Annotated in this window: 37 protein-coding genes, 2 tRNA genes and 1 pseudogene; 36 read left to right on the forward strand and 4 right to left on the reverse strand. The window is 58.3% G+C overall.

What is annotated here, in order from left to right:
* The 27 genes from HMPREF3098_RS11435 to HMPREF3098_RS01170 all read left to right on the forward strand — a co-directional run.
* The coding region (locus HMPREF3098_RS11435; RefSeq protein WP_168155967.1) for a hypothetical protein at nt 1-315 on the forward strand (315 nt) is incomplete at its 5' end.
* 5 nt (nt 316-320) lie between these two features.
* Nucleotides 321-1,214: an LAPAL motif-containing putative phage structural protein gene (locus HMPREF3098_RS01040; protein ID WP_141739622.1), complete on the forward strand. Its 894-nt coding sequence runs from the start codon at nt 321-323 to the stop codon at nt 1,212-1,214.
* Between the two features lie 107 nt (nt 1,215-1,321).
* The gene (locus HMPREF3098_RS01045; RefSeq protein ID WP_070433660.1) at nt 1,322-1,750 is read left to right on the forward strand and encodes a hypothetical protein; all 429 of its coding nucleotides are present in this window, start codon (nt 1,322-1,324) and stop codon (nt 1,748-1,750) included.
* A gap of 71 nt (nt 1,751-1,821) precedes the next feature.
* Entirely contained in the window at nt 1,822-2,493 is a 672-nt protein-coding gene (locus HMPREF3098_RS10835; RefSeq protein WP_083283889.1) for a RapZ C-terminal domain-containing protein, read from the forward strand.
* 143 nt (nt 2,494-2,636) lie between these two features.
* On the forward strand, nt 2,637-2,954 hold the full coding sequence (locus HMPREF3098_RS01055; protein WP_070433661.1) for a P27 family phage terminase small subunit: 318 nt from the start codon (nt 2,637-2,639) through the stop codon (nt 2,952-2,954).
* 24 nt (nt 2,955-2,978) lie between these two features.
* Nucleotides 2,979-4,520 (forward strand): terminase large subunit, encoded by a 1,542-nt coding sequence (locus tag HMPREF3098_RS01060; protein ID WP_070433662.1) that lies wholly within the window; start codon nt 2,979-2,981, stop codon nt 4,518-4,520.
* A gap of 22 nt (nt 4,521-4,542) precedes the next feature.
* Entirely contained in the window at nt 4,543-5,913 is a 1,371-nt protein-coding gene (locus HMPREF3098_RS01065; protein WP_070433663.1) for a phage portal protein family protein, read from the forward strand.
* On the forward strand, nt 5,910-7,343 hold the full coding sequence (locus tag HMPREF3098_RS01070; protein WP_070433664.1) for a head maturation protease, ClpP-related: 1,434 nt from the start codon (nt 5,910-5,912) through the stop codon (nt 7,341-7,343). Before HMPREF3098_RS01065 ends, HMPREF3098_RS01070 begins: the two co-directional genes overlap by 4 nt.
* 12 nt (nt 7,344-7,355) lie before the next feature.
* Nucleotides 7,356-7,754: a hypothetical protein gene (locus tag HMPREF3098_RS01075; protein ID WP_070433665.1), complete on the forward strand. Its 399-nt coding sequence runs from the start codon at nt 7,356-7,358 to the stop codon at nt 7,752-7,754.
* A gap of 39 nt (nt 7,755-7,793) precedes the next feature.
* The gene (locus HMPREF3098_RS01080) at nt 7,794-8,741 is read left to right on the forward strand and encodes a phage major capsid protein (RefSeq protein ID WP_070433666.1); all 948 of its coding nucleotides are present in this window, start codon (nt 7,794-7,796) and stop codon (nt 8,739-8,741) included.
* Nucleotides 8,741-9,088, forward strand: a complete 348-nt coding sequence (locus tag HMPREF3098_RS01085; protein ID WP_070433667.1) for a hypothetical protein — start codon at nt 8,741-8,743, stop codon at nt 9,086-9,088. The genes HMPREF3098_RS01080 and HMPREF3098_RS01085 overlap by 1 nt, the downstream gene beginning before the upstream one ends.
* An 18-nt stretch (nt 9,089-9,106) precedes the next feature.
* The gene (locus HMPREF3098_RS01090) at nt 9,107-9,547 is read left to right on the forward strand and encodes a Gp19/Gp15/Gp42 family protein (protein ID WP_070433668.1); all 441 of its coding nucleotides are present in this window, start codon (nt 9,107-9,109) and stop codon (nt 9,545-9,547) included.
* 8 nt (nt 9,548-9,555) lie between these two features.
* Nucleotides 9,556-9,921, forward strand: coding sequence for a hypothetical protein (locus HMPREF3098_RS01095; protein WP_141739624.1), 366 nt, complete (start codon nt 9,556-9,558; stop codon nt 9,919-9,921).
* The gene (locus tag HMPREF3098_RS01100; RefSeq protein ID WP_070433669.1) at nt 9,911-10,216 is read left to right on the forward strand and encodes a hypothetical protein; all 306 of its coding nucleotides are present in this window, start codon (nt 9,911-9,913) and stop codon (nt 10,214-10,216) included. The genes HMPREF3098_RS01095 and HMPREF3098_RS01100 overlap by 11 nt, the downstream gene beginning before the upstream one ends.
* 480 nt (nt 10,217-10,696) lie before the next feature.
* Nucleotides 10,697-11,437 carry a hypothetical protein gene (locus HMPREF3098_RS01110; protein WP_070433671.1) on the forward strand — a complete coding sequence of 247 codons (741 nt, stop codon included), beginning with the start codon at nt 10,697-10,699 and terminating at the stop codon, nt 11,435-11,437.
* 277 nt (nt 11,438-11,714) lie between these two features.
* A complete protein-coding gene (locus HMPREF3098_RS01115) occupies nt 11,715-12,068 on the forward strand; it encodes a hypothetical protein (RefSeq protein ID WP_141739625.1) in 354 nt (117 codons plus the stop codon).
* Entirely contained in the window at nt 12,068-12,679 is a 612-nt protein-coding gene (locus tag HMPREF3098_RS01120; RefSeq protein ID WP_070433673.1) for a hypothetical protein, read from the forward strand. The genes HMPREF3098_RS01115 and HMPREF3098_RS01120 overlap by 1 nt, the downstream gene beginning before the upstream one ends.
* 22 nt (nt 12,680-12,701) lie before the next feature.
* Entirely contained in the window at nt 12,702-19,163 is a 6,462-nt protein-coding gene (locus HMPREF3098_RS01125) for a phage tail tape measure protein (RefSeq protein ID WP_070433674.1), read from the forward strand.
* On the forward strand, nt 19,164-19,898 hold the full coding sequence (locus HMPREF3098_RS01130) for a hypothetical protein (RefSeq protein WP_070433675.1): 735 nt from the start codon (nt 19,164-19,166) through the stop codon (nt 19,896-19,898). It begins immediately after the preceding gene.
* Nucleotides 19,899-19,918: 20 nt separating this feature from the next.
* Entirely contained in the window at nt 19,919-20,893 is a 975-nt protein-coding gene (locus HMPREF3098_RS01135) for a hypothetical protein (protein ID WP_070433676.1), read from the forward strand.
* 253 nt (nt 20,894-21,146) lie between these two features.
* Nucleotides 21,147-22,511: a hypothetical protein gene (locus tag HMPREF3098_RS01140; RefSeq protein WP_141739626.1), complete on the forward strand. Its 1,365-nt coding sequence runs from the start codon at nt 21,147-21,149 to the stop codon at nt 22,509-22,511.
* Nucleotides 22,512-23,765 (forward strand): hypothetical protein, encoded by a 1,254-nt coding sequence (locus HMPREF3098_RS11615; protein WP_070433678.1) that lies wholly within the window; start codon nt 22,512-22,514, stop codon nt 23,763-23,765.
* Nucleotides 23,765-24,463, forward strand: a complete 699-nt coding sequence (locus tag HMPREF3098_RS01150; protein WP_070433679.1) for a hypothetical protein — start codon at nt 23,765-23,767, stop codon at nt 24,461-24,463. The genes HMPREF3098_RS11615 and HMPREF3098_RS01150 overlap by 1 nt, the downstream gene beginning before the upstream one ends.
* Nucleotides 24,464-24,495: 32 nt before the next feature.
* Nucleotides 24,496-25,818 (forward strand): GH25 family lysozyme, encoded by a 1,323-nt coding sequence (locus HMPREF3098_RS10840; protein WP_083283895.1) that lies wholly within the window; start codon nt 24,496-24,498, stop codon nt 25,816-25,818.
* A 1-nt stretch (nt 25,819) separates the two neighbouring features.
* The gene (locus HMPREF3098_RS01160; RefSeq protein ID WP_070433680.1) at nt 25,820-26,170 is read left to right on the forward strand and encodes a hypothetical protein; all 351 of its coding nucleotides are present in this window, start codon (nt 25,820-25,822) and stop codon (nt 26,168-26,170) included.
* 2 nt (nt 26,171-26,172) lie between these two features.
* Nucleotides 26,173-26,670 (forward strand): hypothetical protein, encoded by a 498-nt coding sequence (locus HMPREF3098_RS01165; protein ID WP_070433681.1) that lies wholly within the window; start codon nt 26,173-26,175, stop codon nt 26,668-26,670.
* On the forward strand, nt 26,663-27,127 hold the full coding sequence (locus HMPREF3098_RS01170; RefSeq protein WP_070433682.1) for a hypothetical protein: 465 nt from the start codon (nt 26,663-26,665) through the stop codon (nt 27,125-27,127). Before HMPREF3098_RS01165 ends, HMPREF3098_RS01170 begins: the two co-directional genes overlap by 8 nt.
* A 198-nt stretch (nt 27,128-27,325) precedes the next feature.
* Here the strand turns inward: HMPREF3098_RS01170 and HMPREF3098_RS01175 are convergent.
* A tRNA-Gln gene (locus tag HMPREF3098_RS01175) sits at nt 27,326-27,397 on the reverse strand.
* Nucleotides 27,398-27,511: 114 nt separating this feature from the next.
* Between HMPREF3098_RS01175 and mfd the strand changes: the two genes are divergently transcribed.
* Together mfd and HMPREF3098_RS01185 are read left to right on the forward strand one after the other, a co-directional pair.
* Nucleotides 27,512-31,279, forward strand: coding sequence for a transcription-repair coupling factor (gene mfd / locus HMPREF3098_RS01180; RefSeq protein WP_070433683.1), 3,768 nt, complete (start codon nt 27,512-27,514; stop codon nt 31,277-31,279).
* A gap of 11 nt (nt 31,280-31,290) precedes the next feature.
* Complete coding sequence (locus HMPREF3098_RS01185) at nt 31,291-32,736, forward strand: MazG nucleotide pyrophosphohydrolase domain-containing protein (protein ID WP_070433684.1); 1,446 nt, start codon at nt 31,291-31,293, stop codon at nt 32,734-32,736.
* Between the two features lie 420 nt (nt 32,737-33,156).
* Here the strand turns inward: HMPREF3098_RS01185 and HMPREF3098_RS01190 are convergent, their stop codons facing one another.
* The 3 genes from HMPREF3098_RS01190 to HMPREF3098_RS01200 are packed head-to-tail and all read right to left on the reverse strand — an operon-like array spanning nt 33,157 to nt 36,001.
* On the reverse strand, nt 33,157-34,008 hold the full coding sequence (locus HMPREF3098_RS01190) for a metal ABC transporter permease (RefSeq protein WP_070433685.1): 852 nt from the start codon (nt 34,006-34,008) through the stop codon (nt 33,157-33,159).
* The gene (locus HMPREF3098_RS01195) at nt 34,005-35,057 is read right to left on the reverse strand and encodes a metal ABC transporter ATP-binding protein (RefSeq protein WP_070433686.1); all 1,053 of its coding nucleotides are present in this window, start codon (nt 35,055-35,057) and stop codon (nt 34,005-34,007) included. The genes HMPREF3098_RS01190 and HMPREF3098_RS01195 overlap by 4 nt, the downstream gene beginning before the upstream one ends.
* Entirely contained in the window at nt 35,057-36,001 is a 945-nt protein-coding gene (locus HMPREF3098_RS01200; protein ID WP_070433687.1) for a metal ABC transporter substrate-binding protein, read from the reverse strand. Before HMPREF3098_RS01200 ends, HMPREF3098_RS01195 begins: the two co-directional genes overlap by 1 nt.
* 110 nt (nt 36,002-36,111) lie before the next feature.
* Between HMPREF3098_RS01200 and HMPREF3098_RS01205 the strand changes: the two genes are divergently transcribed.
* The 7 genes and pseudogenes from HMPREF3098_RS01205 (at nt 36,112) to HMPREF3098_RS01230 (ending at nt 41,772) form a co-directional block, all read left to right on the forward strand.
* Nucleotides 36,112-36,798: a metal-dependent transcriptional regulator gene (locus tag HMPREF3098_RS01205; RefSeq protein WP_070433688.1), complete on the forward strand. Its 687-nt coding sequence runs from the start codon at nt 36,112-36,114 to the stop codon at nt 36,796-36,798.
* Nucleotides 36,791-37,795, forward strand: a complete 1,005-nt coding sequence (locus tag HMPREF3098_RS01210) for a lytic transglycosylase domain-containing protein (protein WP_246815800.1) — start codon at nt 36,791-36,793, stop codon at nt 37,793-37,795. The genes HMPREF3098_RS01205 and HMPREF3098_RS01210 overlap by 8 nt, the downstream gene beginning before the upstream one ends.
* Nucleotides 37,796-38,019: 224 nt before the next feature.
* Entirely contained in the window at nt 38,020-39,297 is a 1,278-nt protein-coding gene (gene eno, locus HMPREF3098_RS01215; protein ID WP_070433689.1) for a phosphopyruvate hydratase, read from the forward strand.
* 144 nt (nt 39,298-39,441) lie between these two features.
* Nucleotides 39,442-40,062 (forward strand): FtsB family cell division protein, encoded by a 621-nt coding sequence (locus HMPREF3098_RS01220; RefSeq protein ID WP_052095165.1) that lies wholly within the window; start codon nt 39,442-39,444, stop codon nt 40,060-40,062.
* Nucleotides 40,063-40,181: 119 nt separating this feature from the next.
* Nucleotides 40,182-40,544: pseudogene (locus HMPREF3098_RS11735) on the forward strand (DUF501 domain-containing protein); the annotation flags it as partial.
* A 126-nt stretch (nt 40,545-40,670) separates the two neighbouring features.
* Entirely contained in the window at nt 40,671-41,687 is a 1,017-nt protein-coding gene (locus HMPREF3098_RS01225; RefSeq protein ID WP_070433700.1) for a Ppx/GppA phosphatase family protein, read from the forward strand.
* A gap of 8 nt (nt 41,688-41,695) precedes the next feature.
* Nucleotides 41,696-41,772: transfer RNA gene (locus HMPREF3098_RS01230), tRNA-Leu, on the forward strand.
* Nucleotides 41,773-41,868: the final 96 nt, after the last annotated feature.

Genomic DNA, 41,868 nt, shown 5'->3' on the forward strand with positions numbered 1-41,868 from the left:
GGGAACTTCTGGGCAGCATGGCTCTACCGCCACCGCCACAGGCTCCTCAACCTGCCGTGGTACACAGACCTCACCGAAGAACTTACCGACCTCGAAGCCGAACTACGCCACCACATCCACCCCCAAGACCCACACGAGGTGAAGCTCCCTGACTACGCCACCGCCGAAGAAATCGCCCGAGCATTAGGCAAAACGCCCGGGGCAATCCGCAAGTGGTGCGCAAGACACAAAGTCACCGCCTACACGTTTGAAGGGAAAGTTCGATACCGAACTGCAGAATTGAACATCAGCGGCAAGAAGGTGGCTGTAAGGTGATCCGTGTGAAAGAGGCGCAGTTCCTAATTAAATATGAGGGATTAGAAGACAATTACCATGAGCTTGACGCAGCTCTTCTCTCGCGGGCATTAATGGCTTTCAGTGAATTGGGAAGGATTGCGTACCGTGAAGCGCACCCAGAAGATACCCACACCTTGAATGTTAAGGTTCAAGCCCTTCAAGCGGGCTCATTTGAAGTGGCTCTAGAGGCTTCCGTTCCCGCAATAGAACACCTATACGGTCAAGTAGTGGGCCTTTTCAACAAGCCAGACGCTGTAGCAGCGTCTAACGCATATGGCATTGCAGGAGCGATTGGCGGAGCATTCGGTGTCGTAAAATGGATTGCGGGGCGAAAACACAAAACTAAGGCTAACGGCGATAAAACCGAAATCGTCACCGACGATGGTGACAGGACTACCGTTCCTACGGTCACTTACAACATAGCAGGTAACGCAACGTTCATTACCGCTGCAGAGAATGCAATGGCGCCACTTGATGACCCACACTACGACCGTATGTTAATCAAAGGATCGGATGGTCGAGTGCTAGACACTACCCACGAAGATGACCGGGGTTACTTCAAGAATGGCGGCGGCGACGAGCTAGCGCTCGAAGAGACTCTTACACTCGAAGTCGGAATAGTCACAGTTCAGGTGGCAGCACCACAGCGGGTATGGACGTTCGTTTCAGGTAACCAGCGCTTCAACGCCAAGGTTCTTGACGAAGAGTTTACGGAATTCATGCAAAGTCAAGGCTATCTCGTTAATGTGCAAACCAAAGCACTGGTGCAACGCCGGGAGATCAGAAAACGCGACTCCAATGGAGTGACTACGTCGAAGTTCTATATCGACAAGGTGATTCAAATTAGTAACCCCGGAGAGGAACCAAAGCGCTTTTAGGTTGAAAGTGTCCACATCCGTGGTACACTTCCGTGTAGAGCAACAACTAACACCCGTACACCGTGTGTGGTTTCGGGGGTTAGTCATGCGCGGACTATGATCACGGTATGTATCTTCCTTACTTCACCACGTCCGACTATGGCGTAGTCATAGCCAAAGAGAACCCTGACGGCACTTGGCAGGCTCAAGGCACGATCAACAATCAGCGCATACCCGCAAAGTCCTTTCAGCAGATGTTTTTTCCGAAGCATCGAGACGGTCTCTGCAGATGGGGAAAATCGGAACCGTCAACCCTTGATCCTTATCAAATGGTCAAAGACGGAAGCCGTTCAGTCGAAATACTATTCACCAAGGATGATGTGAGGAAGCACCACACTGACCATCCTGAAACCGACTACATCGATAAGCACGGACACGTCATGAAGTACGGCGACTTCCCGCTAGGTTGGGCAGGCTTCACGCAAGGTGAAGGAATCGAAACCAGCGAACGAAACGAAGTTTGGTCACTACCTCTCATCGCGCTGTATCAGCCATAACAACCAACCCCACACCTCACCGCCGAGGTCGTGGGGTTTTCTCATGCCCAAAGCGAGGTGAACCGCACACAATGGACATCATCTCCTTCGGATACGGCAAACGGCCACGACCATACGCCGACCTCATCATCGACGCCCGACAACTCCCAAACCCATACCAAGTCCCAGCACTCCGACCGCTCAACGGCAGGCACCCAAAACTACAAGACTGGCTCATCAGCCAACCAGCAACGCAGCCGTTTATCGACGAGGCAATAAAAAGAATCCAGGAATCCGACGCGCGCACCGTAGCCATCGGCTGCAACGCCGGTGTGCACAGGTCCGTCGCACTCGCCATCATCATCGGCCAGCACTTCAGCGCCCCAGTCAGGCACGCACACCTCACAACGAAGAAAAAAGCCAACACCACATCCCTCGGCTACGGCCATCAACACCAACAGCACCGCAAAAAACTGCTACACAACATGAAAGACGGTGAACCCTGCTGGTGGTGCGGCCTGCCGATGTTCAAAGACAAGGCCAAGAACTGGGACGGCAAAGGCCTTGCGGCCGATCACGTGCAGGAAAAAGGGGCGAGGAACCGCCAGGACGCGGAGCGGTTGCTGCACTGCAACTGCAATTCCCAGCGGCAGGACGGCAGGAACGACCCTCTGCGACCGGCTCTCACGGGTCGTCACCCGTCGGAACCGTTGGGTTCGGAGCCGGTTAAACCGCTGGTAGTGGGCGGTTTCAATTGGAAATAGTGGGGCACCCCAAGTTTTATTTGGGCGGTACCGCCCCTGTTCCCCTCCCTGCTTGGCGCGATCAGGTCTTCTCTCTCTCCGAGGAAATGGGGCAAAAACCGTCCTGCCTGTGTCTCTAGTTCATTGTTTGGAGGTGGTTCACGATGTTTGGCACCGATGATCTTTGGAAGGCTCTGCGGGGCGTACAGGGCGATCTGTCGCCGGTGGATGAGAAAGCGATTAACGCTGTCGTTGCTTTGGTCAGTCAGATCGAGGAAGCGCGGAAGGAGATCGACGCGCACGGCCTGCTCCTGACAAACGACAAGGGCATGTTGGTGGAGAACCCGGCGGCTCGTGTGGAGCGTGCCGCGAGTTCGGAACTGCGTGGATGGTTTAAAGATCGCCCGGATTTGTTCAAATCCGATGCTGGGCGGAAGCCACGGCGGGAGAAGTTCACGGGGCTTAAGGCCGTCGGCGACTAGATCGACAGTGGGAGGTGAGTGTGCATGGCGTTGCTGGGTGTCCAGGAGCCCCGCCTGCAGTCAGTCCCGGATGGTGATACGTCGCTGGGCGATGAGGCTGTCGAGTTTGCGCGGTGGGCTGGAATGACGTTGTACCCGTGGCAGGAGGAGCTGCTGCGGGATATGTGCCGGAAGGACGAGAAGGGGAAGTGGTCGGCGCGTGAGGTGGTCGTTCCATTAGCTCGTCAGAACGGCAAGGGGGAAGTTCTCGTTGCTCGTGAGCTTGCTGGCATTTATCTGTTTGGTGAGAAGGGGATTTATCATTCCGCGCACCTGATGGATACGGCCATCGACGCTCAGAAACGTTTGTGGGAGGTCATCGAGGGCAACGACAACCTGTACTACTGGTGGGAGGACGATCCTGACTCGCCTGGCTTGCCGAACAAACGCACGGGCAACGGCAAAGAGAAAATCGAGTTTCCGAACGGTGCGGAGATCTGGTTCCGCACGCGGACGAAGAAAACCGGGCGTGGACTGTCTGTTGAGCTGCTTATCTTCGATGAGTGTTACGATTTGCCTCGGGAAACGTATTCGGCGATGTCGAAGTTGATTCGTGCGAAGCCAAAAGCTCAGGCAGTCTATATTTCCTCGCCGGTGAACCGCGAGGAGCATTTTCACGGGGATATTTTCTCAGCGAAGCGGTGGGCCGGCGTGGACGGGGCGAAGCGTGTGCTGTTCAAGGAGTGGTCGCCGGACGATGATGACGACCCGTTTGTTCAGTCGACGTGGGCGAAATGCAACCCGTCCATGGTTGATGAAGGCCCGGGCGCGCAGCTGTCGGATATTGAGTCGGAGTCGATTGCGGCGAAGAACTCTAGCGCTTTGTTGGATGCGTTCATGATTGAGACCTTGGGGAAGGGGAATTGGGTCCCGCGTGATGCTGATGTTGGGGATGATTTTGTTCCGTTGATTGATCTGACGGAGTGGGCGCAGCGGGCTAGGCCGATGCCGACCGCGGTGCATGATTCGTTCCTGGCGGTGGATGTCACGCCGGATGGTGAGTCGGTTGCGCTGGTCGCTTGTTTGGTCACTCCGGATGGGTTGTATTTGTCGTTGTCTCCGCATGTGGAGTTCACCCGGTCTGCGGTTGTGGAGTCGGTGAAGAACACGGTTGAGGCGAATGATCCGGGGGCTGTGATTCTTGACCCGTCGGGGCAGGGTTCGACTCTGGTGGACCCGCTGCATAAGCATGGCGTGTTTCCTGAAGCGTTGACTGGTGCGGAAGTGTCGCGGGCGTATGAGTTGTTTCTTCGTCTGTGGGTGGAGGGGAAGATTACTCATGATGGGGATCCTCGGTGGGTTGCTGCGTTGGAGGTTGCGACGGAGCGTTCTAATGCTGGGAGGTTTCGCAGCATTGAGAGGTTCTCTGGTGATGTGACTGTGTTGGTTGCTGCGACGATCGCGGCGTGGGGGGCGCAGGAGTTCGGTACGCCGGTGGAGCCGGTGAAGGTCGTTCGGAAGCAGAAGTTTGTTGGTTCGGCGCTGCGGGTCGCGAAGCCCGCGGATTCGCGTGCGATGTCGTTTTAATCATTGTTGAGGAGGTGTTGGTGTGGTACGGAATGTTGGTTTTGCTCGTGTGGTGAATCGTGCCCTGGAGGAGGATAACGGGGCGTTGAAGTTCCCGCGGTCTGCGGGGGTGTTTGCGAAGATGGCGCGTGAAGATGCGCAAGTGTACTCGGTGCTTCAGGCGATTATGCTGCCGATTATTCGGGCGTCGTGGTGGTTGGACCCTAACGGTGCCGATGAAGAGGTTACGGCGTTGGTTGCTGGTGATCTCCGTATGCAGGTGTTGGGTGACGATCCGAAGAAGCCGTTGGGTCGGCGGTCGGGGCGTGTGTCGTGGGATCTGCATTTGCGGCAGGCTCTGCGGTCGTTTCAGTTCGGTCACATGTTTTTTGAGCAGGTGTATGAGGTGGGGGTGGATGGGAGGAATCATCTGCGGAAACTTGCTCCGAGGTGGCCGGGCACGATTAGTGAGATCAAGGTCGCTGATGATGGTGGGCTTGAGTCGATCACGCAGTCTGGCGGTGGGGTTGATGGGCGGCGGGTAATCCCGGTTCAGAATCTTGTTGCCTATGTTCACGATGACGTTGGCGGTATGTGGCATGGGCAGTCGGTGTTGCGCCCGGCGTATAAGCATTGGAAGTTGCGTGATGATCTGCTCCGGTTGGAGCTTGATGTGTTGGACCGCAACGGCATGGGTGTGCCGTGGTATCGGGGGTCTGATCTGACGAATGACCCCGAGGAGGATTTGCGGCGGGGGCAGGAGCTGGCGGAGTCGTTTAGGTCTGGATCGTCAGCGGGTGCTGCGACCCCTGCAGGTTCGCAGTTGTCGTTGTTGGGTGTGTCTGGGCAGCTTGTCAGCCCTCGTGAGGCGATTGTCCATCATGAGTCGATGATCGCGAAGGCTGTGCTAGCGCACTTCATGAACTTGGAAAACGGCGGGTCCTATAACTTGGCTGAGGTTCAGTCGAGTTTCTTTGTTCAGTCGTTGCAGACGCGGGCGGAGCAGATCGCGGATGTTGCCACCCAGCATATCGTTGAAGATCTCGTGCGTGTGGCGTTCCCTGATTATGAGGGTGTGTGCCCGCGTATTGTGTGCGATCCTATTGCGTCGAAGAAGGAGCTGTCGGCGCAGGATTTGTCGACGTTGAAGCGTGATGGGGTGTTGCTTGCGGATCCGGAGTTGGAGGAGCATGTGCGCCGTGTCTACAGCTTGCCTCCGAAGCAGAAGCTAAAGGACGCGCTGGCGGGCAAGAAGGCGCGTTTGGAAATGGAAGAGGAATACGGGGTGACGTTATCCCCGGATGCGGCGCAACCTGATTGGTCTGTTGATTCTGCTATTGCTTCAAGTGTTGCGGCTCGCGCTGATGCGTTCTTGAAGGAGCAAGCTGCGAAAGCCAAAGGGAGGAAAGCATGACAGAGATTCTGATTTACGGCACCATCGGCGTGGACCCGTGGGACATTGATAACAACGTTACTGTTAAGTCGGTGATGGAACAGTTACCGGAGTCGGGGCCTGTGACGGTCCGGATCTCCAGTGGCGGCGGTGACGTGTACGCGGGCATCGATATTATGAATGAGCTGCGTCGCCATGACGGCGAGGTCACGATCATTGTTGAGTCGCTGGCTGCGTCTGCAGCGTCGTTCATCGCGGTGGGGGCTGCTGACAGGCTTTTCATGAGAGAAGAATCGGAGCTCATGATCCACAAGGCGTGGACGTGGTTGGAGGGGAATGCGGACGAGGTTCGGAGGAAGCTTGCGGACCTTGACCGGCAGGATGTGAAGATCGCTCAAATCTATGCGGGGCGTGCAGGCGGTGAGACAGCTGAATGGCTCGATCGGATGGCGGAGGAAACGTGGTACACCGCGGCGGAGGCCGTTGAAGCAGGGCTGGCGGATGCTATCGAACCCGCGCGCGCTGCGCCACGGCCTGGTGTTGAGGCGCGTGTGGCGAATCGGGTGTTCGCAAAGTTCAAGTATGCCTGCCGGTCGGAGGCGCCTGCGCCGCCGATTACTTCCCGGTCGGAATCGGGGAGTGAGGAAACAATGAGGCCCAGTGATGGGCGGAAAAAGGAGGATGCGTTGAGTATCGAAAATCTTGCCCAGGAACTGGGTATTGAGCCGGAGAAGCTGCGTAACAAGCTCTCCGGCTTTTTCAATGAAGAGGTCACTGTCACATCGACTGTTGACGTGACCTATCCGGAGGGTTCGACTGTCGTTCCTACTGGTGATGTGACTGTTACCCCGGAGGGGGAAATACCGCCGGGGATTGTGTTCTCGGTTGGTGATGTGCCTGAGGGGTGGACGGCTGAGGTTGATGAAGCAACTGGTGTTGTGAAGGCGACTGCTCCGTCTGGTGCGGAGCCGGACACTGAGGTGGTGATTCCGGTGACCGCTGAGGGGAATGATCAGCCGGTGGAGCTTTCTGTTGTGGTGACGGTGAAGGCTGCTGCATCTGGTGATAATGCGCCTGCTGCCCCTGCTGGTGAGCCTTCGGAAGCTCCGGTCACGTTGGACGCGGAGACCTACGCGGAGCTGCGTAACGCGGCCCAGTTTGGGTGGAAGGCGATGGAGGAGCAGAAGCTCGCGAAGCTTGACGCGGAAGTCGATGAGTGGATCCGCGATGGGCGTATCCCCGCTGCGCGTCGCGCGAAGGCAATGAAGACGATGCATACGGATCCGGAGCTGGCGCGTGACCTTTATGGATCTAACCCGAAGAACACTGTTCCCTTGACGGAGATCGGCACGGGGAAGAACCCCAATGCTGAGTCCCTGGGGGAGTCCCAATCCCTGTTGAGGGCGAAGGCCGACAAGCTCGGTTTCCTGTCCCACACGAGTTTCCACTAGGAGGAAAATTCTATGTCTAATCCAACCTTTCGATCTGGCCCGATCACTTTCTCGGTGTCCAGTGATGTGAAGAAGTTCCGTCTCGTGAAGGTGGCCGAGGAGGGGGTGTCCCACGCGGCTGATTCGGGCCCCGTGTTCGGTGCCGTGACGGAGAACGGTTTCGCACCGGCGGAGTCGGAGGGGAACAGCCTGGTCCATGCTGGCCCTAATAGCGTGGCTGTGCACATTGGGCCAGCCACCGTGCCGTTGGAAGTATCCGGCACTGCGTCCGAGATTAAGCAGGGCGCTGCGGTGTATGCCGCGGCAGACGGCAAGGTTGCCGCGTCCGGCAGCGTTGTTGTTGGTGTTGCGGCCCGTAACGGCAGTGGTTCGACCGTGAAGACGACTCTGCTTACCCCGATCGCCCAGTAGGCGACGATAAACCCAATTTTTTATTGAAAGGAAAAGGTTATGAGCGAACTCATTACCAGCGCCTACGATGGGCCGACGATTACTGTCTCCGAGATGCTGGAGGACCCGACGTTCATTCCGCAGCGTGTTGTGGAGGGACTGCAAGGGGAGTTCCTTGAGGATTTGTTCTTCCGTCAGGCGGAGGACAACAAGGGTATGGTTTCTTTCCGTGAGGCTGCGGCGATGTTTTTGGCTGATGATGCTGAGGAGATCGCAGAGTTCGGCGAGATTCCGGTGTCCGCGCCTGAGCTTGGTGAGGTGAAGGCCGCGTTCGGTATCAAGACTGGTGAAGCTATCCGCGTGTCTTATGAGATGAAGAATGAGAACAAGGTTGACGCGGTGGCGCGAGCTATCGCGTCGTTGCAGCGGACCGTGGTCCGTCACGGTGTGCACGCGGTGCAAGCCGCGTTGAAATCCGCGAAGGTGACGGAGCTTCAAGCCTCCTCCCAGTGGACGACTGCAGGCGCGGGCGTGAAGGACGTGTTCGACGCCGTGGAGAAGGTGCAGGAGGCGAACGACGGTGATGTTGACCGTCAGTACGATTATGACCCGAACACGATTCTCTTGCATCCGTCCTCGCTGACGAAGCTGGTGCGTGATGAACAGGTGCAGAAGTTTTACATTGGGAATATTGCGTCGGAGAATCCAGTGTTTAAGGCGATGGATGGCAGTAAGCTGTTCGGTGGTCTGACGGACATTGAGTTGTTTGGCCAGCTTCGTGTTGCGACGTCGCGCTTGATTCCGGCGTCGGAGGCGTACGTTTTCGAGGCTCAGGGTGCTGGGTTTAAGTCTGACACTATGCCGTTGACCGCGACTGCGATGTACTCGGAGGGCGGCGATTCTCCGCTGGGTGGTCCGACGATGTCGTGGCGTTCTGATCTGGTGCGGAAACGCGCTATCGCTGTGGACAATCCTAAGTCTGTTGTGAAGATCAAGGGGATAGCTTGATGCGTGAGGTTGTTTTGTCATGCTTTTGGCAGCCGGGTGATGATCGGTTTGTGCCGGGTGATGTTGTTGAAGTTGATGATGATGTTGCTGCGTGGTTGGAGCGGTCGGGGTCTGTTGTGAAGCCCACGCGGGGCGCTGCGGTTGTTGCGCCCGCTCCTGCTGCCGTTGATTCGGAACCCGCTCCTGCGCCGGGAGAAGTTGAGCCCGATCCCGAGGCTAAGTCCGTAGACGACGGGCGCCCCGCCCGCACCGCGTCCATCGACCAATGGCGCGACTACGCGAAATCCCGCGGTATCGATACTAAGGGGTTAAACAAGCAGGAGATTATCTCCGCAACCAAAAAGTAGTGCGAGGAGGTGGGCGACATGCTCGACATCACGTTCACCGACATCGCAGACCGGCTCCCCATACCAGTCACCGAAGAACAAAAGCGGTTCATCGAGGTCCGCATCACTGATGCGCTGGACCTTATTCGTGAGGCGTTTATGCGTAGGGGCAGGGATTTTGAACGGGAGCTCGATGCCGTTAGTTGGCTGCCGTTGGCAGCGAAACGGATTGTTATCGAGATGGTCGCTGCCGCGGTGACGGTGGGCCCGCATGTTGGTGCAAGGTCGTTATCGTCTACTACGGGCCCGCAGTCCGACGCGGTGACGTACACTGACGCTGGCCAGCTGGTGCGTTTTTCTGGCGTGGGGCTTACTGACGAGATGTTGTTCGATTTGGGGCTTGTTCCGCGCGGTCCTCGGGGCAGGTTCCCTTCGCCGTTGCAATGGCCGGAGGTTCACGCGCGGAGGCGGTGGAGCTGATGGTGTTTGTGAGACCTGATCAGGCCGGTGAGACGGTGCACGTGAAAGGCGGGCTTGTTGGCCGTGATCACCGTGGCCGCCCTATCTACAGTGCGGGTGTTGATATCGCGCACTGTGTTGTTTCCCCGGCAGGGGACCAGGTGGTGAAGGGCACGGATTTTGTGCACGGCGATGTTAGCCGTTTGCAGATCATCGCCCCCGCTGGAACCCGCGTTGCGGATGGCGACACGGTCGTGGTGCGTGGGGAGGAGTTCACCGTACAGCAGCGCTTGTCGTTCGACTACAGCGTTGGCCGGCGCCCGGCTGTGGGGTGGCACCAACCGAAGGTCGTGTTCATCGTGGAGCGTGGGGAGGTGAGCGACGGTGTCGCTTAACTACGACGCGCTGTTTCGTGAGATGTCGCAGCATCCTGAGGTTCGCAAGGCTGTGCAGGCTAAGGCGGTGCAGTTGCGTGATGCGATGGAGCGGCGGTGGCCTGAGGTGAACGAGATCAGCGACAGCCAACGTGCCCGTTTAGAGAAGAATGAGGATCACACGATTCTGATCACTCCGGTGACGTCCGATTCTGATGGTCGACCGCTGGCGATTGTGACTGTGCGGCATCCGCGTGCGGTGGCGGAGCAGGCTTCTACGGGGTTCGCGACAAGGGCGGTGAAGGATGTCACGTGACGTAGGGTTTGCACCGGACCCGGTGGCCCTGGTGCTCCGGCACGTTTCGGCATTGTTTGACGAGGGTGACCAGGACATGCTTTACCAGCATTATCTTCCGGATGGTTATAACTGTCGTTCGCATGGTGTCGCTGTAGTAGTCGCGGAAGACGTACAGCAGGTTGATGGCGCGGCGCACACTCGCGACCTTGTGCGTGTCAGTGTTTACGGACCTGACCATGCGATGGTGCGGCAGCTCGGGAAGAATCTTTACACCGCTCTCACACAGGGAGTTACAGGTGTGGGGTTGGGGGTGTCTCGGTCCCGGTCAACGTTTTTCGGGTCGGGACCGTCTTTCCAACCAACAGGATTTGTGTCGACGATGAGCGTGTCGGTCGGAATCGGCAGGTTGTTCGCACAGATCTAATCAAAACCAGTTTTTACCAGACCAGCGCGGTGGTGCTGGTCTTTTTTGATTCCTTTTGAAAGGGGAAAATACCAATGCCAAAAAATCGTGCAGTTGGCCTTAATGTCAAGGTTTTGGAGGACCGTGAGGTTCTGTTCTGCTTTGAAGAGTCCAAGGCCCAGATTGATACAACCACGGGCACGTTTGTTGGCCCGTGGCACTCCGCCGGTGTTGAGCCAACCGATTCCACTCACGGTGAAACCCGTGAAGTCTCCAGCAACAAGACCAACCTAACGGGTGGTCAGACTGCGACGAGCTTCACCGCTGGTGCGGTTTCTGGAACGGTTGATCTTGTGCCGGGTACTGCGGTTCTGCGTCACATTGAGTGGCCGGACACGGTGGAGAAGGACGGTGTGCTGTACCTGGCGCATACATCAGAGGTGGCCAAGGCGATCGTCGCCCGCGTCTACAAGTACCAGTCCGGGATTGTGGAGATTAAGGTTTCCCGCGTCCCGGCTCTCCTGTCTGTTCAGGAGCGGACCTACGGCACCGACCCCCAGCCCCGTTCCCTCGCGATTGACTATGAGAACGGTCCGGACGAGGTGATGTTTGAGCAGCGTTTCTTCAAGCTTGGGGAGGATGATTCCGTGCGTGAGGTGAAGCCGAAGATTTTCAAGAAGGTGTCCGATCTGCAGTCCCAGGTGGAGGCCGGCACTGCGTTTGTTCCTGACGGTTCCGCTAGCGGCCTGACTGGGTATGTGCCGGTGGAGGATTCCGAGGAAGACGGTGTTGATCTCGTTACCTTTGAGGGCGAGGACACTGTAGCGGGGGAATAGCTACCCCACCGGAGGCTAGGGCCGAGGGCGGCCGTGGTCCTGGTGGGGAGGTCCCTGTGGATTCTGATTCCGATGGTGTTCCGGACAGCTCGGACTCGGAGCCTGATAATCCGCTCGTTCAATAGGGCGGTGGCGGGGCGTTGGCTCGCTTTGCTGGGGGTTCGATTCCCCCTACCCGCGCTGGGTGAAGGTGTGCGTTTTGGTTCGGGGCGCACGCTTTTCACCCTTCTTTTTGAACCTGAACTACGAACCGCGAACCATGAAGGAGAAATCGATTATGGCAACCGTGAAGAAGAACACTGCGGTTTCTAATGACGTTGAGATCGTTGAAAAGAACGACGCCAAGGAAACAACTAAATCCCCAACGTTTGTTGGTGGAGTGTACACAGAACATGATGTCGAGTTGACCAACGGCGCTAAGGTGGACGTTGAGGTTATCGTGGACAAGCGACAGCTACCCGCGACCTACGGGTCTTTGCTGTCTGAAGCCAATGGGCCTGCAATCATCATGGCAACGCTCACGGCTCGGACTCGACGCATTCTTGACTGGGCCGGTGCGACGCTGGCGGACATTGAGGATGTTCTTCCTGGGGTCATCAACCGTGGTCAGGAATTCTCCGAGGATAACTAATGCTAGCCGGGTTGGTTCTTGCTGACCAGCCGGGCGCCTGGACCACGTTCACTTTCGACGGGCGGGAGGTGCGCGCTCGCTCTGACCCTATGTGGATGGGGTGGGAATGCCTGTCGGAGATTCTGGACAAACCCCAGCACGTGCGACGCTTGTTCGACCAGCATTCACAGATGATGTTGACGTTCGCTGACCCGTTTGGTGCGAAACTACCGATTTTGCTGCGGGAATATTTGGGCTCGGTGGGATTGTCGCTGGAGCGCTTGGGGGTTCTTCTTCATGCTTTGGAGCGTGTGGAGGACCTGGAGGTCGATCTGCTCCGTATGGGTCTCGATGTCCGTGACTGGTTGACCCCGGAGGGGGCGTTGTCGTCGCGCCGGGTGGCTCTGATCGTGGAGGACTTGTTGGACCGCCCGGAGTCGCGCATTGGTGCGGCGCACATGGATATTTCGCCAGCGGATAAAGCTGCTATAGGGATTGCCCAATATTTGTCCGGGGAGTCTCACAGGCACCGTTTCTTGTGGTCGCCGGAAGAGCTGGAGAAGGACGCGAAGTGTCAGCGTGAGGAAGCGGAAAAGATGGAGCGGATCGCTGCTCGAAATCAACAAAATTAGTTAATACCGTGGAGGTTTTTAGATGTCGGAGTCCGGTTTTGGTTTCGTTGGCGTCCCCGTCATGCCCGTGTTCAAGGGGATGTCTAAGGAGTTCGCGCAACGGCTGGAAAAGCCTGCGAAGGACTCCGGCAAGCGAGCCGGTAAAGCTATCACTGACGAGCTAGACGCGGCTGTGGCGAATCTTGAGCGGCAGGTGAAGGCGTCGGAGGGGAAGCTGGCTGGCTTCGCTAAGGCGTCGGAGGCTGCAACGGCCAAACAGCAGCAGAAGAAGCAGGAGCTGAAGGCTGTCACTTTGGAGCTGCAGGCGGCGGAGGAGAAGTACCAGAAGGCTGTCGCTGCTGGTAACTCTGGCACTGCTGAATTGGCGAAGGTGGAGAAGGCTAAGGGTCGTGTTCTGAAGGTCACGAATGACGTGGCTATTGCCGAGGGGGACGCTAAGGAGGCGGCGAAAAAATACGAGGATCAGCAAAAAGACTTGGCTGACACGTCCGCTAGATTGGTGGAGGCCCAGGACGACGCAGCTAAGGGTGTGGGGCGCACCTCGAAGGCATTGGACGATGGGGATAAGAAAGCCCGGTCTTTCAAGGAGTCGATTCTGAAGATCGGCGTTGGCGTTGGTGCGGCGATCGGTGCTATCGGTGGCTTAGGGAAGGCTGCTTATGACCTGGGCGCGAAGTTCGACGATGCTTACGACGCAATCCGTGTCGGAACGGGTGCGTCCGGTGAAGCGTTTGAGGGCTTGCAGGAGTCTTTGCGAAATGTGGCGAAAAACTCTGTTGGCGTGGGCGGGGATATTGCGGAGATCGGTACGACCCTCGCTGATTTGAATACGCGTCTTGGTGTGACTGGTGAGCCTTTGGAGAAGTTGACATCTCAGTTCCAGCAGTTGCAGGGCATGGGTATCGACGCTGACATCAATAAAGTTACGGGCGCTTTGCAGCAGTTCGGAATTGAGGGCAACGCTGCCCCCGAGGCGATGGACAACCTGTTCCGTATTTCGCAGGCCACGGGCCGGTCCATCACTGAGATCACGGATAATTTGTCGAAGTCTGGCCCCGCTTTGCAAGAGTTCGGTTTTGGGCTGGAGGAGTCCGCCGGTCTGCTTGGTGCTTTGGATAAGGCTGGTCTGGATTCGGAGAAAACCCTTGGCTCAATGACGAAGGCGTTGGGCGTTTTCGCTAAGGAGGGTAAAGACCCTCAGGAGGCGTTGCAGGGCACGATTCGTGAGATTGATGGTCTTGTGAAGGCTGGGGATAACGTCAAGGCCATTGATGTTGCGAACAAGGTTTTCGGCGCTAAGGGGGGTGCGGGGTTCGTTGCTGCGGTGAAGTCCGGCAAACTCCAGTACGAGGACTTTATGAACTCGATTGGGGCTTCGGGTGACACGATTGATGGTGTAGCTAATGAGACCGCTGATTTCGCTGAGCAGTGGGACCAGTTCAAACTGAAGGCGATGTTGGCGATTGAGCCTGTCGCTGGCGTGGTGTTTAGCGCTATGGTGCCCGCGTTGGAGCTAGGTTCTAAGGCGATTCAGGGGCTTGCTTCGTGGTTGACTGACACGCTGGTCCCTGGGTTTAAGGCGTTTGGTGAGTGGGTTCAGAAGAATGAGGCGTGGCTGAAGCCTCTGGCTGCTGTGGTCGGCACGGTGGCGGGTGCTTTTGCGGCGTTGGCGATCCAGGCGAAGATCGCGGCGGGTGCGCAGGCTGTGATGGCAGCGGGCGGGTTGCTGCAGTGGTTTAAGCAGTTGACTATTGTCACTAACTTGCAGACCGCAGCGCAAGCCGCGCTCAATTTGGTAATGAACGCGAACCCGATCTTCCTGATCGTTACGGCGATTGCTGCTGTTGTCGCAGGACTCGCTGTGTTCTTCACTAAGACCGAAACTGGGCGCCAGGTGTGGCAAACATTCATGGACGCTCTTTCCGGAGCATGGGAGTGGATCACCACCACCTTCGCGCCGATGTTTGAATGGCTCGGCGGTGTCATTTCCGACGTGTGGTCTGGGATTAAGGCCGGTTGGGATTTCCTGTGGCAGGGCATTCAAACCGCGTGGAATAGCGTGCTGTTGCCAGTGTTCACTGCGATTTTCGAGGTGGCGAAGGTCACCATCGGTGTGATCGCTGTTCTCATTCTTACCCCGTTGTTGATCGCGTGGAATCTGCTATCTGCTGGCATAAAACTTGCGTGGGAAACGGTTATTAAACCCGTGTGGGACGCCATGTCTATTGCTGCGCAGTGGTTGTGGACTAATGTTTTGCAGCCGGTCTTCCAGTGGATTGGGGAAAAGTTTTCCGAGACCGGCGGGATTCTCCAAACCGTGTGGCTGTCCGTCATCAAGCCTGTGTGGGATGCGCTTGCAGCTGCAGCTATGTGGCTGTGGGATACCGCGCTGCGACCAGTGTTCCAGTGGATTGGGGACAAGTTCTCTCACACTGGCGGACGCATGAAAGCCGTGTATGACACCCTGATTCGTCCGATGTTTGACGCTTTCGGCAAGTTCGTGAAGTGGGTTTGGGATACGTTCATTTCACCAGCGTTCCAACAGATGCGCGTCGGGTTGCGTGTCCTCGGCGATGTATTCGTTTGGGCATGGAACAAGGTCATCAAACCAACGTGGGACGCGCTAGGTAGGGGCATTACTTGGGTTGTCGATAACGCGGTCAAGCCTGCTTTCCACGGTTTGCAGCGTGCGCTAGATGTCCTCAAAGGCTGGTTCCGGACCACGGTTGACGCAATCAAGAAGATTTGGGACGGCCTGAAAGATGCTGCTGCAGCCCCTGTTCGGTTCATCGTGAATACCGTTTGGAACAATGGTCTGCTTAAAGCGGTTGAAGCTGTCACTAAATTTGTCCCCTTCATGAAGAAACCTGATCCAGTCCAAATCAAATTTGCTTCTGGTGGCGTCTTGCCGGGATATACCCCGGGCAGGGACCCTTACACCTTCATTGAGCCAAAAACGGGCATGCGCATTGGTCTGTCCGGTGGTGAGGCAATTCTCCGTCCGGAGGCTACGCGCGCATTAGGTGAAGATTGGGTGAATAATGTCAACGCCGCTGCTCGTGTAGGTGGTGAACGTGGGGTCATTAATAGGCTAAAGCATTCTCATTTTGCTACCGGCGGAGTCGTTGACTTGGGTAACTTCGCCCGTGGAGGGTTCACGAACCTTGCAGGCGCTCTATCCGCTGTTCAACAGTCTCACGCGGATTTCGTTGCTCACTATTTCCCAAATATATTCAACTTAACTTCCGCGTCTCGTTCTGAGCCGGGTTCTTTCCATGATTACAGTTCCCAGAAGGCGACGGACTGGCAGAACCCTGCGACGTTCCAAACACAGATGCCCTCTGCGGAATCGAAAGCGTTAGCTCGCGCGATTTACAAGGTTTTCCCTTCGTCTGCAGAATTGATTCACTGGCCACTGGATGGGTGGCAAAACCTCGATGAAGGTAGACCCTATGATTTTGGTGCAGGCACTAACGCCGGTCACCAGAACCACGTTCACTGGGCTACTCATGGGGCGGTTAAATTCGACGCTTCTAAATCCCTAAAAGATATTGGTGTCGGTTTTACCGGCGGTTCCGGAAGTTCTGGAGCGGGTATCTTTAGTTTTGCTAAGAAGGCGTGGGATGCGGTTGTTAACAAGATTCCTAAATTCCCCGGTGAGGGTAATGGGTCGTGGTTCTCGGATGTTCCGGGGAAGTTTGTTAGCCATGCTGCTAAAAAAATGTGGGAGGTTGTTACCAAGAAACTGAAGGAGTTTGGTTCGTCCCTTTTGGGGGGTGGTGGTGGAGGTGCTCGCCCTGCTTCTCAGTGGGCTGATGCTGCTCGTGAAGCTTTGCGTCGTGCCGGATATAGCGACCAGTATTTGGACATCATGTTGCAACAGATCGATATTGAGTCGTCTGGTAACCCTCGGGCGGTCAATAATTGGGATTCTAACGCTATGGCTGGTACGCCTTCCGGCGGGTTGCTGCAGGTGATTGAGCCTACTTATCGCGGCATTCGTTCTGCTTATCCGGGGGCTTTCGAAGGTCTGCCGGACGATCGTTTTGATCCGGTTACTAACCTGACTGCTGGTGTTTTGTGGACGAAGCAGAAATACGGTGGGCCGGGGAATGTTTGGCCAACCCGCGCGGGTTATGCTGACGGCGGTATCGTCGATCTTCTGAAACACTTACCCGCGCGGTTGTACGACCGGGGTGGTTGGCTGAATCACGGCGAGTTGGCGGTGAATAAGTCCGGCAAACCGGAACCGGTCTTCACGAACGCGCAATGGGGTGTGTTGTCCCGTGGGTTCGTGGAGCTGGGCAAGCTCGTGCCCGCGATTAAAGGTTGGGCGACGGTCCAGGCGAAGCAGGTGAATGCCTTCGAGAAGTGGCTCGGTAAGACCGCCGACCCACACACCGAGCAGGGCGTTGCTGCGCGGTCGTTGTTTGGGCGTTTTGGTGAGATCGCCGGCATGCTCGGCGGGGAAAACATCGCCAAGGTTGCTGACAAGCTGTTGTCTGCTGAAAAGGGCTTGTTGGACGCGCGCGAAGCGCAAGCTTCTAGGCTGGCCACCATCGCCGACAAAGAGAAGGCGCTGGCGGAAGCGCGTAAGGCGCTCCAAGATGTGAAGTCCGATTCCGGTGAAGCGGCTAAACAAGCTAAGGAGCTGGACAAGGAATCGAAGGAGAAGATCAAGGAGGCTGAAGAGAAACTCGCGGAAGCCCGTAAGTCCGGCAAGGACGATAAAATCGCCAAGGCCGAAAAGGACTTAGGGAAGGTTCGAAAGGACACTGCGAAGAAGTCGTCTGAGGCGGAGAAGAAGCGGGCGGAGGAAGCGTCTAAGGCTGCTGATGGGGTCGCCCAGGCGGAAGCGGAGCTGGCTAAGGCTCGTTTGGAGTCGGTGCAGGCGCTGGACATGCCGATTCACGATCTGCTCCCGTCCTTGGACAATGCTTTCCGCAGCGCGTCGAAACTCGCGTCGAAGAACGGGTTGGGTGGTGTAGCCCATGCTCTTGCGGGAGCGGCTGCACTGACCGGACCACAAGGAGTTTCGGTTGGATTCGCGATTGAGGTCATTAAAACTGGTATTGATCTGGTCACGTTCTTCGTTGATTTGATTAAGGAGCTGATCGAAAAGATCCACAAGGTGCGCGTTGCTTCCCGCCAGGCTGTTGCCGGTGCGTGGGAGGCGATAGCGAACTACGCCAAGTTGACATTTGAACTGCAGCAGAACGCGTCGAAGTTGCAGCAGGAGTTGGTGCGTGGTGTGAATGAGCAGCGGGCGGCGGAATTTAAGCTGCGTGTTGCTCAGCAAGACCGGCTCATTGCTGCGGCTGAGGGAGAGTTGGCTGTGGCGCAGGCCCGGTTAGCGTTGGACGAAGAGATCAAGAAGGGCGCGATTGCTGCCCAGTTGAAGCTGATGGGCTTGCAGGAGGACTGGGACACGTACATGGCGTTCCAGGCTCTTGCGGGACAGGGTGTGCTGGAGAAATGGTCGGACGCTGCGATTTCTGCCCTGTTTAAGTATGAGGCGGCTCGTGCCAAAGCGCTGCAGGGTGAACTGCAGGCGAGGGTTGAGCAGATTCAGGCCGAGGCAGCGCTTGCGGAGGCGACGCGGAAAAACGCGCGGAACCAGCAAGATTTGTTGGTCGCGCAGGAGCGGCTGATCCGCATGTCCGCGAAGGTTGCCGGCGTTGATCTTGTGGAGGCGCAGGGTGGCGCGCAGGCGTCGAAGCTGCTGGTTGAGTTGTTCGAGGCGCAGTCCGCCCTGGATAAGAACGTTCTCGGCCGGTGGGGCTACCAGATGGGCGCCCAGGGCAGCTTTGCGAATGAGTACCGTGGTCAGTTGGCGCAGCAGGAGACGCTGCGGAAGGCATTGGACGCTGTTCTCGCGGAGTCTGGTGTGAGCCTTGGTGATGTGGACATGCAGCGCCTGTTCGCCCAGATGGGTGCGGTGTCGTGGCGTGGCGGCGATCCGATGGACGTGATCCGTGCTCAGCTTCCCCAGCTGGTGGAGGCGGAAGCGGCGTTGAAGATCAACGAGTCGTTGAAGCCTATCTACGAGGCTAAGGACTCGATCGTCGACGCTAATCGGCAGGTTGAGGACTTGAAAACGGAGATCGACCTGCATGAGAAGGTCACCCCTCTTGAAGAGACGATCAAGGGGCTGGAGTACGCGATTAAGGGGCTGGATCATTCTGCTGACGCGTTTGCGCAGGGGAATGAGAAGATTCGTGCCGAGTTTTTGGCCGCGGCTAAGGCTAATGCTGAGGCTGCGGGGAAGTTCGGTGTGTCCTGGAAGCTCGACGAGAAGTACGCGGCTGGTGGTGTGCGGGAGCAGATCAAGGCTGAGTACACGATTCATTTGGACGGGCGTGCTGTGTACACGGCTGATGAGGTTGACGAGCTATTGAAGCGCGTCACGCAGGGTTCGAATGTGAGGGCGACGACGGTTATTTCGTCGACTGATGTTGCTGCTCGTAGGAAGGAGCGTGTGTAAATGCTCGAAGTGTGGCTGCAGACAAGTCTGGGTGATCGGTTTGAGCTGACTGGCACGCCAGTAACTTCTCCGGTGTTGGCTCCGTATGGGGCTTTGGAGGGGTTGCGGGCGAACGCTTCCCGTTCGGATATGCCGGTGCCCGGCGGGGCTGGTGTTTTGCCGGGGAGGAAGGTGTTTGGTGCGATTCAGACCGAGCTGGAATTCTATGTGCAGTGCGATACGGGTGAGGAGTTGGCCGAGGTTCATGCTCGCCTGCGGCGTGGTTGGTCACACGCGACGTGGGATAACCCGTGTTTGGTTGAGATTCACAGTGATCACCCACTGTCCCCTTTGGTGTTTGAGTTGGTGGTTGATGGTGAGTTGCCGGGTGTGGTCGTGGACATGTCTCGGAGGACGCAGGAGACACTGCGGGTTCCGACGGTGTGTCGTCATGGGTTGGCTAGGTCTGGTGTCCAGACTGGTGAAAATAGCGTCACTGTGACGAATGGCGGGGATACTGCTGTATACCCGCGAATCGTGTGGTCGGGCGCGGGTGGGCAGGTCACGTGCCCTTCTGGGGCAACGTTCACTTTGCCGAGAGCGAATGTGCGGACGGTTGTTGACCTCCACCCATCAAAACTGCGTTTGGACGGGGTGTTACCGGAGGGCGTGCCACCTGGCGGGGTTGGTCGGTGGGTCGTGCCTGCGGGTGCGCGGTTGGAATGGAACGTATGGGTCGCGGACCCGTGGGCATAAATCTTTAAGGAGGTGGAGCAGTGACTGATTGGGAAGCCTGGCGTAAACATGTGGATTATGTTGTGGCCACGCAGGGCCGGTGGTTTGGGATTGGCGATGGTGACGGTACGCCGTTGTTTACGTTGCCTTTACCCGTGGAGTCCACAGTGCCAGAGCAGTGGATGGAATCGGCGGATTTGTCAGTGAAATTCCCAGCCCGCGACGAGTCGGGTGCGGTTACTCGCGCGGCTGAGATGCTGGTGACGGGTGCGGTGCGGGATTTCGACCCGTCGGGACAACTCCCCACCGCCGATGGTGACTACACGCTGCTGGCTGCGTTCCCCGGTGATGGTGATGTGGTGCGTCGAGGTGGAGTGATAACTCACTGCACTGCTGACGACCCGGACAACGACGGCATACCGGGCACTATCACGGTTAATGCCCTGAATTGCATGGATGTGTGGAACACTATTCCGGCTGTGTCCTGGCCGTCGGCGTGGTGGGCGGCAGACCCTTACGAGGCCGATACTGATATGTCTGGTTTGCCATTCAAGAAGCCACGCCTGTGGGCAAAAGTCGAGCTGTCGAATAAGACATTCTTCACGTGGAAAAATGGCCCGGCGGGGTTCGTGATCCGCAGGCTTGCCCAGGAGTCGCTGGACGCTGCGATGATGACCCAACGGGACCCAGACGGCACTCGTTGGGTTGACGACCCGTTCCATGTGGTGGAAGTCCCGGAACGGGACGACACACCGGTTATTTCTCTGGAGGCTCGTGACGGGTTCCTGTGGGAGACGGTGGCAGAGCAGGCGAAGAACGCGGGTGTGATTCTGGGCGCTCGGCTGTGGTGGCCGGGCGACCCTGCAGTGAGGTGTTGGAACTCCGCGCGGTCAACAATGTCCCCAGCGGAAGTGGATATCAGTCCGTCGCAGGGTGAGTCCAAACGGACCCTAAGTTATCGGTCGTTTGGTCACGCGATGATCGTGCTCACGGTGAAGGAGGTGGCCGATGCCTAAGCCATTCTTTGTAGCGGAGTCTGCGCAGGTGACGGTGCTTAGGTCTTTAGCTTCCACCGCTTTTGGGAAGGTGAATCTCACTCTCCCGGAGGGGACGAAGCTCGAAGATGTGTTTGAACCGTCTGCTCCGGGGAACGAGCTGGGCTATGTGGCTTCACTAGGGAATGACAAGCGTGTCGGGGGTATGTGCCGTCGATTTGTCCGCGCTGACGTATCGATCTCGACGCACGGGACGGAAGTCCCCTCTTCCACCGTGGAGGAAGTCCTGGACGCAGCGGAGGAGCGCACAAGCGGTGATTTCTTTCTGGAGTCTGACATCACGCTGGCGGGTCTTGGCCCGTGGGTTCCTATGCAAGATTTTGTTGTGGGTGATACGGCGGACGTGGAGATTTGGGGCATCGTCGTGCCGATGCAGATCACTCGCATTGAGCCTGTTGTGTCGGACCATTCAGTGACTGATTGGCGGGTGCATGTGGGTGGGCAGCTGGTCAGTGATGGTGATGCGTTGTTGGCTGCTAACGCTGCGGTGCATAAGGCGTTGGTTGAGGATCGGCGTGAGTTGGCTGGGTTGTCGGAGCGCGTGACCCAGGCGCAGAGTGCGGCGGTCGATGCGCAGGAAACAGCTACCAAGGCTAACGATGAGACTCAGCATTTGCGTGGGATTTTGTCGGGGGAGGGTGCTTCGCCTGCTGATGTGACTGCTCAGTTGGCTGTGCTTGCTGAGCAGTTGGAGGAGCATGGGGAGGCTTCGCCGGGTGGGTTGATTCCGGCGTATATTGCGGCTAATACGCGCCGGTGGGAGTTGCAGGAGCAGATTGATGAGACGCAGAATGATTTGCTTCGGGCGCAGTCGGAGGCGCAGGACGCGTTGGCGCGTCAGATGACGGCGGAGATCGAAAACGTTCGCGCAATCGTTGACTATTTGCAAGAAAAACAGAAGCTTTCTGCGAGACAAGAAACTAAAACATTCACAGCAGATGGTAACCGAAGTAGAGAAAATGATTATTTTAAATACGAACTCATCACTAACCCAACGAATTTTACGTCAGAATTCGTGGCAAAAGGGACGTGGAGAGGTGAAGTTTCTTGTCAATACGCGCATCAAGGAGAAGTGTATTTGACTGGGTGGAGCGTTCCTGAAGTGGATGGGTCTAGGAAATATTCCATGAAGATGGGTTTAATTTCAGCATCGTGGTTTACCCTAACGTTCACCATTGACAACGGGACACATAAAACTCGTGAAATTACCGGCAAAAGGACGGATACCGCCCAGGACGTATGGAATAAACACCCTGACCATAGTTTTACAGCAACGTCACCGGGTCAATATCTCATTTATTGGGAAGTCGCGTGGGACGCGACCACCTACCACAACCAATATGCAATCCGCGTAACAACCAGCAAAAACCGCACCCTCGGACAATGGGGACCACACACCAAAGTGGGGCCCCTCCTTCCCGGTTTCGACGGATCACGCACCCACTACCTGCGACTAGCTAACCAACAGCTACAAGCCGGTGAACAAGTATTTTTCGAAACCTTCACTGACGCCACGGAGCCAAGCCAGCGCGCGGTCCGGGGAACAATGACCAAGCTTTCATGGATTGAGGAGAATTAAATGACCGTTGTTTCTGGTGATTTGAAGATTGTCACGGGTGTAGCCCAGCAGGTGTCGGAGGTGTGGGCGCGGGCTGCCCGGTCCCGGCCTGTGACGGGCGGGTGGCTGCTGGAGAACGCGGGCCGCGCTTTGGTCACTGCTGGGCGGGTGGAGATTGATTTGCACCCCGGGCCGTGCGTGTTGGTTGCGGTGATCGGCGGGCAGCCGGCGGAGTCGGTGGAGCTGATTGTTCCAGATGGTGCGACAGCCACGTTGGAGGCCTGTGTTCGTGCTGCGGAGGGTGCTGGGGGGTTGGAGCGTGATGGGTTGGACGAGCTGCGGGCGGAGATCGGGTTTTGGTTTGAGGGTGCGAGGGAGTCTGCTGCTGCTGCGAAAGTGAGTGAAACGGCTGCTGGGGCGAGTGCGACTAAGGCTAAGGCGAGTGAGTCGAACGCTAAAACGAGCGAGACGAAAGCGAAAACTAGCGAAACGAACGCTAAAACGTCGGAGACTAACGCTAGGGCCAGTGAGACTAAGGCTAAGGCGAGTGAGACTGCTGCTGCGTCGTCTGCGTCGTCTGCTAAGGCGGACGCGGATAGGGCTGCTGGTGTTGCTTCTAGCACGTCGTGGTCTGGTGATCGGTTGACGGTGAACGGGCAAACCAGCCCCGCTTTGACTGGCCCACGAGGCCCTGCTGGGTCTAGCGCGTGGGCTGATATCACCGGAAAGCCTGATTTGTCGACCAAGGCTGATTTGGTGGGCGGGAAAGTGCCTACGTCTCAGATTCCTGCGGTGGCTTTGACGAAACCTCAGGTCGTGGAGGATCGTTCCGCGATGTTGAAACTCACCGCTGAGGAGGGTGACGTTGCTGTTATCACCTCGGGTGTGGATAAGGGCACGTACATGCTGGGCACGGGGGCTGCTAGCGTGTTCGCGTCGTGGGTGCGTTTAGCGTCCCCCGATGGTGCCGTGTCGAGTGTGAATGGGCAGACGGGTGTGGTGAATCTGTCCGCTGCCGATGTGGGGGGCGCATCTGCAACGCACACGCACACTTTGGCTAGCATTACCGACGCGCCGAATTCACACGCTTCCGAAGCCTTGCCGAGTTCTTTAATGTCTCGGGACGCTTCGGGGAGAAGTAAAGTATTCAACCCCGAAGAATTTTTCCATGTGGCTAACAAGGGCTACGTTGACCAGCGCACCCCTAAGGTTGAAGTCGTTTCCGCCATGCCGTCCATCCCGGACCCAAGCACTCTCTACGTGGTGGTGGGATAGTGCCTAATATCAGTGACGCTAAACAGATCATGTGGGGTAGTAACCCCGTGCGAGAAGTACGGTACGGCAACACATTAGTGTGGCCGAAGAAGCTGCTGTGGTGGACGCGGGATTTCGAAACCCCCGGCACGCACACCATCACGGTCCCCGACGGTGCGACTCATTTCTACTTTTGGTTGTCAGCTGGTGGTAACTCCGGCCAACGTGGCGACGGAGCACTAGCGAACGCTGGCCTAGGTGGCCGAGGTGGCAAAGTCCACGCAGGCTACGGAGGGTCGATAACGGCAAGCACGGGGACAGTGAAGATCGGCAAGGGCGGGGTGGAGCCGGAATACTCGGGCGCTGCCAGCACTCTAACCTTGGGGCTGGCGCAGTACACAGCGGAGCCAAATAGTCAGCTGTTTAGCGCCGACAGTGGCGGAATGGCAGAAGGCTATGGCTCCACTAACCCCACTAACCGGCTCCTTAAAAACGTTCCGGGCATGATTGGCGACGGGAAGATTTTCACCACAGATAACGGCGGTATTTACAATGGCCCGCCCGGAAAATATGTCAACAATACCGGCACCCCAGGTGTGCGTGGCGGTGGCGGGTCAGGCGGTGCCGGCGGAATCTTCGGATCCTATCGTGCAGGCGGGCCCGGCGGTGACGGATTCTGCCGAATCATCTTCACCAACCAGCAAATACAAACCCCCTAACAAGGGGGTTTTCGCATATCAGGAGGTACACCATGGCAACCATGCCGGTGCCTAAAGGCTTCTACGTCACGTCCGGACTAGGCCCACGGTGGGGAACATACCACTGGGGCACAGACTTCGGGCGCGATGGGGGAAGCGGTGGGCAACCAATCTTCGCAGTGAAAGACGGCACCGTTAACCGCGTTGGCCCCGCATCCGGTTTCGGACAGTGGATCACCGTTGACCACCCCGCAAGCAACGGTGGGGGAACTAGCGTGTATGGGCACATCATCCCCGAGGTCATGCTTAACCAGCAGGTGCGCGAGGGGCAGCGTATCGGACGGATCAACCCCGATAGCAACACCAACGGCGGTGTGGCCCCTCACCTGCATTTCGAGTGGCACAGGTACGTGTGGTCACCCCCCGGCCCCGACAGGCTAGACCCCATGCAAACAGTTCTCAAAGGCGCACGGTGGATAGGCGACCAAACGCCCAAATCCAATGGAGGTAAAACGGTGGGAACAATCTTTGGTGTGGACGTGTCGGAGCACCAGGACGGCATGAGTCTAAAGCAGGCAGCGCGCGAGGGTATGGCGTTCGCTATCATCCGCACAACGGACGGCACATACAAGGATCGTTGTTATCGGTCGCACCTTTTGGACGCGGAGGGCGCTGGGTTGGTCACAGCAGCCTACCACTATCTTCGCAACCCAAGCGAGGGAACAACCGTGGCGCAGCAAGTACAGGCTGCTGTTGAGGTTATGGGCGATAAGAAACGTCCCGTGTGGATTGACGTTGAAACTAGCGCCGGTTTGCATGTTGACCATATCCGCGAGTGCAAACGCGAGTTTGAACGCCGCGGGGTGCGCGTGATCGGCGTGTACTCCTATGTCCCTTACTGGGAGGGGCGTGTAGCGCCTAGCGAGCCGGATTCTCACGAGTTCGGCGCGTTCTGGGTGGCAGCGTATGGGGCTAACCCTACTGGCAAGCCGGGCGCTATTTACCCCGGTGATGGGCACAGGCAGTGGTCGCACCCGCTGGGCAATCAGAAGCCCACGCTCTGGCAATACGGGTCTAACGCGTTGGTGGCTGGATACACGGTGGACATCAATGCTTTTAAGGGCGGTAAAGACCAAGTTAGGGCGCTGTTTTATGGTTCGGCAGCGAAGAAAATCAGTAAACCGCAGGAGAAGAACATGACGGATTTTGACCAGATCAACCGACGCTACGGGTCTCGCGTGCCCGGCTCTAAGGTAACGATGACACCGCTGGACATGGTGCGGAATATCGACGCGCACGCCTTCATCACAAAAGAAACGGCGGCGCGCATCGAGGGCAAACTAGACGCAGTTTTGAACAAGCTGGAGGGGAAATAACATGAATCAGAAGCTTAATCCTATGGCGTGGGTACGCCTCGTAATTTACGTCATCGCGGCTTTGGTGGGTGTGGCTGCGGTGGTCGCGTCCACCGTGGGGCAAACAGATATTGCGGCACTACTCGGCACGCTGGCTGGCGCTGGCGCTGCTATCACGGGCGGTACTGCGGTCTACAACTTGCCGAAAGCGCCCGATCAGGACAAGCTGGCTGGCATTGATTTGACTGCTGTTCTGGCGGCTATCCCCACGATTGCCGGTGCTGCGCAGACCTATCAAAATGCTATGGCTTATGAGCCGCGCCACGCGGAGCCTGAAGCTGTTGAGGGTGCTTATCCCGGTCTGGAGGAATAGTGATGAAAGGTGATTGGAGGCCTGGGCTTCCCGCGGACGTTTCGATGATCCTGCTTATCCTGCTGGCGGCGCAGGCGGTTAATCGCGGCATCGACTATTTGATGGGCGATAGGGATACGACTACTCAGTCCCTTACGGTCGTGGAGCAAGCCATGCCCCTGTGGGTGTGGGGATTGTTGTTCTGCGCTGGTGGCGTGCTGGTTGGCGTGGGCATGTGGAAGCGCCACGCGGAGCCGATCATCACCGGGAGCATCCTACTCATGGCCACCTACGGCGCACTCGCGTGGGGGCTGCTGCTGAAAATGATCGAGCGGGGCACGCCTGTGCGCGCATTCACCCATGAAGCCGGAGAGTTCAACCTCACAGGCATGATAGGCGCATGGCCGTGGGACGGGTGGCGAACCCCAACAAGCTTCCTCACAGTCGCTATCATGTGGGGCTGCATCGCATGGGGCACGAGGGTCATGCAAAGAGCGAGGGGAGTGAAAGCACTTGAATGAGCTGATTGACGCTTTCCCCAAAACCCCCGGCTGGTCTATCGTCCTGGTGCTGGTGCTGCTGATTTTCGGGCCCGCCGCGATATTCTCCCGCGAGTCAGCGGAAAAACTGTGGATTATTGGGCGTGCGGTGGCGTGGTTGCGTACCCGTCAGCAGCGTTCCATCGACCGCGAGCGAGCGTTGGAGGAGGCCACTGTTCGGCACCTTAAAGGGCGCATTGCCTCTTTGGACTCGCAAATGGGTGAGATGCGTGCCGACTTTGACGAGGAGCGGAAAGACGCGAGAAAGCGGGAAACCGCCATTAGGGAGGAGTTCAACGAGGCTAAGGACTACATTGTCTGGGCGACCGGCTGGGCACACCAAGTGCTCACCATGCACGCCTCACATGGGTGGAAGCCCCCGATACCGCCGTGGATGACTTTTGAGCAATGGCAGGCAACGCGCCGCGACAATGATTAAAGACCCCCGTCATGGGTTGAGCTTATGCTCCCTGTGGCGGGGGTCTTTTTTGCGTTTCGGGGGACGACGACGTGACGACATTTTGACGACAATAGGCACTAAAACAGGCTAAAACACACTAAAACCCAACACCCGCAGAAAACACGAAAAACCCCGCCCTACCAGCATGAACGCAGGTTACGGGCGGGGCATCAAAAGCTCTCCCACCAGGACTCGAACCTAGAATGACGGTACCAAAAACCGTAGTGTTGCCAATTACACCATGGGAGAATGCACTAGCTGGACACAGACCAAAGCCGTATCACTGTGCATGGGACACAATACCTCACGACCCGCAGGGGTAGAAAACTGGCCTGTCTTATCGCCTCGCTACACTGGTCAATCATGAGTTCAAAGACCTCGGATCAGCCGCGCCACACAACCGCACCTGCACTATCCGGCCTGCTCAAGGCCGTGAGTCAGGATTCCAAGCTGCGCGGTTTGGTGACCCATATCGGGGATCACTCTCTGCACATGCAGGGTCCTGAGGGTGTGTGGCCTTTCGCGGTCGGCGCGGTCGCTAGCCAGGCTCCTGTCCTCGTCGTCACGGCAACCGGTCGCCAGGCGCAGGACCTCACCGAGATCCTGCGGGCTATGGTGGGCTCCGCGGTGGAGATGTTCCCTGCCTGGGAAACCCTTCCGCACGAGCGCCTCTCGCCTGGCGTGGAGACAGTTGCGGCTCGTATGCGGGTGCTGCGCCGTTTGCGTGAGGATTGGGGGGACGACGCCCCGCGGGGCCCAAAGCAAAACCCCTCCGGCTTGCGCATTGTGGTGGCCTCGGCTCGCGCGGTGCTCCAACCGGTGCAGGAAAACTTGGGGGATGTGGAACCAATTCGGTTGGTGGAGGGCCAGGATCTCAGCTTCGATGACCTCCCGGATCGTCTAGTGGAACTGGGTTATACGCATGTGGACGTGGTGGCGAAGCGGGGCCACTTCGCTATCCGTGGTGGCATTGTCGACATTTTCCCTGCGACGGAAGAACTACCGGTGCGTGTGGATTTCTGGGGCGATGAGGTCTCGGAAGTGCGCGCGTTCAGCGTGGGCGACCAGCGCACGATCCCCAACCTCCAACTAGATGACGTGACGGTATACCCGTGCCGGGAGCTGCTACTGACCAACGAGGTCCGGGAAAAAGCCCGGCAGCTAGCCCAAGAACACGCAGGCAATGCGGAACTGGCGGAGCTCTTCGACAAGATCAGCCAGGGTATCTCCGTGCAGGGCATGGAAGCGCTGATCCCGGCCCTGCGCACGTCAGATTTGGTGGCCCTTCCCGCGTTGATGCCCGAGGGCACTCACACAATCGTGACAACCCCGGCCGCAGTGAAGCGTCGTGCGGTGGACTTAGCGGAAACCGGCAAACAGTTCATGGAAGCCGGGTGGGAAGTCGCCGCGATGGGTGGAGCTATGCCCCTCGACGGCGTGGCGTACATGTCGCTCGAGGGATTGCAACAGGTGCAAAAGAACCTGCATCGCCCGTGGTGGACCCTATCGCCGGTGGGCGTGGCGGATTTCGGGGACGCGGATACGGAAGACTCGGAGTCCAGCGGAACTCTAGATGACGATGTGCTCAGCCTCGACTATGCAACTGCCCCCACACCCCACGGGGATATGGAGGCGATCGGTGCGGTTATGGCCGATATCCGAAAGCGCGTGGAATCCGGCGGCCGGGTAGTCTTCGCAGCTCCCACGCCCGCCGTTGTAGCTCGCATGGTGCGTCGCTTCAAAGAAGCCGGAATCGCCGTACAACCTATCGGCGTTGACCTTACGGGATCCCGAGGCCTGGGCCGATTGCCGAAGACCACGCTCACCCCAGCGGATGAGCCCGCACCTAAGCATGTCAGCATCTATCACGCGGTCGCGCACCAAGGACTGGATTTCCCGTTTGCCGGGGATGATAAGCACTCCAGCTTGCTGTTCATTACCGAAACCGATCTGACCGGTAACCGTGTGGATGCCAAAGCAACAGGCAAGCGGAAACCGGCCAAAAAGCGCAACCGCGTGGATCCACTCGCGCTGGAACCAGGCGATCTGGTGGTCCACGATTCCCACGGCATCGGCAAATTCGTTCGCATGGAAGAGCGCACTATCGGCAAGGGCGCCGATGCCTCGCGCCGGGAATACTTGGTTCTGGAATACGCGCCCAGCAAGCGCGGGGGTCCAGGCGACCAGCTGTACGTGCCCATGGACCAACTGGACATGCTCTCCCGATACGTGGGTGGGGAAAAGCCCGCACTGTCGAAAATGGGAGGTGCCGATTGGAAGAACACCAAGCGCAAAGCCCGTGGCGCGGTACGCGAGATCGCCGGTGAATTGGTCCAACTGTATGCCACCCGCCAAGCCGCGCCGGGGTATGCCTTCGGCGCCGATACACCCTGGCAGCGGGAGATGGAAGAGGCCTTCCCGTACACCGAAACCGAAGATCAGTTCAACGCAATCGAAGCGGTGAAAGCCGATATGGAAAAACCCGTTCCCATGGACCGCGTGATTGTGGGCGATGTGGGTTACGGCAAAACGGAAGTTGCGGTGCGCGCAGCATTTAAGGCAGTGCAGTCCGGTAAACAAGTTGCGGTTCTTGTCCCCACCACGTTGTTGGCGCAGCAGCACTTCAACACGTTCACCGACCGCATGCAGGATTTCCCCACGACAATTCGCGAGCTATCGCGGTTTACCTCGCCCGCGGAATCACGCGAAGTAATCAAGGCAATGGCCGATGGGACGGTCGACATTGTCATCGGCACACACCGCCTCCTGCAGACCGGGATCCAGTGGAAGAACTTGGGCCTAGTGATTGTGGATGAAGAGCAGCGTTTTGGCGTCGAGCATAAAGAGCACATCAAATCGCTGCGCACCCATGTGGATGTGCTGACGATGTCCGCTACACCGATTCCACGCACGTTGGAGATGTCCATGGCAGGGATTCGGGAAATGTCGACCATTCTCACGCCTCCGCAGGATCGCCACCCCGTGTTGACGTACGTAGGGCAGCAAGAGGATAAGCACGTGGCCGCGGCCATCCGGCGCGAACTGTTGCGCGATGGGCAAGTGTTCTACGTGCACAACCGCGTGAAAACGATTGAACGGGCCGCTGATCACCTGCGCCGGCTGGTGCCAGAAGCCCGCGTGGTTGTCGCCCACGGGCAGATGAGCGAGGAGCAGCTGGAAACCACCGTTAAGGGGTTCTGGGATCGCGAATTTGACGTGCTGGTGTGTACCACAATCGTGGAAACGGGATTGGACATTGCCAATGCCAACACCCTGATCGTGGAAAACGCCCACCACATGGGCCTATCCCAGCTGCACCAGCTGCGCGGTCGAGTGGGCCGTTCGCGTGAACGTGGGTATGCGTACTTCCTGTACCCGCCGGGAGAGGTGCTCACGGAAACATCCTACGATCGACTGACCACAATCGCGCAGAATAACGACCTGGGCGCTGGTATGGCCGTGGCGATGAAGGATTTGGAGATGCGCGGCGCCGGCAATGTGCTGGGCGCCGAGCAGTCCGGGCATATCGCCGGAGTGGGCTTTGACCTGTACGTCCGCTTGGTCGGGGAGGCCGTCGAGGCATTCCGCGCGATGGCCGACGGCAAGGTGGTCGACGGAACGGAAGAGGAAAAGAAGGAAATCCGTATCGATTTGCCCGTGGATGCACACATTCCGGTGGAGTACGTGGCCAGCGAGCGCCTGCGTTTGGAGGCATACCGCAAGTTCGCCGCGGCCGAGGATAACGAGCAGATCGCGATCGTGCTGGAGGAGTTGCGCGACCGCTATGGCGAGCCCGGCGAGGAGATCCACATGCTGGCCGCGCTCTCCCGACTGCGCCTTCTGTGCCGCGACTTGAAGGTCACGGAGGTTGTTGCCGTGGGGTCGAAGATCAGCTTCAGCCCCATCCAGCTGGAGGATTCCGGCCAAGTGCGTTTGAAGCGACTGTTCCCCTCCGCGAACTACCGCGCGACCACGAAGGTTGTGCTGATTCCTGCGCCTAAAAAGGGCGCGGGAATGCGGGCGGTTCCGCTGCGGGAAATGGAACTTGTGCAATGGGTTGCGGACTCGCTCACGCAGTTGGCGGGCATCCCATCGCGGAACATGAGTGGAGTAGAAGCAGCGAGCAGGTAACATCTAACTCTATGTCTGTGATTCTGTTGGACCCCCGATTCCCCGCGATGATTCCGGTGGAGGCCGTCTCCCACCTGCGCGGTGACGTTTCCTACACCGAAGAAGTTCCGGTGCGTGTGCGTTGGGTGATCGCCGATCTTGGCGGCCACACCGTTGCTGAATCGGACGTATTGGTCACAACAGATATCACCAACGATGCGGTTCGCGAGCGCTTGAACAACCACGAGGAGATCATCAAGGCTCCCAGCCTTGTCGTGGAGATGGAGCCCAACAAGCAGCTCGAATCCGGCAGCTCCGCCACGGCCGATGGGGCCCCTGTGTCGCCGAACGCGGCCGATGGCCCCTCTTTTACCAACGACGCCGCCTCGGTCACCCACTCCGGCGCTGGTTTTGTGGACGGGGAGATTGTCGGCACCGATGAGCACACAGTAGCTGTGGCCGGATTGCGCCGAACCACTCGTACCGAAGTGCCGGCGTCCGTCATGGACGAGATAGAAGATGCGGTTGCCCTGATGGCGCGGGCTCTGCGGCAGGGTGAGTGGGAGCAATCTATGACGCACACTAGCCTCATGGAGTTCCTTCGTCAGGAAGCCGCGGAGTTGGCTCGCGTGGTGGAGGCCATCGACGAGTATTCCGACGAGGACGATGACACAGCGGCGCCCCAGTGGTTGGAACAGGAGTTGTGCCAGGAGCTTTCGGATGTTCTGTTACAGGTGTTGTTCCACGCTGAAATCGCCAACAGGCGAGGCGCGTTTGATATCGGGCACGTCTCGGGTGCGTTTGTAGCTAAGATGCGTTCTCGTGCGCCTTACCTGTTCGAACAGGTGGAGCGGGATGTTCCTCGCACAGAGCAGGACCGACTGTGGGAGGAGGGCAAGCGTAGGGAGCGCGCGGCGAAACTGGAACGTTTGGGCGAGCCGTACCGGGCTTTCCTCAAAGACAAGGATGCCCCGGCACAGCCAAACCAAGGATCCGCTGCTGGGGCTGCCGCAGGAAATACAGCAAAACCTGCCACAACCTCCGCCGCAGGAACTGTCACAAAACCTGCCACGGGAAATACAGCAAAACCTGTCACAACCTCCGCCGCAGGGACTGCACCGGAATCCACGCAGGCGGATCAGGCAGCGGCATCTTCCCAGTCCCGCCAGGCAAACGTGTCGTCCAAGCCGAGTCAGTTTTTTGCGAAGCCTGATCAGGCAACGGCATCTTCCCAGTCGAACTCAGCCGAGCAGGCTGCACCCGCGACTGTGCAATCTCCGCCGGTCTCAACTGCACTGGTCGAGGCAGAGATTGTTATCCGTCGAGCGCGAGAGATGGGCCTGCCTGATTCCAAGATCCCAACCGATATTCGGTTCCCAATGGTGGGCTTGGAGCTGGACGAACCGGGTGAATCGGACCGCCGCCTGCTGGACGCGGTCCGCGCGTTCAAACAACAGCTCGACGACAGGGGTGCCTAATTCCCGCGTCTCCTAACCTGATTGGCGAGGGCTGCAATTTGGCAACGCGAGGGCTAACTCGAATTTCCTTGATACGGGCTGTGTCGGCACCAGCTTGGTAACGCGAGGGCTAACGTTTTCCCTTGATATGGGCTGAGTCGGCACCATCTTGGTAACGCGAGGGATTACCCCTATTACACGTATGCCGGTGCGTTTCTTTTTCCACTGAGAGTTTTCCCGTGCCCGTTTTCGCCGGACTCAATTTCCCCGTGCAGGCGTTCCGTTGGATCCGCACTCAGAAAGCCTTCGGAAAGCAGAATGAGATGCGCGGAATCAGACGTGTCGGTGTCGTTTCGTTCTGCTGATTCCGACCCCGGCGAAATCCGACTCCGGTGAATCCCTGCCCCGGCGAAATCCGGCCCCGGTGAATCCCGTAGCACGCTAATTCTGCAGCAGCTTCCGCGCCACGCCCTCGCGTTTACCGAACAAGTACACCAGCGTGAAGAGAGCAGACTGCGAGAGCACAATTGCCCCGCCGGTCGAGATATCCCAGAAGAAGCTCGTGGCGATTCCCACCGCGCAACTGATCCACGCCAGCAGGGGGCTCAGCACTAACATCACGGAGAACTTCTGCGTGAGCAAGTAAGCTGTAGCGCCTGGGGTTATCAGCATGGCGACAACCAGTATCACACCCACTGCCTGGGCGGACGCCACCACCACGCACGCCAAACACAGCATCAGGATCCATCGGATGAACCGCGTGTTGAATCCCAGCGTTGCGGCATGGAGGGGATCAAAGGCCCACAGCGTCAGCGCACGGCGCGCCACCACCATCACCACGAAGGCCACCCCTCCGAACACCAGCACCTGGTTGAACGCAGCATCTTTGATGCCTAGCAGATTCCCGAACAGGATTTCCTGCAGGTGCGTGCCGGACGGGGAAATGGTCACCAGCACCAACCCCAGGGCAAACATGCTGGTGAAGGTTATTCCGATAGCGGTGTCCTCCCGGAGCGTGGTGCGGGAACGGATCGCGCCCACGGTTCCTACCGCAATGACCGCGGCGATCAGGGCGCCGACTGCGAAGGGTGCTCCCACCAGGTACGCGATGACCACTCCGGGCAAAACCGCATGCGAAATCGCATCGCCCAGCAGTGACCACCCGATCAGAACTAACCAGCAGCTCAACAAGCCTGCCACAATGGCAATCGCGCTCGCGGCCACGAACGCGCGTTGGATGAATTCGAAGTGGAACATGTCTAGGAAGGTCCAGGCTTCAGGGGATTTGCTCATTGCTTTCCTCCTTCGACGCCACCCCGCACTCCACTAAACGCTCTCAGCAGGTTTTCGTCGGTCAGTGCGGCGGCAGTGGGGCCATCGGCGATTACGCGTCCATTGATCATGATGACTTCATCGCAGAATGTGGGAAGGTGATCGATGTCGTGAGTGGCGACCAGCAGTGCTTTGCCCTCGGCGGCTAGTTGCCGGAAGAGGGCTGTGAGGTCATCGCGGCTGGTGTTATCCACGCCCGCGAACGGTTCATCCAGCAGTAGGGTGTGGGCGCCCTGGGCAATGCCACGGGCTACGAATACGCGCTTTTTCTGCCCGCCTGATAATTGGCCAATTTGGCGGTCGCGGAGGTCGGTCAGGTGCGCGATCTCTAGGGCAGCCTCGATAGCATCGCGATCGGTCTGAGTGTGCCGGCCCAGCCATTTGCCTCCGAAAATGGAGCGGCGAGCGGACCGTGAGCGGCTGGGAGTGCCTGTGCTGAGGGAAGAATCTGAGCGTTTGGGGCTGCGTGTGTCGAGGGAAGAATCTGAGTGTCTGAGGGTGCTTGAGCGGAGGGCTGAACCCGTGCGCCTGTGCCCGAACAATCGACCGCGGTCGGCGGGGGTAGCGAAACGCCCCGAGGCCACGACCTGCTCCACGGAAATCGGGAAGTTCCAATCCACAGCCTCATGCTGGGGTACGTACGCAATAGCCCCTGGCGAATCATCCGCATGTGTGATGGTGCCGGTATACAGGGGGATAAGACCCATGATGGATTTGAAGAGGGTGGACTTACCTGAACCGTTGGGGCCGATGAGGGCCTTCACGCTGCCGTAGTGCAACTCGGTGGTCATGTCCTCTAGTGCTGGCTGGTGCGTAGTGGGGTTCCCCGAGTAAAAAACGGTGACATTCTGCACCTGTGTGGCCACGCGACCGGCCGGCGCGTTCGCGCGCCCAGCCATGCGATCCGCTTGCTCGCTAGTGCGATTGGGTTTTGCATCGACCTGTGTGGCCACGCGATCGACCGGTGCGTCCGCACGCCCAGCCACACGATTGGGTTCCGATTTCGGCATTACTTCCGCTCTCCAGCAGCGTTGTTGCCCAGGCCCTTCACGATGGTTGTGGCGTCATAGCGCAACAGGTCCAAGAAGGTGGGCACCGGACCCGATGCATCGGAAAGGGAATCTACATAGAGCACACCGCCGTCCTTCGCGCCCGTTTCCCGCATAATCTGTTGCTTGGCACCGGGATTCACGGTCGACTCGCAGAATACTGCGGGCACCTTGTTGTCACGAACGAAGTTAACAGCGCGGGCTACCTGCTGGGGAGTAGCGTCCTCCTCGGTGTTAACCGGCCAGATGTAGCCCTCCTTCATGCCCGCATCCCGGGTGAGGTAACTAAAGGCTCCCTCACAACTGACCAAGGTGCGGGACTGCTCAGGAAGTTCGCGCAGGCCCTTCTCCAGCTCGTCATCGACCTTCTTCAGTTGCTCGCGGTAGCGGTCGGCGTTCTGGTGGATTTCGTCTTTGTGATCGGGCTTGAGGTCAACGAGGGCCTTTTCAATGTTATCCACGTAGATCACCGCATTATCCGGGCTCATCCAGGCGTGCGGGTTGGGAGTTTTCGTTCCCTCGATGTCGATAGGGGTCACACCTTGAGATACTTCCGCGCGCTTAGCTTCGGAGCGTTCCAGAACCTTGTCCACCCAGTGTTCGAGGCCCAGGCCATTGCTCAGAATGAGGTCCGCTTTCGAGGCAGCAGCGACATCCGAAGGGGTGGGTTCATAGCCGTGGATCTCGGCGCCGGGGGAGGTGAGGGACCGGACTTCCACCAAATCCCCGCCGACTTGCTTAGTCATGTCCTCGAGGATCGTGAATGTGGTCAGGACCGTGGGCTTTTCGGTGTTGGAAGAATCGGATGCTCCGGCGCCACACGCGGTGAGTAGCGCTAAGCCACTGAGCAACGAGATCCCGGCGGTGAGCTTCTTAAATGGCGGCTGGGGGCGTCGAGAAGACATGTGAAAACTCCTTGAGGAAATTAAAAGTTCAATGGATTGAAAACCAGAACAAACAGTAGTTGGAGAATTTGCTACCGGGCAAATGCTCTTACCCCCGTTAAGATGTGCCTATGCATGTCAGCGACCTTCCCGAGAAAACCCAGGACTACCTGAAGAAGATCTACGATTTTCAAGAGTGGGGAAACGAGGGAATCACTTTGTCCCAACTGGCCGAAACAATGGGGCAGCGGGCTTCCACCACGTCTGAAGCTGTGAAGCGACTGGATGCCAAAGGCCTGGTTGAGCACCGTCCGTACGCCGATATCCAACTGACCCCGCAAGGGCTACATCTGGCGATTGCAATGGTGCGCCGGCATCGCCTGATTGAGACTTACCTGTGCCAGGAACTCGGCTACCCCCTCGGTGATGTTCATGAGGAGGCGGAGATTTTGGAACATGCGGTCTCGGACGAATTCATCAGGCGTATCGAGGAGAAAATGGGTTTCCCCTCCCGCGATCCACATGGGGATCCCATCCCGGATGCCAGCGGCAAATTCACCGCCCCTGCGGTTGTATCTTTGTCCACTGTCAATGCACACGAATCCTGTGTGGTCGATCGCGTGTCCGATAGGGACGGGGACCTGCTGCGTTACCTAGAGCAGCGCGGGATTCTGCCGGGTGTGGAGATCGAGATGCTGCAACGGGCCTTCGCCGATCTTGCCGAGATCAAGATCATATCGACGGGAGAACGGGTGCAATTGCCCGAGGTTAGCCTCAAAGCCGTTTTGGTCAACAAGGGTGGGGACAGCGGTGCCTAAGCCGAATAAACCGGTGTATGGCCCCATCCCCGAACCCAACCGGCCGCGCGCTCAGCGCAGTGGCCGGGGGACATCGGGGATTCAACGGCGTGGTGGCGCTCGCAGCACCGTTCCTGATGCAGGCGCTCGCGGCACCGCCCCTGCCACCGGAAACCGCGGTACCGCCCCACCCACCGGAACTCGCGGTACCGTGCCGTCCCAGCGCCCATACCGCGGCAAGTTCGCAGGCTGTGGCTTCTTCGTCATCGTCCTCGCGTTGCTGATGATCATCGCGATCGTCGGATTCCTCGTCGCGGGATTCACGGAGCGCGCATCCACACCTCAGCCCACTCGTGTGGCTGTGCCGGACAACGTTCCGCCTAAGGCCGCCAAGCCGGCGCCGGATCTGGACATTCATGCTCCCGGCCGAACCAGCGAGGGGCTCCTGTCCTGGGCCAGACCCATTTCTGAGGACACGGGGATACCGCAACAGGCGCTCATCGCCTATGGAAATGCCGAGGCAATCGCCCGCGAATCTCGCCCGCAATGCCATCTAACGTGGAACACCCTGGCCGGCCTGGGGTACGTGGAAACCCGTCACGGAACGTACGATGGCAAGCGTTTCGGTGCCTCTGAGCTCGACGCCAAGGGCAATGCCAACCCGCCCATCTTTGGACCCCAGCTCAACGGGAAGGGGTTTGCTACGGTGCGGGATACGGACGGGGGCAAGCTGGACGGTGACAAGGAATACGACCGTGCCATGGGACCACTTCAATTCATTCCAGAATCGTGGAACCGCTATGGGGTTGACGCGGATGGGAATGAGAACGCCGATCCGCAAAATATCGATGACGCAGCCGCGTCGGCGGTACGCCTGCTGTGTGATTTCGAGCGAGACTTGGCCACCCCGGAAGGGTGGGCGAGTGCGGTCCGTGCCTACAACCTATCGGACAAGTACGTCCGGGATGTGCGCGATGCTGCGGCGAACTACGCACTGGGCCAGCGGCCGTTGGGGTAATTCAGACCCGTTGCGAGCCAGCTTTCGACCATGCTTGCGCCACTGCCGGGGGTACCGTTGCGGCATTGCGAAGGCCCCACGGCGCCACTTCCCATCATTACTGGGGTAGAAACTGGGCATTGAGTCAGCGATTACTGGTGAAAATCTGTAACAATAGGGGTGGTTAAAGGTACCGACTACTTTTTCCTGCCCTTACCCGTCTCACCTAGGAGGCTGAAAAGCTCATGGCCGAAATCATGCAGATCATTGCCCGCGAAATCCTCGATTCCCGTGGCAACCCGACGGTAGAAGTGGAGGTGGGCTTGGATGATGGCTCCATCGGCCGTGCAGCAGTTCCATCCGGTGCCTCCACTGGTGTGCACGAAGCTCACGAATTGCGTGACGGCGACGATCGTTACTTGGGCAAGGGTGTACTGAAGGCTGTCGAAAACGTCATTGAGGAAATCGATGACGAGCTCGTGGGCATGGAAGCCGACGATCAGCGCCTCATCGACGAAGCCATGATCGAGCTGGACGGTACCGATAACAAGTCCCGCCTGGGTGCGAATGCCATCCTCGGCGTTTCCATGGCCGTGGCACACGCCGCCGCGGAGTCCACTGGCCTGCACCTGTTCCGCTACATCGGCGGACCGAACGCTCACGTACTCCCAGTGCCAATGATGAACATCCTCAACGGTGGTGCACACGCGGATTCTGGTGTGGATGTACAGGAGTTCATGATTGCCCCTATCGGTGCAGAAACCTTCTCCGAAGCACTGCGCATGGGCACCGAGGTCTACCACAACCTCAAGAAGGTCATCAAGGAAAAGGGCCTGTCCACCGGCCTGGGTGACGAGGGTGGCTTCGCACCATCCGTCGAGTCCACCAAAGCAGCACTCGACCTCATTGTCGAAGCTATCGAGGGTGCCGGTTACAAGCTGGGCGAGGAAATCGCCCTGGCGCTGGACGTTGCATCCTCCGAGTTCTACAAGGATGGCAAGTACCACTTCGAAGGTGGCGAGCACACTGCCGAGGAAATGGCCAAGGTCTACGAGGAGCTCATCAACCAGTACCCGATCGTCTCCATCGAGGATCCGCTGCAGGAAGACGACTGGGAAGGTTACACCAAGCTCACCGAGGCAATCGGCGATAAGGTGCAGATCGTGGGCGATGACTTCTTCGTAACCAACCCAGCCCGCCTGCAGGAGGGCATCGAGAAGAAGGCTGCGAACGCACTGCTGGTGAAGGTAAACCAGATCGGTACCCTCACCGAGACCTTCGATGCCGTGGACTTGGCACACCGGAATGGCTACCGCACCATGATGTCCCACCGCTCCGGTGAGACCGAAGACACCACCATCGCCGACCTGGCCGTAGCCCTGAACTGTGGACAGATCAAGACCGGTGCTCCCGCACGTTCCGAGCGGGTTGCTAAGTACAACCAACTGCTGCGCATCGAGCAGTACCTTGACGATGCTGCAGTGTACGCCGGCCGTTCTGCCTTCCCGCGTTTCAAGGGATAACTAACCTCCCTGAACACCCGATCACCGCGCACCACTGCGAAGCATCCCGCGATTCAAGGGATAACTAACCTCCCTGAACACCCCGCGAACTGAACTGAGTTTCGTGGGGTGTTTTTCATTGCCACATTGGTAATCTGTTGATCTATGAGTAATTCCGCGAGCTCGAAGCGCAACACGGGGCGCACCGCCGAAACCGAGGCTGGTGCCGATCGCCCGCGCTTGCCGCAAGCTCGCTCGGTGCAACGGCAGCAAGAACGCCGCCGTCGCGTTCACAATGCACCCGGCCGCATGGCGCGCAGTTTCGTCACCTTGCCGCAAAAGGTCAATCCGTTGGCTACGGTCATTTCGATCTCCTTGGTGATCTTCCTCGCGCTGTCCATTGCTACACCACTACGCAACTACTTTGAACAGCGCGCCGAAATCGCCCGGCTGGAGAACACTATCCAAGCCCAGGAACAGCGCAAACGCGAGCTCACTGATGAGCTCAACCGTTATCACAACGAGGACTACATCAAAGAACAAGCCCGCACCAGGCTGGGACTAATCGAACCCGGTGAATCGGCCTTCCGCATCATTTCGCCGCACATCGGATCTTCCGCGCCGGGGGATAACCCCACCGACGATGCCGAGAACAACCAAGGCGATCGCGAGTGGTACCAGAAGCTATGGGATTCGATATCCGTTCCCGAACCCACCCCGGAGCAAATCCACCAGGAACAGGAACAGACGCGCCTGCCCACGATTCCAACACCACCAAAGTCCTAGACGGGGCGCTGGCGGTGAAGGCGCGGGGCGTCGGGTAGAAAAGAAACTGACCAACGCCAACAGAAACAACCGGGAAAGCAGGGACCAACGTGAGTGTGAGCGAGGCCGATCTCGACATCATGGAGCAGCAGCTGGGGCGGAGGCCACGAGGCGCTGTTGAGGTGAGCTACCGGACCCCCGATGGGCAGCCCGCCGTGGTGAAAACCCATCCCAAGCTGCCAGACGGCACGCCGTTTCCCACTCTGTACTATCTGACCGATCCGCGCCTGACGGCAGAGGCATCACGGCTGGAAGTGGCCGGTGTGATGAAGACGATGCAGGCACGACTGGCTACGGATGCGAACCTGGCCGCCGACTACCAGGCAGCCCATGAGCATTTCTTGTCCGTGCGCAACGCGATGGAGGATCTGGGGACCGACTTCTCCGGTGGCGGAATGCCCGATCGTGTGAAGTGCCTACACGTTCTGATCGCGTATGCGCTGGCCGAGGGGCCGGAGCGGGTGCGGCTGGGTACGGAGGCCGTGGCCTTGGCGCTGGAAAACAACCCCAAACTGGCGGGTACTGCATTGCCCGCCGAGTGGCCGAGCGCGGAATCCTTGGGCACCTCTATGGCTAAGGCCAGCACCGAGCCCCGGCGGTTCGCCGCGATCGACTGCGGGACGAACTCCATTCGTCTGTTGATTGCCGAGCGTTGGTTTGATGAGGGTGGCCGGGCCCACCTGCGTGAACTCAACCGGGACAACATCATCGTGCGACTGGGCCAAGGCGTGGATGCTACGGGTCGGTTCGCCGATGAGGCTCTTTCTCGGGTCGACGCCGCGCTCCATACGTACGCGGACCGCATGGTGGAATACGCGGTGGAAGATGTGATGATGGGCGCGACTTCCGCAACTCGCGATGCGGCCAACAAAGATGAGTTCTTCGACATCACCGCCAAGCATCTTGGGCGGATCAAGCCGGGTGCGCAAGCGCAAGTCATCAGTGGCGAAGATGAGGCGAAGTTGAGCTTTGCCGGGGCGGTGGGTGACCTTCCTGGACAGCTCGGTTCCGATCCGGCCGATCCCAACCGCTATGAGGGTGTGTGCGTGATCGACTTAGGCGGTGGCTCTACCGAATTTGTGGTTCAAGTCGGGGGCGAGCTGCAGGCGTACTCCGCGGATATGGGATGTGTGCGACTGACGGAGCGATTCTTGCGGAGCCAGCCCCCTACGGAGGGTGAGATCGCCGAGGCGCGTGCAATGATTGACAAGTTATTGCAGGACGTGAGCCAGCACGTGGACTTTAGCGCCGTGAAGCGTGTAGTAGGTGTGGCAGGCACAATGACTACTCTGTGCGCGATTACTAAGGGGCTGGAGAGCTACGACAGCGAGAGAATTCACATGAGCACGCTTCCGCTGCAAGACTTCCGGGCGATGGCGCTCAAGCTGGTCGATATGAGCCCTGAGCAGCGCCTTGAGTTGGGGCCGATGCACCCCGGGCGTGCGGATGTGATCGGCGGCGGAGCGCTGATTATCGATGCGTTCAGCGAAATCTTCCTACAGCGGGGGTTGATGCAGATCACCGTGAGTGAAAAGGATATATTAGACGGGATGCTGGCCGAGGTTGTGAACCGCAACCTCGCGTAGGAGCATCCGCCCCTATAGCCCAATCGGCAGAGGCAGCGGACTTAAAATCCGTCAAGTGTGGGTTCGAGTCCCACTGGGGGCACCATTGGGGGCTTTGTGAGGGCCCTGATGGGGGGCGCTGGGAGCGGTGCTGCGGGGAGCGGTACGAACGGTGCTGGAAACGGTGCTGGGGTTGCAGCGG

The organism is Corynebacterium sp. HMSC28B08, from assembly GCF_001806865.1.
Taxonomy (GTDB): domain Bacteria; phylum Actinomycetota; class Actinomycetes; order Mycobacteriales; family Mycobacteriaceae; genus Corynebacterium; species Corynebacterium auriscanis.

Bases quoted from the DNA above. Each gene is read 5' to 3' on its own strand.
- HMPREF3098_RS01045 (WP_070433660.1), top strand. From the start codon at position 1,322: ATGTATCTTCCTTACTTCACCACGTCCGACTATGGCGTAGTCATAGCC.
- HMPREF3098_RS10835 (WP_083283889.1), top strand. From the start codon at position 1,822: ATGGACATCATCTCCTTCGGATACGGCAAACGGCCACGACCATACGCC.
- HMPREF3098_RS01055 (WP_070433661.1), top strand. From the start codon at position 2,637: ATGTTTGGCACCGATGATCTTTGGAAGGCTCTGCGGGGCGTACAGGGC.
- HMPREF3098_RS01060 (WP_070433662.1), top strand. From the start codon at position 2,979: ATGGCGTTGCTGGGTGTCCAGGAGCCCCGCCTGCAGTCAGTCCCGGAT.
- HMPREF3098_RS01070 (WP_070433664.1), top strand. From the start codon at position 5,910: ATGACAGAGATTCTGATTTACGGCACCATCGGCGTGGACCCGTGGGAC.
- HMPREF3098_RS01075 (WP_070433665.1), top strand. From the start codon at position 7,356: ATGTCTAATCCAACCTTTCGATCTGGCCCGATCACTTTCTCGGTGTCC.
- HMPREF3098_RS01080 (WP_070433666.1), top strand. From the start codon at position 7,794: ATGAGCGAACTCATTACCAGCGCCTACGATGGGCCGACGATTACTGTC.
- HMPREF3098_RS01085 (WP_070433667.1), top strand. From the start codon at position 8,741: ATGCGTGAGGTTGTTTTGTCATGCTTTTGGCAGCCGGGTGATGATCGG.
- HMPREF3098_RS01090 (WP_070433668.1), top strand. From the start codon at position 9,107: ATGCTCGACATCACGTTCACCGACATCGCAGACCGGCTCCCCATACCA.
- HMPREF3098_RS01110 (WP_070433671.1), top strand. From the start codon at position 10,697: ATGCCAAAAAATCGTGCAGTTGGCCTTAATGTCAAGGTTTTGGAGGAC.
- HMPREF3098_RS01115 (WP_141739625.1), top strand. From the start codon at position 11,715: ATGGCAACCGTGAAGAAGAACACTGCGGTTTCTAATGACGTTGAGATC.
- HMPREF3098_RS01120 (WP_070433673.1), top strand. From the start codon at position 12,068: ATGCTAGCCGGGTTGGTTCTTGCTGACCAGCCGGGCGCCTGGACCACG.
- HMPREF3098_RS01125 (WP_070433674.1), top strand. From the start codon at position 12,702: ATGTCGGAGTCCGGTTTTGGTTTCGTTGGCGTCCCCGTCATGCCCGTG.
- HMPREF3098_RS01130 (WP_070433675.1), top strand. From the start codon at position 19,164: ATGCTCGAAGTGTGGCTGCAGACAAGTCTGGGTGATCGGTTTGAGCTG.
- HMPREF3098_RS11615 (WP_070433678.1), top strand. From the start codon at position 22,512: ATGACCGTTGTTTCTGGTGATTTGAAGATTGTCACGGGTGTAGCCCAG.
- HMPREF3098_RS10840 (WP_083283895.1), top strand. From the start codon at position 24,496: ATGGCAACCATGCCGGTGCCTAAAGGCTTCTACGTCACGTCCGGACTA.
- HMPREF3098_RS01160 (WP_070433680.1), top strand. From the start codon at position 25,820: ATGAATCAGAAGCTTAATCCTATGGCGTGGGTACGCCTCGTAATTTAC.
- HMPREF3098_RS01165 (WP_070433681.1), top strand. From the start codon at position 26,173: ATGAAAGGTGATTGGAGGCCTGGGCTTCCCGCGGACGTTTCGATGATC.
- mfd (WP_070433683.1), top strand. From the start codon at position 27,512: ATGAGTTCAAAGACCTCGGATCAGCCGCGCCACACAACCGCACCTGCA.
- HMPREF3098_RS01185 (WP_070433684.1), top strand. From the start codon at position 31,291: ATGTCTGTGATTCTGTTGGACCCCCGATTCCCCGCGATGATTCCGGTG.
- HMPREF3098_RS01190 (WP_070433685.1), bottom strand. From the start codon at position 34,008: ATGAGCAAATCCCCTGAAGCCTGGACCTTCCTAGACATGTTCCACTTC.
- HMPREF3098_RS01195 (WP_070433686.1), bottom strand. From the start codon at position 35,057: ATGCCGAAATCGGAACCCAATCGTGTGGCTGGGCGTGCGGACGCACCG.
- HMPREF3098_RS01200 (WP_070433687.1), bottom strand. From the start codon at position 36,001: ATGTCTTCTCGACGCCCCCAGCCGCCATTTAAGAAGCTCACCGCCGGG.
- HMPREF3098_RS01205 (WP_070433688.1), top strand. From the start codon at position 36,112: ATGCATGTCAGCGACCTTCCCGAGAAAACCCAGGACTACCTGAAGAAG.
- eno (WP_070433689.1), top strand. From the start codon at position 38,020: ATGGCCGAAATCATGCAGATCATTGCCCGCGAAATCCTCGATTCCCGT.
- HMPREF3098_RS01220 (WP_052095165.1), top strand. From the start codon at position 39,442: ATGAGTAATTCCGCGAGCTCGAAGCGCAACACGGGGCGCACCGCCGAA.
- HMPREF3098_RS01225 (WP_070433700.1), top strand. From the start codon at position 40,671: ATGGCTAAGGCCAGCACCGAGCCCCGGCGGTTCGCCGCGATCGACTGC.